Below are 57,671 nucleotides of genomic sequence, written 5' to 3' on the forward strand. Positions count from 1 at the left end.
ATCTGCAGACTTGGTGCAACGACTCGCGCAGTTCCTCGGCGGTCAACGACCACCCCTGGATGGGTCGACAGTCGGATTCCCGGTGGACATCGACCGTTTCTATTCCCTGGCCGGAACCTGGCACGAGGACGTGACCCTGGCAGGAGGCGACACCATCCTGGTGCAGGAGTCGGCGCTCAGCCACGCGCCGCAACCGGGGCCGAATGCCGCCGGGCCGCTGCTCGCGGTGGTGGACGGGCGCGGGCGGGTCACGGTGTGGCAGGCGCTGCTCAACGCGGGCTATTGGTCCGGCGTGGTCGTGCTCCGTGCCGGCGTGAGCCGTCCGCACGGCGGCACGGCGGCTGAGGAGATCGTCACCGGCGCACACCATGTCGACCTGGCCGCGGTACTTGCAGAATTCAAACGCCGGGGTGCGCATATCGTGCGGGTGGACAGCGGCGGCGGACTGACAGGAGCCCTTCTGACCGCACATTTGGTGGACGAGGTCAGTCTGCTGATCCATCCCGTCGTCGCCGGCAACGACCACCGCTGGCACGGCGCCGCAGTACTGCCGCACACCCGGCTCGAGCTGCGCGACTGCCAGCGCTTGGATGGGGACGACGGCCTTGCGTGGCTGCGCTACGACGTGGAGCACTGACGCCGACAAGGCTGCGGCCATCGCATGTTTTTTGCCACGGAATGTGGTTCTTGGCACACATTGCGTGATGTGGCCCGTGGCTGATTCGGGGTGGTGAGCGTTCCGCCATGCAGTGACCGCCTGGCCAGCTCACGACAGCGTCGGGTCCGGCCGCCGGATCGGCAGAACAGTCGACTTCGACCCCCTGTGGACGACAGAAGGACGCCGTACTGGCGTCATACCCATTGCGACTGTGGACGATGACACTTCCGGGACGCCGCCACTGGCAACCGTTAGCGTCGGTACGCTGCTCCGCATGGGGAGGGGACAAGCAGGCACCGGGTTGCTGGTTGCCCTACTGCTGTGCGCTTCCTGCACGGGCGGAACGTTGGGCACCTCCGCTTCGAAGACGCCGTCATCGGTTCCGAGCGCAACAACCCCGGCGACGGTGACAACGGCCGACCCGCCGGTGCCGGCGACGACACCCCGATAGTCCGTGGAGTCGGTGCGTCCCTCGTCTCAACGAGCACCGGCCAGCGCCACACCCGGTGTGAGCACGATCGTCCCGTCGTCGCGTGTGGTGGCCGTGACACCACGAGCTGATCGGCTGGTTCCGGCTCCGGTCGCCGGGCCGGTGGAGAACCCGCCGTGCCGTGGGGTGCGGTGCGTGACGATCGCGGTGTCCGGTGACGTGTTGCTGCACACCCAGCTCATCGAGCAGGCCCGGCAGGACGCCGCAGGCAATGCCAGCAGCACGGTGGACGGGATGGACTTCTTCCCGATGCTGGCCGACCAGCAGCGGTATGGGCAGAGCGCGGACATCGGGATCTGTCACCTGGAGACACCGCTGGCCGATCCGGGCGGGCCGTTCGAGAACTACCCGGAATTCTCCGTCTCACCGCAAGTGCTCCCGGCGTTGACCAAGACCGAGTACGACGCGTGTTCCACGGCCAGCAACCACACCATCGATCAGGGCACGGACGGGTTGGACCGGACCCTGGACGACCTGGACGCGGCCGGCCTTATCCACGACGGCTCGTACCGCACGCGGGCGGGTTCGAAGGTGCCGGTGGTGATCAACACCGAGAACGGGCGGGTCGGTTTCATCTCGGTGGCGTACGGGTTCAACGGCAACGAACCCGACGAGCCGTGGCAGGTGAACACGATTGACGTCGACGCGATCAAGGCCAAGGCGAGGTCGGCCCGGCTGGCCGACCCGGACATCGACTTGGTGTACGGGCACCACGCGCATGTCGTGCAGCCGATGGAGAAAATCAACGGCGGGTGGGCGATCTACGGGTTGGGCAACAACATCGCCGCGCAGCTGGGCAGCGCACCGGGAATGCAACAGGGCCTGCTGGTCCGGGTCCAATTTAGTCAGGACACAAAGGGGGAATGGACGACCACCGACGTGGCGTGGGTGGCGTCCTACCAGGACGTCGGCGCCCCGTACCGGTGGTGCGCACTCACTCCGACCGACACCTGCGGCACCGGAGACGGCACAGCCCTCGCGGAAACCACCGCGGTGGTCAACCAGTGGGGAGCGGACACCGACGGCGCCCACCGCATCAACTAAGCCTCGTTGCTCTGACTCCCCGCCCCAGTGGTGTCAGTGGTCGCAGTCGTTGGTCTGGCACACATTCCGGGATGCTCTCGTAGTCGTCCTCAGGTGGGTGAGTGGTCCGCCATGCTGGGCTGCTCCGGGTGGACCCGCTGACGTCTCGATCTCGTACCGGCCTGTTCCCGCGGCGGGTCTCGCTGATCCCCAGCAGGCGCACCGGCGGTGGCCGGTCGGGCAGCACTTGGTCGGCGTGCGCGACGAACGCATCGTCCGCGAACGTTCCAACTGACACACCTGTAACGCCGACCCGAGCGACAGGCATCGCCCAGATCAGAGCGCACAAGTGGGCATCCCTGAAACCGTGGAGACTCTGATTGATGTGATGTTGTGATCGGAAGCGAGCGCCGCACGGGGGGGCAGGCCGTTTTGGCCTGCCCCTTGGTGTGTCGTTGGTCGCGGTAAATGGCCCGGTTTGATCGAATTATTTGGCGCTGTGTGTCGCCTGCCGAGATCTCTCGGCACCCCAAATGACTTTCAGTGACGCCCACGGCTTCTCGCTCGCCGCGCACGTCTGTTCGAAACGAGAGCCATATAGCGCGACCAGAGTGCGCCAAACAATTCGATCATTTACAGTACATTGCGGCCTTGAGCTGGTTTTCGGCCCAGCGGCTCGGCCGAGTGGGATCGGCGCGTACGGATCTCATCGTGGAACATCTAGCCGCTATAGCAATGCTTGTATGGTTGGGAGGGATTTCTGGCTGGTGGCAGATCCGTGCGGACCGTTGGCGGCCAACGACATCCTTGGGGGCAACATGTCCAAACCACCGATCCATCCGATTGTCTGGCAGCCGCCGAAGGCGCCCGCCCGTGCGCGGCAGCGCTCATCCGCGACTCGGTTCGAACTTCACCTCTTGGACCTTCCGGGTCTTGGTCCGGAGGACGTCGCTGTCGACGCTGACGGATCGGCGATCACCGGCTTGTCGGACGGGCGGATCGTGCGAGTCGATCGTGGCGGTGATATCGAGCAGTTCGCCGACACGAAGGGACGCCCGATGGGGATCGAACGGCTGCCGGACGGAGCACTGATCGTCTGCGACGCGCACCGCGGACTGCTCCGTATCGGCACGACTCGGCGGGATATCGAGGTTCTGGTTGACACCTTCGAGGGTCGGCCGCTGCGGTTCTGCAACAACGCGACCGTCGGGCGCGACGGTTCGGTCTACTTCACGGACAGTTCCACCGAGTTCGGCGTGGATCATTATAAGGCTGACCTGTTCGCCCACACCGGGACGGGGCGGCTGTTTCGCTGGACAGCGGAGTCGGGCGTCGAGCTGCTCGCGGGCGGATTGGATTTCGCGAATGGCGTCACCCTGTCGGTAACCGAGGACTTCCTCGTGTTCGCCGAAACCAGTGGCTATCGCTTGCAGCGCATGTGGCTGGGCGGCCCGATGCACGGTGTGCGGGAGACCTTCGTGGAAAACCTGCCGGGCTTTCCCGACAATCTCAGCACGGGTGATGGTGGGCTGATCTGGGTGGCCCTGCCGAACGCGCGTAATCGTGTGCTCGACACCCTGTTGCCTCGACCACCGATCCTCCGCAAGTTGGCGTGGGCGGGCCCGGAGTTGTTGCAACCCAGGGAGAAACCAACTGTCTGGGTGCAGGCCTACAACTCCGACGGCGTACTGGTGCACGATCTGCAGACCACCCACCCAGGATTTCACATGGTGACCGGGGTGCGGGAGTTCGAGGGCGGCCTGTGGCTCGGCAGCCTGGCCTCCCGGGCCATCGGACGGATCACGCTGTAACCGCTACATGACCGCCGAACGTGCACGCACTGCAGTCGACGTGGTCGCAGAAGACCGTCGCTCATCACCGTTCTGAGACATTTCACCCGGCCGTCCAGATGGATCAGGTCGCCGGACGCTTTCCGGGTCCGAATCGAATCCAACGCGTTCGGGCAATTGCGGGCCACCGACCGTGGCCTGAACCGGCAACTCGGGCATGTCGTCTGCCGCGGTAAGTGGCACCTCTCTTCCACAGTAAATGGCATCCAGCCGCAGCCTGGTCAACGCGGTGACCTGCGCTGATGCGCATGGCGAGATGTTTGCCTGCGCATGCCTGTTCGAATTTGATACCAGTTAGCGTCGTCAGAAGGTGCCACCTAATTTGGCAATTCACAGCGATGGACAGCACCGGGGAGCCGAGGCGGTGCTGAACGGTGACGACCGTGCGGGCCAGTTCCGGTGGCACCGAGTACCGGTTTCCGCGGAAGGACACCAGGGCCTGCGCGGTCACCGGCCGCGGGACCGCCACCACCGTCGAGAACGCCGCCGCCGGCACCGGTCGCAACCTTTCGGTTTCGGCGAGAGCAGCGACAGTGCAACGAGTGCCGGTGTCGTCAATCACCCGAACCTTGGTGTCGGTCTTCTCCGCGCAGAACACGCTGAGCCGGGCCTGGGCCTGCGCGGCGGTCACGTCGTCGGGCAGGGTCCGCCACCAGCGTTGCGCGACGGTGTGGTTCGCCTTCTCCACCACGCCTTTGCGGTTCCCGCGGCGTGGTGGGCAGGGTTGACCTGTACGCCAAAGTGTTTGGCCACCGCCGCGTAGGACGAGGTGGCCCGGTCGGTGCTGGGCTGGACCACGGTCGACATCCGGTCGAACCGTCACACCCTGGTGATGCCGCCCAACGCGGTCGCGACCCGGTGCTGGGCATCGACCAGGTGCGGTTGGTCGGTGCTCTCGGCGAGCACGCCGCGCCATTTCCCCGAGTGCGACAACGCCCCGACCAGCAGGTACGCGGTCCTGCCGTACCCGTCCCACCCGGCCGGTGGGTTCGGCAGATCAACCCAGTCCCAGCGGGTTTCCTCACCGGCAGGATGGTCGATCACCGCTACCGGCCGGCCCGCCGTCGGGTGGCACGGCTCGCACGCCGGACGCAACCCGCGGGCCCGCAGGTTGTGCGTGAACCGCGGATAGGACCGGTCATAACCCAACGCCGTGACTTCGTGATACAACGCGGTCGCCCACAGGTGCGGGTCCTCTGTCAGTCGTTCGCGGCACCGGGCGAAGGGCTCGAAGACGTCCTCACCGGCCGGCGCCCGAACACCGGCGGTCCGTTCCCCGGACAGGTACGCCCGGATCGTCTTGCGGTCCCTGCCCAGGTGCCGGGCGATCGCCGAGATCGACCAACCCCTCCTCCTCAGTGCGTGTGCGTCGATGTCGTCCTCCTGATGCTCCTATAAACGTCAAGCAGCAACAGGAAGCCGGGTGGGCTCAACGCGAAGTGGTCGCAGAAGCGCCCAGACCTCGCGAGCCAGGAGTCGCTTCAGGCAGCGGATGATCTCGGTCTTGGTCTTGCCTTCTGCGGTGCGCCGAGCGACGTAGGCCTTGGTCGGCTCGTGATATTGCATGCGGACGACGACGACCCGGTAGAGCGCGGCATTGGCCTGCCGGTGGCCGCCGCGGTGCAGTCGGTGCCGGGTGGTCTTCCCGGATGACGCCGGGATGGGCGCGACACCGCAGAGTCTGGCCCAGGCCGCTTCTGAGCGGATCCGTTCGGGATTGTCGCCAGCCGCGATCAGCAGATCCGACGCGGTGTCCGGTCCCAAACCGACCGCGGCGACGAGGTGCGGAGCGATCCGGGCGGTCAGCTCGGCGAGGATCATTGCGTGGTCTTTGATCTCCGCGTCCAACGCCAACCAGCGACGGGAGATCGCCCGCAGGGCGTGCTTGCTTGCCGCGGCGACCGATGTGACGTCACCCGGACGCAGCGCGGCGCAACGATGAATCAACGCCATCTTCGTCAACGGTTGCAGAGCCTCCCGCAGCTCGGCCGGGGCGTTGATCAGGACGCTCTTCAAGGTCACCATCGCCGCGGTTCGTGCTTTCACCGCAACATCTTTCGCGACTTTGATCTGCCGGATCATTTCCACCGTGCCGTCGGCTGCCTTCGGCACCGACGTCGCCCTGCCGGCCAGCACGGCGCGGGCCGCGTTCTCTGCGTCCAGGGTGTCGGACTTCCCGCGCAGGCGTCGATCCCGACGATCGGTCCGTGACACCTCCACGACCTCCAGACCGTGCCTTCGGATCGCGACGCTCACGCCGGCCCCGTAGGAACCGGTGCCCTCCACCGCGAACACCACCTCCTGGCCCAGCTTGGCGGCCCAGCCGATCAACTCCTCGTACCCGGCGGAATCCGCGGTCACCGATCGCGACTCGAGGACTGCGCCATCGGCATCCAACGCGACCGCGACGTGGATGAACTTGTGGGTGTCCAGGCCGACGATCACTCGACGTCGACGGTGCTGCTGCGCCATGCTCGTCACTGCTACCTCCTGGCTCGACCGGGTACGGATAGCGACGCTGGCTGGTCGGGTGGACAGGACTGTGACGGGACCTGAGCTGCGATCAGGCTCCTATGAGGTCACTGCCCGGCCGGCCAGCACCACCGAGGTGGTGCACCGCCCGGACAGGCGACGGATCAAGAGAAAGACACCCAAACCACGAGGTCAGTGTGAGCAGGAGTCAGCCCGCCGGGCGGCTCAGGCAAGTCTCACAGTGTGAGCATGAGGCGGGGCTCCCTCGAGCAGCTGGTGTGTGGTCAGAGACCGCCAGCATCGAGGGAGCCCCGCCATCGTTGGCGGAGCCACACAGGTGGGGTGCCTCGGTGTTTGTCAAGCCCCCCTCGACCGCGAGTTTGGTTTCCTCCCCCCTCAGCGCCGCAATTGTCTTCCGCCGCTCGTCGACGTCAATGTCGTTCGTCCCCCCGGCTGGCCGCGGGTTTGAAACCCGCTCCGGGCGCTCCACATTGACCTCTCCTCGTCTGCGGAAAGTACCGGCAGCTACGGAGGGGGGAAGGAAGTAATTTCCACGTTAGTTGTGTGCCCCAGGTCTGCGATGACCGAGCTCCTGAAGCGGCCGGGAGGGGGTAAGAATTAGGCGGCGTCGGAAGCGGAAGCCGGACCGGAAACCTCTGCCCGCTGGCGCTTTTCGTCGCTGATCATGGTCCGCCAGACATGGTCCGCCAGGCGCCGTTTCAGACACCGCCTGGCCTCCCTCGGGGTCTTACCCTCCGCGATCTTGGTCCGGTAGTAGATGTTGCCCAGGCTGCCGGCCGTCCGAATCTGGGTTACCGCGACGATGTGCAACGCGGAATTGAGCTGACGATCCCCGGACCGGGACAGCCGATGACGGGCATGCTCCGCACTGGCCACCTCGACCGGCGCGACACCCGAATACGCTGCGAACGCGGCCGAGCTTGGGAACCGGCTCGCCCGGCCGGACCGGCCAATCAACCGCGCGGCCGTGACCGGTCCGATGCCCACGGTCCCGGTTAGGGTGCTGCCCGAGGCCTTCACCAGCCCCGCCATCACCTCGGCGTTGGCCTTCAACCGGGAATCCAGGGAATGGATCTCGGCAACCAGATCACCGGCGATGTGTTTGCGGACCCGTTCGGCGTCACCCGCCGGCCGCACCGTGCGCAACAACGCCGCAGCGGCCAGGGCGGACAAACCCCTGGGTGCGCCGCCGGCCAGCAACGCCCGGAGCAGGGCATGCAGCTGGTTCACCGCCCGGACCCGGGCCTGCGACAGGTTCGCCCGCCGCTCGTCCAGCAGTCCCAACACATCCGCGGTGTCCTCGGCCTCCAACGGACGCGCATCACCCTGCAATGCCGCCACGCACGCTGCCGCGGCGGCGTCGATCCGGTCGTTCTTCCGACCTCCACCACGGGAGAGCTGCCGCACCCGGGCGGTCGCGGTCGTGGGCACGTCGACGACCTCTTCCCCGCGGGCGAGCAGCCAGGACGCCAGATGCCGGCCCAGGCCCTCGGCGTCCTCGATCGCCCAACGGCGCTCCGGCCACCGACCAGCCCAGGTAAGCAGGCGGCGGTATTCCCGCAAGGTGGCGTCGATACGGATCGAGGCCACCTCACGATTCGATTCGGGTTCCACGGCCGTCGCCGTGGACGTGGACTTGTGCGGATCAACGCCGATCAGCATCATCGTCATTGGGTCCCTTCACTTCCCGTGGACTGGATGGGGGGATCCGCGGTCGACACTCCGACTTCGAGAGCACTTGCCGGTGCCTTCGTGGTCACGCCTCTGTTGAGTCAGACCGCGAACGGCCACCGGGCGGGTTCGACACACCCCACCAGAGCCAACCCTCGCAGGCGGCAGGAATTCTACGAGTCAGCCCGCCCGGTGTCCTACGGCAACGCTACGGGCGATCAACCCAGGTCGCGATACCGCTGAACCCCATACAAGTCGGAACTTTAACGAGCAGGTCCGGGGAGATTCACCCGAGCGCCATCATCACTCCAGACGTCGTCCACGCCGCACGGCAGATCCTCGTCATCGGCACTCAGTGAGCCAAAAAACGCGAGGCGATCAAACCGTGCCAGATAAATCGACCATCTACAGGGCAGGGCCGGCCCCACACGGAATGGAGATTTGTCATAGGCATAGCACGCCTGGAACAGCGACGACCAATTTGTCAACGAGTCATTCCGCCCGCAGGGGCCAGCCTGCCAGCGACCACTGGGCCGCCTGTGGAGTCTCGCAGTCTGTCAAGCGGCTGTGGAGGGGTCGAGGAGCATTGTTTTCGGCGGACGAGTGGCAGCTAGGTCAGCTGCGCGGGACTGCACCCGGCAGCGGCGGCACGACCGGCGGCAACTGCTTCCCGCTCTGAGCGCGGCGCTGCGGCGGGCTCTCGAGCGGATCGCTGAACGGCTGCGCGTCACCGACGCACCTCTTCCCGGCAGCCGGAACCTTGCGGGTCAATAGGTAACGGTCCATCGCGTCCGTCACGCACGCCGAAGTTCCGTATGCCGTGTGCCCCCAGCTGTCGCTACTCAGCAAACGGCTGTTGGGCAGCAAGTTCGAGGTGTTCACCGCACCCTGGTAGTTGGTCGCCGGGTCCCAATAGTTGCCGACGACGAGCACCGGGTTGGCGGTCCTGCTCGTGAACGACCCACGGTAGGTGTCCTCGTCGCGCACTGTCCACGTCGAGGTCGCGCACGGCGCAGAAGCCCAGGTCCACAACCGACCGAAGTCGGGTGCGGTTCGATCGTTGCGGGCGGCGTAGGTGGCCCAGTCCTTGGCCTGCATCGGGTTGCGGCCGTCGGTGCACAGCACCGACTGGAACGCCTCCGCATCGTTGAAGTAGGGAAAGGCCCAGCCCATCGAGCGGCCCAGCCGCTGCCTCTCCGCGGCGGCGGCGTGCGCCTTCGACGTCTGGCTCTTCGCCTTCGCGAGTAGTGCCTGCCGGGCGGCGGACTGCCGTGTAGCGGCGGGCGTGCCCGCGTTGGCCGGCGCCTCCAGAAGGCTCAGCACCCCGCTGAGGTCCTGGTCGACGAACCTCCACCCGTCGGGTGAGTAGAGGTCGCTGAGCAGGAAGGAGGTGAGCACGGGATAGGTGATCTCCAGGACGACCTCGCCGGTCACGGGATCGGTGATCACGATCGGGGCCGCTTTAAGGTCGGCGATGATCTTGGCGTAGGTCTTCACCGGATCCCCGGACGCCGCGAGCTGGCAGTAGTCCGGCCCGGCCTTCCTGCAGCGCACGAGGATCTCGTCCAGCGCCTTCGCGGCACCCTCACCCGAGCGGATCCGCTGCGTCTGAGGGACCGCTGCCGTGGCGGCCGTGCCGGCCCAGCCGACCGGGTCGATCACCCCGTCGATGGCGACGGCCCGCACCCGGTCGGGAAAGAGGTTCGCGTAGACGATGCCGAGATAGGAGCCGTAGGAGAACCCGAGGTAGGTGAGTTGCTTGTCCCCGGTCATCCGGCGCAGGACGTCCATGTCGCGCGCTACCTGCGCGGTCGACATCGACCCCGACAGCGGGCGCCCGGTCGTCGAACACGCCGCGCCGAAGTCCTCCGAGGCGCGCACGTAGGCGCGCACCTCCGGCCGATCGAACGGGAAGGGACGGGAACGGCGCGAAACGCGTCGTCGTCCGGGTCACCGTCAACGGCACCTTCGTCGAAGGGGTCCCGGTCCCGCTGGACGTGCTGTTCGGGGACCACGGGTGATCGCACGAAGGAGGAGGGAACTCCCTGCCGGCAACGGGTCTCGCCGCAGCACCCGCTGGACGAATCGGAAGGCGCAGACCAGCCGTCAGTGCTTGACCAGCCGTTCGACGTGATCGGTTTCCTACCCCGTCGACGTCCCTGTGGTGGCTCCCGATCAGCTCCCACCGGCTGGTGACCCCGTCCGGGCCTCCTAGTTCGCCGGCCTTCAGTGCGGTGTCGATGCGGTGCCGGACCGGTTATTCGGTGGCCGGTTCGGTGGCGAAGCGCACCCTCACCCGCACCTGGCCGTCGGAACGGACCGCGCCGATATGGCGGGCGTTGCGCCGTCTATTGTGAGCTGTAGGTTGACCGCCGGTCGCAGCACGCCCCGGGCGGTCCGCGGCGATGCATCGGGCATCAATTCGTAGGCGAGGGACGGTTCGCGGTCCGCTCCGTCTGCCTTGGTCCGCTGGGGCACGATGGGGAAGTGAACACTGCGGGCACCAGGCGCGGGTGATAACGCCATGCTCGCGGTCGGTCGGCAGGAGTTTCGGGTGTCCAGCCCCGACCGGGTCCTTTACCGGTCGACGGGTACCACCAAGTCGGAGGTCATCGGGTACTACGCCGAGGTCGCGGAGTCCATGAGTCCGCATGTGGCGGGTCGACCGGCGTCCAGGAAACGCTGGCCCGAGGGTGTCGATGGCGATGCGTTCTTCGTTAGGGACCTCGAGCCCGGGACACCGGCGTGGCTGACCCTCGTGCAGATCCCGCATGGCTCGGGCCCGAAGTTCTACCCTGTCTTCGACTCGCCCGCACCCCCGGCGTGGCTGGGGCAGGTTGCCGCCCTGGAACTGCAAATGCCGCAATGGCGCATCGAGCAAACCGCCGGTCCGGCGACCACGCGGGCAACGGAGCGGTACCCGGACCGGGTGGTGTTCGATGGCCTGGTCGCAGAACCACCAGGCAATGCAACCATCTCGCCGTACTCGATGCGCTGCCGGGAATCTTGCGCACCGCTGTGGTGAGCGCAGCGGCGGGGTATCGACCGCCGGCCAGGGTCGGGCAGCTTGACGACGCGCGAACTCCGGGCTGCACGGAGTGGATCGGATCCTCTTTTCAGTGTCGGGGGTCCTGGCCGGTCCGGGTCCCGGTCGTTGCGGACAGCGAGAGCGCGGGCTCCTTGGAGCGATGGGTCGGCGGTGAGAGAGTGCTTACGTCAGGTGAACGTCGGCCAGGGAACGGACGGTGGAGTGGCGAAACCGGTGATCCTTGTGGTGAGCGACCACACGTCGGAGCTGACTGGACTCTCCGCCGACTTGCAGCGGCGCTTCGGTGGTGACTACCGCGTGTTGCCGTCGAGCGGCGGTCAGGCGGCGGTGGCCGCTGCGGCTGGGGCCGTGCACGGGGGGCATGAGATTGCGTTGCTCATTGTCGATCAGTCGATCAAAGGGTTGACCGCGGTGGAGGTGCTGACCCGAGCTCACGACGTGGCGCCAACGGCGAAGCGGGTCTTGCTGATCAAACGCGGCGATTGGTCTTCGAACCATCCGGTGGTGTCTGCAATGGCGCTCGGATTGGTGGACTACCACCTGTTCAAACCCTGGCGTCCGTTGGAGCGGGTCCTGTATCCATCGGTGAGCGAGCTGTTGGCCGCCTGGGACAAGTCTCAAGACGCCCTCGAGGTACCAGTGCGGATCGTTGGATCCGCGTCGTCCGCGCGTTCACACCAGCTTCGCGATGCATTGACCCGGGTGGCCGTTCCGTACTGGTTCTTCGACGCCACATCCCAAGCCGGACAGCAGCTTCTGGCGGAGGTGCGTGCGGATGGAACTCGACTGCCTGTCGCAGTTTTTTACGACGGGCAGGTGCTCGTCGAGCCGCGGCTCTCCGAGGTCTGGAATGCGTTGGGTGTTGCCACAGAGCTCGATGTCTCGTCGTGCGATCTTGCCGTCATCGGAGGGGGCCCGGCCGGGCTGGCTGCCGCCGTTTACGGCTCGTCGGAGGGCTTGGACACTCTGTTGATGGAGACAGCGGTGCCTGGAGGACAGGCCGGCACAAGCTCACTGATCCGTAATTACCTCGGATTCCAACGTGGCGTCAGCGGTGACGATCTGGCCAACCGCGCGGTGGAACAGGCCTGGCTCTTCGGCACCAAGATGGTGTTGTCGCAGAGAGCCACGGCTCTGCGCAGGGACTCTGGGGGACAAGTGGTGGTCACGACGAGCGACGGGAGCGAGGTGAGGGCACGGGCTGTCGTCATCGCCACCGGTGTCTCCTGGCGCCGCATCGGCGTCCCAGCGCTGGAAGACCTGGTGGGCGTCGGCGTCTTCTACGGCGCGGCTGCCGCCGAGGCCCGGGCAATGCAGGGGCGCGAGGTTTTCGTTGTTGGGGCGGGCAACTCGGCCGGTCAGGCAGCGATGCACTTGTCACGGTACGCCGCCAAGGTCACGATGCTGGTCAGAGGTGAGTCCCTGAGGACCACAATGTCGGAGTATCTGGTATCCGAGATCGAGCACACGGGAAACATCATTGTTCGTTTCCAGACCGAGGTGGTCGACGGAGCGGGCAGCGGACGACTCACCTCGCTGACCCTCCGGCAGCGACACAGCGACGCTTTCGAAACGGTGCCGGCCTCGGCACTATTCCTGCTAATCGGAGCCGAACCACATACGGAGTGGTTGGCCAACAGCCTGGCACGGGACGACCACGGCTACTTGCTGACCGGCCGTGACCTCGTGCATCCAGCATCTGCCATGGGCTGGTTCGAAGGGCGACCCCCGATGCTCCTGGAGACGAGCATGCCGGGTGTCTTTGCGGCCGGAGATGTCCGACATCGTTCCGTCAAGCGCGTCGCGGCAGCAGTCGGCGAGGGCTCCACCGCCGTCCATCTCGTGCACGAATACTTTGCCGAAGCCGATCGCGGCGACTGAGGTGTACCGCTTCTGGAGGCATATGGCTCGACTGCTAGTTGTCTGTGAGTCAGAACCGCAGCTCGATCAGGCATAGCCGAGTAACGAAACACCGGCCGCAGTGCGCGCAATTCCGGTCCCGCGAGGCGATCCCACATCCCCGGACTGCGAATTGGTCGGGATGCGGAGTTGGTACAGGTCACCGGCCAACTGGTCCGTCACGCGGGATGGCGGTCGGGGCGCCCGATGCGGTGATGACCACATCATGGGCAATCGAAGGATTCTCGTCCCGCTACTCGTGCGCCGCGAAGGCGGAAAAGAGATGCCGGCCATCCTCGCCAAGCTCAAGCAACGGCTCGAAACAACCAGCTAAGGCGAGCAATCCGGCCTGGAGTCGTCGAGCGTGAAGACGAGCAAACGTCGGCCTTCTGCCGCATTGATCTACCGCGACCTGATCCCATTCGCGGCTTCGCAGATCTGATATCTGGGCCGAGCCCATGGCGTAGGCCTTTACCCAAGTCGGTCAACCCAGCTACCGTCGGTCTGGTCAACCACCCCGCACACGATCGGGGCATGACACCGAACGTCGTGCCGAAGCGCCGGCCTGCGGGGACCTCAGCAGGTGGCCAGTTCGCACCGACCGCCCGGTCGGAAACCCGTGTCGCGGTGAGCGCCCCGGGTGGGTCGCCATCGCTGAGCGCCGGCGGCGGCGACGGACCCACACCGGTCGGTCACCCGGAGTGTGCCGCGCCGACCGGCACTCTGTCCGGGGTACACCCCGCAGCGAGAGCCGCACTGCTGGACGAGAGCGCCCCGACCGTCACCGATCCGGAGGGCCGCTACCCGGTGGTGATCGGCCCGCGGTTCGAGAGCGACCCGCGGCGTCCGCTGCCGAGGTCGCCCGGTTACTGCGGGCGGACCTGAAGGCCGCCCAGGAGGCCGCCGCATTGCCGCCGTCCGCGGTGTTCTCGGTGCGGTCCGATTCGCATTACGGTGGCCAGTCGGTGAGCGTTGAGATCCGCAACCTGCCCGACCGTGAGATCCTGGACGACCACCCCGACTACCCGCATCGGTTGAACAGGCAGGCCCGGAACTCGAACGCGCCGTGCGACGAATGGCCAACGCCTACAACCGGGACGCCTCCGACAGGGCATCCGACGTCTACGACGTGCACGACTACGCCCACGTGTCGATCGAAACGGAGTCTGAAAGACGGACCTGGGAATCTCTGGCAGGGAGGGGGTGGTCTGCCAAATGACACCGCCTGGCGTGTCCTGAGAAAGGTCGGGGTGAGAACGGCGCAATGAATGACGTGACAGACCCCGTCAGTGGGCCGCGTCGAACGCCTCCTGGATCGAGGTGGCGATCCGGCCGCGGTCGGACACCTCGGGCTTCGGAGTAGCGAATGCTCTGCGGTCCACTGGTTTTGGCTGTAAGATCTCCGTGTGCGCGCGGAACCTCTGGTGGTCAAGTGGACCCGGTCCCGTGGCTAGTTTGGATTTGATCCCTCGGAGCGAGCCGTGGGTCGCAGGATGACCGCGTTGTCGATGACTCTCACACTGAGAGCCGTCACTGGGTCTGCGGTATCCGGGCCGTCCTCTCTCTCGAACCAAACCTCGTAGTGCGCCGGTAAGTCCGCCAGGGCGGCGCGGAGTTCAGCGATGGTGATTGCTGCGTAAGGGTGATCGATTCGTGAGGTGTCGGGCATCGTTTCACCAGCCTTTGGAAGCCGAGTAAGAAGATTGAAGGTCGACGTCACGGCTCTGTGCGGTTCCAAGCAGAGCCAGCGAATCTGTTCCGCGGGGCCTCGAGACGCTGGCCATCCCTCGTTTGCGTCCTGAGTGGCGGCTCCGTTCGCTACTGACGAGCGTCCACCGGATTGTGATCCGGGTGCGCACCCGAAGCGGCGCGCATCGCATGGGGATTTCCGTGCACAGGATCTCCCGATCGGACTCGGTGGCCACCAGCACCCCGGAAACCTCCTTCCCTTGACCGGGAGGCTCGGGCGTGACGCTGCGCGGGCGGGCACGGCGGGTCGTGCTACCAGGACAGGCACGACGCCACGGTGAAGCTCTCCCGACGCCGGTGATCGCCGCCAGTGGAAGTGAGTAACGCCGCGTGATCCTGAGCGCCTGCACCCACCGAGTATGGCCCGAACCGATGCAAGCCGTTGCTTGGCGCCACACCAGATGTTGGCCATGCACTGGCACGATCGCTCGCAAACCGTCACGTGACCGCGTCGAAACCACAGACGCCCGGCGTGAATAGATTTGCACAAGAGACTTGAGGAAACCGACAGCAGATCGGGCGAGAGTGACGACGGCCAAGAGGAGGATTCACTCCCCGGCGGCCGCACCACCAATACGGCGGGCTACCTCGGCGTAACGCCGCCGCTTGCCCGTACTGGCAGCACTGTGAGGCGCGATCCACCGCGCGCTGAAGAACCGCGTCCCCGCTCCGGCGGCGCCGTACTCGACCGGCCAGTTCGCCTTCAAGAACGCGGTCGTGTACGCCAGCGTGCCGTAGGCGTAGCTGTGCGACTTGTTGAACGCGAAGGCGGCGGCGTGTTTCATCGCGTCCCACACCCTGGTCGCGGTGGCCGGTCCAAACACCGGGGAGAGTCTGGGCTCCATCGTCTACCAGGAACAGATGATGCGGCTGGGCACCGTGATGGCCGGGTTCACCCCCGCCCAGTCCAGCCGGCTCCGCAAGGCCGTGTCGAAGAAGAACCCGGCCGAGATGGTCGCGGTGGGCGCGTTGTTCGCCGCCGGGTGCGGCGTCGAGACCCGCGACGAGAACGGCGCCGTCCAGGTCGGGGTGAAATGGAGGTGCCAGCGGCGGCGGTCTGTGTGCGCCAACCACTTCCGGACCTCGCGTGCCTTGTGCGCGGACAAGTTGTCCAGGATCACATGTACCGACAATCCGCGTTCGACGGTGGCGTCGATCTGTTTGAAGAACGCCAACACATCGGCGCCTGTGTGGCCCTTCCGCAGGTGGGTGTGCACCTGCCCGGTGCCCACGTTCATCGCGGCGAACAGATCGATCGTGCCGTGCCGCTTGTAGTCGTGCGTCATGGTTCCGGCCCGACCCGGTTTCATCGGCAGCGACGGCTGGGTCCGGTCCAGAGCCTGGCACTGGGTCTTCTCGTCGAAGCTGAACACCACCGCCCGCGCCGGGGGTTTCAAGTACACCCCAACAACATCGACCAGCTTCTCCTCGAACTCCGGGTCGTTGCTGATCTTGAAAGCGTCCACCCGCCACGGCTGCAACTGGTGATCGGACCAGATCTGCGCCACGGTGTCCTTGCCCACCCCGACCTGGGCGGCCAGGGTGCGGGTCGTCCAGTGAGTGGCGCCCCCGGGAGGCTGGCCGGTCAGCGTCAACTCGACCACCTTCTGCACCGTGTCCGGCGGCAACCACGCCTTCCGCCCCCGACCCTTCGCGATACCGCCGACACCATCGATGCCCTTGTCCGCGAACCGCTTCCGCCACCGCCGCGTCCGAGTCCACCCCCGAACGGCGGGCGATCTCCTCGTTCGCCACCCCGTCAGCGGCCCACAACAGCGCTTTCGCCTGCACCACCTGACGGTGCGGCAACACCGACGAACCAGCGATCCTGACCAGCCTCACGCTGGTCCTCCGTCACCGGCAACGCCGCAGCCACCATAAGCCAATTCTACCAAACCACCAGACTAATTGTGCGACACACCACCAGGCTGGGTCGCCGCACTCAGAGGTCATCACTTCCGGCGTTGGCTGGTCGCGAATGTTCCTTCCGCTCGCGGACCTGTACCTGCCGCTGAAAAAGTATCGCCAGAGCTCCTCATCCATGATCTCGGTCCCCTTCACGGTCCGCGCACCGAAGGTCCGATTGAAATCGGATCAGTATTCTGTGACTATTCTGCCCCTTCCGCATGATGCATTCCAGCATCAGCTTCGCCCCAAGGTGTTCGACAGCCGTGCTTGGAGACAGCCTGCGGCGATCGCTCTTGTCCCCGCCCCTTGGCCATTAGGCCAGGGTGCCGTCGAGCTACTCCGAACTCGAGTCGGCGTACGGGCTGCGACAGTCACACGTTTACGACATCGGCGAGTCGAGCGACGAGGCAAGCCTGCTCGGTGGGCTCGGGCAGTTGCTGGCGCTGGACCTGCAGAACACGCCCACGGACGCCGACTTCCGTGGTATGGATGCCAGGGGATTTCGGGCCACCCGTCCTGGAGCACACCAATCAGCGCAGCACCCGGCAGTTGGCGGACATGGTCGGTGCCGAAACGGTGTTCCTTCGGATACCCGGAGTCGTTGCCAGCCCACAGATCTGGCAGACGCCGCTTGATCACCACAGCCACGCGCGGGCCACCCTGGCCGCACTGGATCACCTGGATCTGGCGCTGGTCGGGATCGGGGCCGGCGGCATCATGCCAGCCCTGACCCCGGGCGACAACTTCTTCACCGCCGCGCAGGTCGCCCAGGCCAAGGCCCGCGGGCCGTCGGCGAGGTCGACCTGCGGTTCATCGACGCCGACGGCGAACTGGTGGAGGAGAACGACTTCGACGAGCTGATCATCGGTGTCACACCGGATCAGCTCTGCCGGGCAGAACGGCGGCTCAGCGTCGCAGGCCGCCCGTCGAACCGCGTGATCCGAGCGGCGCTCATCGTCGGATGGATCAACATCCTGATCACCGACTCGGTCACCCGACCGATGGCTGCTGCACTACCGCACGGAACCGAGCTTCAGCCCGACACCCAGAGGCGTCCCTTGTCACCCCGCCGCGCCGCCAGTCGCAGTGACCTCATCAGCGCTGCGGGCGTTTCGGACCGATCGAACCGATGTGGAATTGCCCGGGATAGATAGTCGTGACGGAGCCCGTCGTTGACGCCTTGCAGTACGGCAAACGATGACTACGGACACCGCTCTCTGCGGTACAGGTACTGGGCTACCCGAGTCCAGACACACGGGCCCCCGCATCAGGAAGCGGAGTGTTCAACCCCTCGGGAAGTGGTCCAAGGCTCTGGGCGGTTCTAAATGGCGCAACCAATGTGAACGAACCAATTCGGATATTCGCGGGGCAGGTGGATGCGCGACCGGACCGGAATGCTGTTACCCGGTTGTCAAGCGAGCAGATCGTAGCCACTGGGCCCGGTCGGCCGTTTCAGCGGTCGGTCTTCCACAAAGATCAGGTGTCCCATCACAGTGACGGATCTTGCGCTCGGGCTTGAGGGTGGTGCGCTCAGTTCGAGGATGCTTCGTTTGACGGCTCCGAGGCGGCTGGCTATCGACCGGACGCTGAGAGGATGAACTGAACGGCGCATGTCGTGCTCCAAGAGGATCGTGTTTCGGGAGCGCCCTTGCTCATTAAGTGCGGACGTCAGGAACCCCGCATTATTGAGACGTGCATCAACCGCGGGGGTTGCGTGCGGCCGACAGAACTACTTGATCAGGGTGCGGTGAGGGTAACGGTGAACGTGTAACGGTCGGGCCGGTAAATGTGTTGTGCCCACTCCAGTGGGCGGGCGGTGATGCTGTGGGTGAGCCGGTTCATCGTCAGCACCGGGCTCTCTGGCGTCAGCGCAAGGAGTTGGCATTCCTGGTGTGTGATCGTGCGGGCTCCGATTCGTTGGCGCGCCACCTTCGGGTGCACTCCTACCGCGCGAAGTGCCTGGTAGAGACCTGTTGTCGTCAGGTCTATGGCGGTGAGGTCGAGAAGGTCAACAGGGAGGTAGTTCTCCAGGATGGCCAGCGGCTGCCCTCCAAGGGCACGCAGTCGTCGCAGGTGGAGGACCATCGCGTCGGGCGGCAGTTGCAGTTCTTCGACTGCTTCGGGGGGTGCGGGAATGACTCGGTCGAGGAGCACGGTGGTGACGGGCTTGTGCCCTTTGTCTATCAGGTCGTCGAACATGCTGGTCAGGTGGAGCGGGCGAGTGATGGCTCCCGGCAGTACCGTCGTTCCGGTTCCCCGTTTGCGGACCAGAAGGCCGCTGATCACCAGTGCCTGAATGGCCTGCCGCATCGTGCCCCGGGAAACTCCGAACTGACCTGCCAAGTCGATTTCATTATCCAACCGGTGCCCGGGAACGAGCTGTTCAGATTCAATGGCGTGACGCAGTTGCGCGGCAATCTGTTGATGGAGCGGGATTCGGGTGGGGCGATCAGCCTTCATCAAGGACCAACCAACGGTGTCGAGTCGCTTTTCCCATTTTCATGTCGTCTACTCGCACGACGCGAGTGCCTCATTCTGGGCGGTGATGTGGACCGTTCGTCCTTGCTCGGCGCTTTCCCGGGCGGCGTCGAGGACCTCCAGGGTGCGGACGCCTTCGGCAGCCGGTACAGGCTGCGGTCCCGCACCTCGAGCTGCTGCGGCGAACTGGGTATAGAGATCCTGATATCTGCCTTGCGCGGACGGGATGCGCTTCTCCCCGTCGCTGGTGGCGAGGATCCCCCAGCTGTCCTGGGGTTCGTAGCCCCAGGTGTCTGGTTCAGACGCCGGCCGGCGTCCCGCGAAAATTGACTGTGCCTGCACATCGGTGCTGCGGGAGCGGTAGCTGCCGTTGCTGCCGTAGGCGCGCAGTTCGCGGACGGAGACCCTGTTCACCTTGGTGGACTCGACGTGGGAATGAACTCCGCTGGCATGCTGCAGAGTCACCACGAAACTGGAGTCGGTCAACCCTTCGGGTCGCTCGATCCAGTCCAGATGCGCGGTGACGGCAGTGGCCGGCCCCAGCAGCCACAGCATCTGATCGACCAGATGGGTGCCGATGTCGCGCAGCAGACCACCGTCCGGACCAGCCTCGAGGGTCGCCGGATCGTCGAGGTCGAACCGTGAATGAACCCGCCACAGCTCCCCGAGTGACGCAGCGCCGATGATCTCCCGCAGCGTGCGGATGTCGGCGTCCCACCGACGGTTGTGGTACACCGACAGCATGACGCCGGCATCCGCTGCCGCGCTTTGCATCTCACGCGCAGCGGCAGCGGTGGGCGCGAACGGCTTGTCTGCGATCACATGCACCCCCGCCGCGATGGCCTCCAACACCAGATCCCGTCGGGTGGCGGGTGGAGTGGTGATCGTGACGGCGTCGACCCCGGCCGCTAGCAGATCGGTCAGGCTCTCGTAAATCCGAACGCCGGGCCAGTCCCGCGCGGCCGCCGCCTTGCGCTGCGGCGACCGGGCGACCACTCCCGCGAGCTCAATGCCGTCTGCGGCCTCGATGAACGGGGTATGGAAGTTCTGGCCGCCCGATCCGTACCCCACTACACCGAGACGCATTCCTAGCCCCGGAGCAGCGCAGTGACGGAGTGGGCGGCGACTGGGGGTTCTTCGATGCGCGCGTCGTCGACCATACCGGCTGCGGTGAGCGCCGCACCGATGCTGTCGGACATGCCTTCTCCTTCGATGTTCACCCGCGATCCAAGCGGCTTATTTCGGTATGGAGCGCTACAAGTGGAGCGCTCCAGTAGCGTAGGGTGCATCCCACCACGCTGTCAACGCCCCACCGCTATAGCCGGGGACGTGCCGTTCCCGACAGGAAGGAAGCGCTTAATGAGCCCAACCGCATCCAAGGCGATCGGCGGGAGTGACGAGCCGGCGGTTGTTCCACGTGGCCGGCCGACGATCTATGACGTGGCCGACCGCGCGGGGGTATCGAAGTCGTTGGTGTCGCTGGTGTTGCGTGGCTCGCCGAACGTGAGCCCGGTTCGACGTGACGCGGTGCTGACCGCAATCCGGGAACTGGGGTATCGGCCGAGTCAGGCCGCAACAGTGCTGGCGAGTCGACGCACCCAGGCCATCCAGGTTGTCATCGACGACTACCGCAACCTGTGGTTCGTCGATCTGCTGGATGGGCTTCGGAAGGCGTTCGACGGGCGCGGGTATCGGGTTTCGGTGATTGACCGGACCGGGGACAACTCCGGTGCTGCTTCAGCTCCACTGGCTGCGGGCATTGATGGTTTGGTGATGGCGTGTGACCCGGGGGATGGGCTGCTGACAGGCTGGAACGGTCCGACGGTCATGGCAGGTTGGCGCGAAGGCACTCTGGTGGGTGCGGACCAGGTCGCGAACGACGACGAGTTGGGGAGCCGCTTGGCAGTGGCGCATCTGGCGGAGCTGGGACATCGCGAGATCGGTCATCTCTCGGGCGGCGGGGGCGCCGCGGGGCACCGTAGGAAGGGTTTCACCGAGGCGGTTGCTGCGGCCGGTCTCGCCGGTCATGTCAGTGAGGGCCTCGGCGGGACCACGGAGGAAGACGGGTATCACGCCGCCGAACACCTGCTCCGCCGGCAACCGGACCTGACGGCCGTCTACGCCGCAAACGACAGCATGGCGGTCGGTGCGCTGGCAGCTTTCAAGGAGCGCGGTTTGACGGTCCCCGCCGACATCTCGCTGGTCGGATACGACGATTCGCCGTTGGCCAAGTTCCGGTACATCGATCTGACGTCCGTTGATGACAAGAGCACTGCCGTCGGCCAGGCTGCCGGCCGTGCCCTGTTGATGCGCATCGACGAGCCCCACCGACCCGTCGACCAGGTGCTCATCGAACCGGCACTGGTCGCCCGGGGTAGCTCGGGACCGGCGCGACGCTGAACGCCCCTTGGAAGGCGGTCTGACAGCGCCGGGGTTGGGAGCGAAAGCGCTTCACAGGTAGGGCTTCTGGGCTGATTTGAGTGCTTCGTATCGACCCCTTGCGTCCTGGGTGAAGTGCAAGGTGGATACCTCGGCGACGGGGACGTCCCACCAGCCGTCGCCCTTGGGCGATTCGTACTCCAGATCGGTGTCCACGTGCACCATGCACGGGTCGTCGCCGGCCTTCGCGGCGGCCAGCGCGTCTTTCAACTCGGTCAAGGTCTTTGCCCGGTACACCTGGATGCCCAGGGACTCCGCGTTCAGCGCGAGGTCGACCGGCAACGTGCCGCCGTCCAGTCGGCCGGATTCGGTGTTCCGGTAGCGGTACTTGGTGCCGAACCGTTGCACTCCCAGGGATTCGGCGAGTGCGCCGATGGAGGCGTAGCCGTGGTTCTGCAGCAGCACCACGATGATCTTGATGTGCTCCTGAACGGCCGTCACCAGTTCGGTCGGCATCATGAGGTAGGAGCCGTCTCCCACAGTGACGAAGACATCCCGCTCCGGCGCGGCGAGTCTGATACCGATTGCGCCTGGGATCTCGTAGCCCATGCAGGAGTACCCGTATTCGACGTGGTAACCCTTGCGTTCCCTGGTCCGCCACATACCGTGCAGGTCCCCGGGTAGCGATCCGGCGGCGCAGACCACCACGTCGGTGGGATCCATCACACCTTCCACGGCGCCGAGAACCTCTGCCTGACTGAGGAACTCATGGGTCTGACCGTAGCCGCTGTGGTGTGAGGCGACGACCTCGTCGTCCCACGCCTTGGCCCGCCGGGTTGCCTCGTCCTGGTAGTCCGATTCGGTCGCGTAGCCACGGAGAGCCCCGGTCAGCGCGGTCAGTGCATACTTCGCGTCTGCCACCACCGGGTGGCCCCCGAGTTTGAAGGCATCCAGGCCCGCCACGTTGATGTTGACGAACCGGACATCTGGTTGCTGCCAGATGGTTTTCGACGCAGTGGTGAAATCGGAATACCGGGTGCCGATGCCGATGACCACATCGGCACCGCGGGCGAAGTGGTTCGCTGCCGGGGACCCGGTGGCACCGATGGCGCCGAGGTTCAACGGGTGGTCGAACGGCAGTGAGCCCTTTCCTGCCTGGGTTTCGGTGATCGGGATGCCGGTGGCCTCGACGAAGGCCTTCAGCTCGCTGTTGGCTTCGGCGTAGGTCACCCCGCCGCCGGCCACGATGATCGGGGACTTCGCTGTGCGGATGATCGCTGCGGCGGTCGCGATGACGTCGGGTTCCGGAATCGGCCGGCCGATCCGCCATACCCGTTCGGTGAACAGTCCGACCGGCCAGTCGTGCGCCTCGGCCTGCACATCCTCCGGCAGTGCCAGGGTGACCGCTCCGGTTTCCACTGGGTCGGTGAGTACCCGCATGGCGCCCAGCAGTGCGGCGGGCAACTGCTCGGGCCGCCACACCCGGTCGAAGAATTTGGACAACGGACGGAAGGCGTCGTTGACCGAGACGTCATAGCCGTACGGCTGTTCCAGCTCTTGGAGCACCGGCGAGGCGACCCTGGTGGCGAAGATGTCGCTGGCCAGCAGCAGAACGGGCAGCCGGTTGATGGTGGCCAGCGCGGCGCCGGTCAGCATGTTCGTCGAGCCCGGTCCGACCGAGGCGGTGACGGCGAACGTCTGCAACCGGTCCTGCTGCCGGGCGTAGCCGACAGCGATATGGACCATGGACTGCTCGTTGCGGCCCTGGTGGTACGGCAGCAGGTCGGGTTGCTCCAGCTCGGCCTGCAGCAGCGCTTGTCCGAGTCCGGCCACGTTACCGTGCCCGAAGATGCCGAAGCAGCCGGCAAAGAGTTTGCGCCGCATACCATCCCGCTCGGAGTACTGGTTACCCAGGAACCTGACAACTGCCTGGGCAACGGTGAGCCGGATGGTCCCTCGGCCCTGCGGTGACGCTGGGGTGGTCACGATGTGCGCTCCTGCTCGATGGTGACTGATCAACACTGGGGTCTGGCTTCCGGCGACGACGCCGACCGCTGCGCTCCCTGCCATTGGAAGAGGGACTCTCCTGCCCAGCAGCTGAAACGGGCCTCAGGCAGAACGGGGTGCGCTGCGCTCACCGCGGATCTGCTCGGCGACCGGGTCAGCGACGGGGTCAGCGGCGTGGGGCAGCACGACCGGAGCGCGGCCTTTCTGACGGTTCTCGTCCAGCGCGACCATCGTTCGTTCGAAAGTGATGATCCGATGTCCGCGGTTCTTGCTGAACCACAGTGAGCGGGCCCAGTTGTACAGGGTGCCGAAGCGGTTGCCCCAGCCGACGAGGTAGGTGACGTGGATGAATCCCCACATGAGGTAGGCCGGGAAACCGGTGATTTTACGGCCGAAAGCGTCAGCCACGGCGGCCTTGTGCCCGATCGTGGCCATGCTGCCCTTGTCGAAGTACTTGAACGGGCCGGGGGTCGGGGCACCGACTGCGCGGGAACCGATCAGCCTGGCGACGTATTTGCCCTCCTGCATGGCAGGTTGAGCCACGCCGGGCAGCTTGTTGAGCGAGACCATGTCACCGATGGCGAAGACGTCAGGGTGTCCGGGCAGGCTGCAATCCGGGTTGACCAGGACGCGGCCTGCCCGGTCGATCTCTGCTCCGGTTTGCTCGGCCAGCATCCGGGCCAGCGGCGAGGCCTGCACGCCGGCCGCCCAGATCCGGCTGCGGGTGCGAATGGTCTCCACACCGTCAGGACCTGTGACAGTGATCGATTCGTGGTCCATCGCAGTGGCCAGAGTGTTGAGGCGAATCTCGACGCCCATCTTCTCCAGGTGCTGCTGGGTGTATCGCTGGAGTTTGGAGTCGAAAGGGGGCAGCACCGCGGGCGCACCCTCGAGCAGGATGATTCGCGCCGTCGTGGTGTCCGCAGAGCGGTATTCCTTCGGAAGCACCTGGTGCGCCAGTTCGGCGAGCTGACCGGCCAGCTCGATACCGGTCGGGCCGGCTCCGATGATCACGAACGTGAGCCACTCCGCCCGCTCGACGGGATCATCTGCCATTTCGGCCATCTCGAACTTGGCAAGAATCCCATCCCTGAGGTAACGGGCGTCTTCGATTGTCTTCATGCCGGGCGCGAACTCCGCGAACTCGCCTTTCCCGAAATACGAGTGGGAGGCGCCGGCGGCCACGACCAGCGAATCGTATTCGAGATCGACCTTGCGGCTGTCCGGGCCCACGGCGTGGACCACCTTGTTGGCCATGTCGAGGTCCTTCACCTCGGCGAGGATGGCCCTGGCGTTGCTTTGCTTGCCGATGGTCGAGCGAATGGCCGGCGCGATCAGCCCGGGGGAGATCAGACCGGCCGCCACCTGATACAGCAGCGGTTGGAAGAGATGGTGGTTGGTCCGGTCGACGAGGATGACCTCCACCGGTGCGTCCTTGAGGTTGCGGGTCGCGTTCAGTCCGCCGAACCCGCCGCCGACGACCACCACCCGGTGTCGTGTCGAGCGGCCATCGGAATCAGGTGTGTGGTTCGTCAACGTCATCGGCTTTCTGCGCAATCGGACTGGTCGGCTGTACTTCAGGTGAGTTCTTTCTGCACGCGTTCGAGCATGCGGCGGTGGATGTCGTCGGCGTGTTCTTCCCATCCGAAGACACACACAGTGGCTATGCCGTCGAATTGGACATCGCGCAGCGTGGTGAAGAACTCGTCCCAGTTGAGGTCGCCGTTGCCGATTTCGTTGTGCTGGTGGATGCGGGCGTCAACGCCGGGAGGGTTGATGATGTAGCGGTTGCCGACATTGGCCAGATGGTTGTAGCAGTCGGCGATGTGCAGGTGCGCAAGCTTGGACCCGGAGTAGCGGATCATGCGGTCGACGTCGCCGGCGCCCTTGCTCAGGTGGAACGCGTGCGGGGCGCAGAAAACATAGTTGACCCAGTCGACGTTCAGGCCGCGGATGATTTGCACCGCGTCATCGTTGGTTTCGGAGAAGTCGTAGGGATGTGCCTCGAGGTTGAGCTTGACGCCGTACCGCTCGAAGTCCGGGGCCAGATCCTCCATCGACTGATAGAAAGCGTGCTCGGACCGCAGCGGCTTGTTCGGATCACCGGATAATTCGCTGTTCACCACACCCAGTTCGAGGTCGTTGGCGATCTGCAGCAGTCGGCGCCAGTTACGGACCTGGTAGCGGCGCTCCTGCTCATCGGGCGACGACCAGTTGAACACCGGCACCAGCGTCAGAACCTGCACACCGGTCTCTGCGCTCGCCTTCTTCACCTCGGCGATTTCTGCGTTGTCGGCCTTGGGGTACCGGTGCCAGAAGAACCAGTCCGGGCGGGGGGATAGCTCCAGGTATTCGAAGCCCAACTGGGCGGCCTTGCGGAGCTCGTCCGCGACGGACAGCTGGTTGTGGTACATCGCGGGGTCGAGCGCGATCTTCACCATGTGAGTTCCTTCCCGTACGGACGGGCCGATTGAGTGGAAGTGGGGCTGACCCACAGGTCGGTGCCTGTGGGTCAGCCCCAGTGGAGGACCGCGGCTACGCCGAGCCGTGGGACGCGGTGAGTGCTGCGTCGGCGTCAATCAGGACTTTGGCGGCGACTTCGAGTCCTTCGATGCGGCCCAGTTCGGTGTCTTCATGTTCGATGTTGACGAGCATGTCGGGGTCGACGTCGTGGAGGGCTTGGAGGAAGTCGGTCCAGAAGGCGGTGTCATGGCCTTTGCCGAGGGCGACGAAGTCCCAGGCGGAGTTCTTGGGCCATTCGTTGGCCCATTCGTCGCCCCCGAGGTTGACGCGCGGTTCGTCGGGGGACAGTCGGCGGAAGCTGTTGTCCAGAACGCCGTAGAGTTTGGCGTTCTCGGTGTTGATCCGGACATCCTTGGCTGCGGCGTGGAAGACCAGCGGTCCAAGGGCTTTCACCACGGCGACCGGGTCCATCTGCTGCCAGAACAGGTGGGAGGCATCGAGCTCGACGCCGACATGGGTGGCACCGGTGAGCTCGATCAGTTTGTGCACGTCGGCGGTGTTGAACACCAGGTTCTGCGGGTGCAGCTCGAGGGCGACCTTGACGTCGTTCTCGGCGGCCAGGGTGTTGATGTCAGTCCAGAACGGGGCGGCCACGCTCCATTGGTAATCCAGCACGTCCAGTGCGGCGGAGTTCCAGGCGTTGACGATCCAGTTCGGGACGGTCGCTCCGGGTTCGCCACCGGGCAGGCCGCTCATGGTGACGATCCGGTGCTGGCCGAGGCGGTTCGCCAACTTGATCGAGCGGCGGATGTCCTCGGCGTGCTTGTCGCCGATGGTCTTGTTGGGGTGCAGCGGGTTTCCGTTGCAGTTCAGTCCCGCGATGGACACCCCGGTGCCCTCGAACAGGCCGAGGTAGTCGTCCCGCGCGGTGTCGCTGGTCAAGATGTCGTCGAAGGTCGGGATGTGGGTGGCGGGCAGGAACCCGCCGGAGTTGATCTCGATCCCGGTGAGGCCGAGATCCGCGACGACCTTGAGAGCTTCGGGCAGGGGGCGGTCGTGCAGCGGTGCGTTGTAGACGCCGAGTTTCATCTAGATCGAGGCCTTCTCGTTGACGGGGACGGTGACAGGGGCGCCGCCGTTGCTGGCGGACTGGGTGACGGCGGCCAGGATCTCCATGTTGTGCACACCGTCGTGGAAGGTCGCGCAGCGGGGCAGGGCCTTGTCGACGCCGGCGACCTCGTCCAAGAACGCCCGGGCCTGGTAGGTGAAGGCGTCGTTCTGGCCGAATCCGACGCATTGGGCGTCCATGGCCATGCCGGCGGCCAGGTAGGGGTGTTGCGGGCCGAGGATGACCTGCCGGTAACCGGTGGTGCGCGAATCGCCATGCAGATAAAGACCGATCTCGGCGTTACGGTTCTGATCGAACCGGGCGGCGCCGTTCTCGCAGAACACCTCGAACGTCAGGCCGTTCGCGTGGCCGGCGGCGACCCGGGAGACCTCCAGTGATCCGGAGCAACTGCTGAAACGCGCGTTGTAGGCGGCATAGTCGTCGTTGGTGACGGGCTCGAAGGTGTCACTGACCGCGGCATGATCATGCCCCATCACCGCCCCCAGCGGCAGCGGCCGCGACGAGATCGCGGTGCTCAGGGTCCCACCGGACACCTGCTGGACCGGGCCGGCGAGGAACTCGGCCACGTAGGACAGGTGACTGCCGACGTCGGCGAGCGCTCCGGACCCCTGCGGACCCTGATACCGCCAGCTCATCGGCGCCGTCGGGCTGCAGCCGTAGTCGGTCCAGTACCGGCCGGAGAAATGCAGCACCCGGCCCAGTTCACCGGAATCGATGAGCTGCTTGATGAACGCGATACCCGGGGTGCGCAGGAAGGTGAACCCGACCCGGGCCAGCACGTCCCGCTGCGCGGCGGCGTCGGCCGCCTCCGCCATCGCCCGCGCATCGGCAAGGGTGTCACTCAGAGGCTTCTCACACAGCACATGCTTGCCCGCGGCGAGCAGCCCCTCGACCACCTCACGGTGCAGGGAATTGGCGATCACCACGCTCACCACGTCGATGTCGTCGGCCTCGGCGATGGCCTGCCAGGAGGTGTCGTTCCGCTCGTACCCGAACCGCCGGGCGGCCAACGAACCGAACTCGGCGTTCACGTCACCGATCGAGACCAACCGGATCGACGGCAGGCTCGACTCGAACACTGCGCTCGCGCTGCGGTACCCGGCCGCGTGGGCCTTTCCCGCCATTCCGGCCCCAATGACCGCCACACCGATGCTGTCGGACATGCCTTCTCCTTTGAAGTCCACCCGCGACCCGGGCTCACCCACTGATTGGAGCGCTACAAGTGGAGCGCTCCAGTAATGTAGAATGCCTCGCACGGCGTTGTCAACGCCTCCTCGCGAACGACTTTTGGGGGGTCGGGGACCTGTCTGCCCCGCCTGCCCGTCGTTCTGCCGGCGCCTGGCTTGGCCACGCGCACAAGCATCCGCCGCGCACGGCAACTACCCGCAATGACTGAAACTTTGTCTTGACATACTGTTTGCGCGACGCGAGACTATATCCGGTGGAGCGCTCCAAGGGTGTCGCCCGGGTGACCAGTTCACTTCCGGTTGACCGGGAGACGACTCCCATCACGCAGATATCATTGATCCGAAGGGACCCGTGTGTCGCAATTTCCAACCAGTTCCTCCGACGCCATGGGTCCCCGACAACCCGAAACATCTCCCGGATGCGGCCCGGTGCTCGCACCTACTGAATCTCTCTACAAAAGCGGCATTTCGCACCTGGGACGGAGCACCGCACAATCTGTCCCACCTGTTGTTCAACACCTCACCCTCGCGCTGTCGGGCCATCTGAATCGAATGCACCATAGTGGCCTACCCGTACCTCGTGAGATAGAAGAACTGGCAAATTTCCTGATGTTTTCCGCCAGGGAGCGACAGGGGCCGACAACCGCTGCGCCGACGGGCCGGAACCACCATCATGCTCATGTGGCCAACCGTCTCCTGATGACGAAAAGTGAGGTGGCTGAACAATTGAGCGTGTCGGTACGCACGGTCGAGCGCCTGGTGGCGGCCGGTCGCCTGCCCCAGGTCTACGTCGAACACTCGGCCCGCATCAGGGTCAAAGACTTGGAAGTATTCGTGGAATCCTTGGTGGATCCCACTCCGGGCTCCGCCCAATCCAATGGCTCTTGAAATCAGCGCCAAAGGTCCTCTCGCGCTCAGCCCTGGACCCCACGGCCCGGCGTGAACCGGGTGTCCTTCTTGAAGCGGCAAGACCGCGTCATAGACAGTTGATTGAAGTCTCAAAGCTCTCGCCAACCCCAGAGGTTCACCAATTCAACGGAAAGGGCTGCAATGTCCGAGCACTTGGACGTGTTGACGATGGGGCGAGTGGGTATCGATCTCTACCCTTTGCAGGACAATGTAGGACTGAAGGACGTGGAGACGTTCTCGAAGTCGCTCGGCGGCAGCCCGACCAACGTCGCGATCGCCGCAGCCAGGCACGGTCGCCGCACTGCGGTCATCACCCGGACCGGGCCGGATGGCTTTGGTGAGTTCGTCCACGAGGAACTGATCCGGTTCGGAGTCCTGGATACGTTCGTGTCCGAGGTGCCGGGCCTGCTCACTCCGCTCGCATTCTGCGAGAATTACCCGCCCGACCACTTTCCCCTCCAGTTTTACCGGCTCCCCACCGCGCCCGATCTGCTCATCGAGCCGGAGGAACTGGACCTGGCAGCGATCGCTGACGCGGCCATCTTCTGGTCCACCGTGACCGGGTTGTCGGCCGATCCCAGCCGATCCGCTCATCACACGGCCTGGCAGGCACGGGCCCGGAAAACCCACACCATTCTGGACCTGGACTACCGGGAGGTGTTCTGGGCGGACAAGGCCGATGCGAGCAGACAGGTTCGGGCCGCATTGCCGAACGTGACCGTGGCGATCGGCAACAAGGAGGAGTGCGAGGTCGCGGTCGGCGAGACCGAACCCCGCCGGGCAGCGGAGGCCATGCTCGACGCCGGTGTCGAGATCGCGATCGTCAAGCAGGGGCCCAAGGGCGTGCTGGGCATGACCCGCGACGAGTTCGTCGAGGTGCCGCCGACCCCGGTCACCCCCATCAACGGCCTCGGTGCCGGTGACAGCTTCGGCGGCGCGTTCTGCCACGGGCTGCTCGAGGGCTGGGACCTCGAGAAGATCCTGCGTTTCGCCAACGGTGCGGGGGCCCTGGTGGCCACCCGCCGGGAGTGCTCGACCGCCATGCCCACCACCGACGAAGTGTGGACTCTGCTGAAAGAGGTCGACCAGTGACCACTCTGCTGTCCAAGTACGAACGACTCACCCAGATTCGGGCCACGGACCCAGGCGCGATCAAACGTGCCGCCGACTCCCGCACCCGCGCTTCACTTGTCCCGTCCGACGGGCGGCTGATGATCATCGCCTGTGATCACCCGGCGCGTGGGGCCAACGGGGTGGGTGATCGACCGCTGGCCATGGGTAGCCGCAGCGATCTACTCGACCGGCTGCAGACCGCGCTATCCAGGCCAGGCGTGGACGGGTTGCTCGGCAGCCCGGACATCATCGAAGACTTGCTGCTACTGGGTTCCCTGGAAGGCAAAGTGGTTTTCGGGTCGATGAACCGCGGCGGTCTGCAGGGCGCCGTGTTCGAGTTGGACGACCAGTTCACCGGGTACGACGCCCAGGGCATCGCCGACATGGGCCTCAATGGCGGCAAAACCCTGACCCGTGTCGCGTTGGATGACCCCGGCACGGTGAACACCCTGACCCGCACCGCCCATGCGGTGAATGAGCTCGCCGACCGTGGCCTGGCAGCGATGGTGGAGCCGTTCTGGTCCTCCCGGGTGGATGGCAAGGTCCGCAACGACCTGTCCGCCGACGCGGTGATCAAGTCCGTCGGCGTGTGCAGCGCACTGGGCCGCACCTCGGCCTACACCTGGATGAAGCTGCCCGTCGTCCCCGACATGGAGCGGGTCATGGATTCCACCACCTTCCCGACCCTGTTGCTCGGCGGCGACCCCGACACCAGCCCGGAAGAGACCTACGCCAGCTGGCGGGCGGCGCTGCAGCTGCCTGCCGTGCGCGGTCTGGTGGTCGGCCGCACCCTGCTGTACCCGGCCGATGACGACGTCGAAAGCGCCGTCGACACCGCCGCCGCCCTGGTCCGCTGAACTCGCCCTACCGCACGTCCTCATCGTGAAATTCCATCAAAGGAGCTGATATTCATGACGACCATTACTGATCCCGACGCTCTTCCTTCCGCCCTGGAGTTTTTCTCCGGCAACGGCGGCGGTGTGTTGCCGCATTGGAAGGACGGGGCGCCGTTCGCGGGGGAGTCGGACCGCACCGGGCCGGTGTATGACCCGGCAACCGGCGCGGTGACCAAGCAGGTTTCCCTGGCCTCGCGCGCCGACGCCGACGCGGTGATCGCCTCCGCCGCCGCCGCGTTCCCGAAGTGGCGAGACACGTCCCTGGCCCGCCGCACGCAGGTGCTGTTCCGGTTCCGCGAACTGCTGAACGAACGCAAGCACGAAGCCGCGGAAATAATCACCGGCGAACACGGCAAGGTGCTCTCCGACGCACTGGGTGAGATCACCCGAGGCCAGGAGATCGTAGAACTGGCCTGCGGTCTGGCGCACCTGCTGAAGGGCAGCATGACCGAGAACGCCTCCACCAGGGTCGACGTCTCTTCGATCCGGCAGCCGCTGGGCGTGGTCGGGATCATCTCGCCGTTCAACTTCCCGGCCATGGTGCCGATGTGGTTCTTCCCGGTGGCCATCGCCTCCGGCAACGCGGTTGTGCTCAAGCCAAGCGAGAAGGACCCCTCCACGGCGAACTGGCTCGCCGACCTGTGGAAGGAGGCCGGCCTGCCCGACGGCATCTTCAACGTCCTGCACGGCGACAAGGTCGCCGTCGACGCACTGCTGGAATCGCCGACGGTGCAGGCAATCTCATTCGTGGGATCGACCCCCATCGCGCAATACGTGTATTCCACCGGCACCGCGCACGGCAAGCGCGTGCAGGCCCTCGGTGGCGCGAAGAACCACATGCTGGTGCTGCCAGACGCCGACCTGGACCTCGCCGCGGACGCCGCAGTCAACGGTGGCTTCGGCAGTGCCGGCGAGCGGTGCATGGCCATTTCCGCACTGCTGGCGGTGGACTCCGTTGCCGACGAACTGATCGAGAAGATCAAGCAGCGGATGGCCACCCTGCGCACCGGTGACGGCCGTCGCGGCTGCGACATGGGTCCGCTGGTCACCGCGCAGCATCGGGACAAGGTTGCCGGCTACGTGCAGGCCGGGGTCGATGCGGGCGCCGACCTGATCGTCGACGGCAGGGCCAGCAACCCGGACCAGCACTTCGACGGCAACAAGAACGGCTACTGGCTCGGACCAACACTTTTCGACAACGTGACACCCGACATGAGCATCTACACCGACGAGATCTTCGGGCCGGTGCTGTCCGTCGTCCGCGTCGACGGCTACAGCGAGGGCCTGTACCTGATCAACTCCAACCCCTACGGCAACGGCACGGCGCTGTTCACCAACGACGGCGGCGCCGCCCGCCGGTTCCAGAACGAAGTACAGGTCGGCATGATCGGCATCAACGTGCCCGTCCCAGTCCCCGTGGGCTACTACAGCTTCGGCGGCTGGAAGGCCAGCCTGTTCGGCGACACCCACGCCCACGGCACCGAGGGTTTCCACTTCTACACCCGCGGCAAAGTCATCACCACCCGCTGGCTCGATCCCAGCCACGGCGGCCTCAACCTCGGCTTCCCACAGAACGACTGATCGAAGGAACGCCGTTTCCCTGGTCGACGGCGGTGAGCCGGCCCGGCAATCCGTCACCGCTTCTGCCGCACATTGCCCGTTGTCGTGCTTCCACGGCCCGCACGAGCGGAAAGGAGGTGAGTGCCATGTGATGCACAACCACGGGCTGCGTGTAGGCCGCAATTTCTCAGCGTTGCGGGGCCCATCAAGCGACTGACTTGCAGAACGCGGCCTGAACCTGTTCGTCAGCGAGCAGTTGGATCAGCACGACGGACGGCCGAGCGCCGATCGAATTCGTGTGCGAGTCATCGGACACATTCATCCGCTATCACTGCATTTCGGGCAGCGTCATCCGATTGCCCCATGACAGAGGAGTCATGCATGACTGCACACTCAACCTCGGTGTCCGAAGCCGAGCTGCCACCACTGACCCGAGGACCCCATAGCAAACGACTCGGCCTCATCTCCGTGGTGGCCTGCCTCGGCGGGCTGCTGTTCGGCTATGACACAGGCGTCGCCAACGGCGCCGAGGGCCCGATGGCCGAGCAACTCGGGCTCAGCCTCATCCAGCTGGGCGTCGTGATCAGCTCGCTGTTGTTTGCAGCTGCGATCGGTGCCCTCTTCGGTGGGATCATCTCCGACGCCATCGGGCGTCGCAAGACGATCCTGATCCTTGCTGTGCTGTTCTTCTTCGGCGTCGTGCTGGTGGTGTTCTCGCCGGCCGGGCCTGAGCCGGGGACGTTCTCCCCGACCGGTTTCGCGGTCCTGGTTGCCGGTCGGATCGTGCTGGGGCTCGCCGTCGGCGGTGCGTCGACGGTGGTCCCCGTCTTCCTCGCTGAGATGTCGCCCTATGAGATTCGTGGATCCATTACTGGGCGCAACGAGCTTGCCATTGTTGTCGGTCAACTTTCCGCCTTCGTGGTGAACGCGATGCTCGGTGTGACCCTCGGCCATGTGGAGGGTGTCTGGCGGATCATGTTCGGGGTGTGCGCCCTACCGGCCATCGCGCTGTTCTTCGGCATGCTGCGGATGCCGGAGTCACCCCGCTGGCTGGTGGAGAAGGGCCGGCACGATGACGCTCTCGCAGTGCTGAAGACCGTGCGCTCGGAGGATCGGGCCGTCGCTGAACTGGGCCAGGTGGAGCGGATCGCGGAGGAAGAGCAGCATGATCACCAGATCGGGTGGCGGGCCATCCTTTCGAACAAGTACTTGCGACGCATCATCATGGTCGGCATCGGCCTCGCCCTGGCGCAGCAGCTCACCGGCATCAACTCGATCATGTACTACGGCACGCGGGTGCTCGAGGAATCGGGCATGACCGAGGAACAGGCCGTGATTGCCAACATCGCGTTCGGAGTGGTCGCCGTGATCGGGGGTATCATCGCCCTGCGAAACATGGACCGGATGAACCGGCGCAAGACGCTCCTCATCGGCCTGACGCTGACCACGATCTGCCATTGCCTCATCGGGTTTGCCTCGATGCTGCTGCCGGCGGGAAACCCGCTCCGGCCGTATGTGATCCTGGTCCTGGTCGTTGCGTTCGTATTGTCGATGCAGACCTTCCTGAACATCGCCGTCTGGGTGTGGCTGGCGGAAATCTTCCCGCTGCACATGCGTGGCCTCGGGATCGGGATCGCAGTTTTCTTCACCTGGACATCCAATGGATTCCTCGGGCTGTATTTCCCTTCCCTGATTGCGGGGGTCGGCATCACCGGATCCTTCTTCCTCTTCGCCGCCATCGGTGCGGTGGCCCTGTTGTTCGTGTTCACCCAGGTGCCCGAGACCCGGGGGCATTCCCTCGAGGCGCTCGAAGAGAGCGTCTCCACCGGTGCGATCTACTTCGACATCCGAAAGGTCAAGTAGGAGCCAGCCACCGGTGCGCCGAGCACCATTGCCCTCGGTTTCGGCGAGCACGGCGAAGACCTCCGAGTGAGTGCGGAGTTTCGAGAAACCGCTCCTCACCCGGGGTCTTCGCGTCCCTTGGACAGAACGGAGCCGACCATCGGTCACGACTTTCCCTATCGCGTGGCGTCTTGAACAGCTGACCATCATCAGTCGGGATCCGGCACCCTCTCCGGAAGCGGTACGTGCGCACCTCGGGTGGGATCTTTTGCGACATGACCATTCATGACTTCGACGTGGCGCGCTTTTCGTGCCCGACCTGGTGGAGGTGCACGCTCACGGCGCCAACGCATTCTCCGACTACACCCGGGACGCTGGCGACTTCGACTCGGCTGTCGTGACGATGCGGGGATCGGGTGACGAGCTCGCACAATTGTGAATTCGCGACGCTGCGCGTGCGGGTATGAACAGCGCCTTAAGGGCTTTCGGAAGCGAAGGCATGCTCAGCATGGGAGATGTGCTCCCGACAACAATCCGCAGGAGCTCGGGTCAGGGCACCGCTAAAGGAGGAACGATTTCGCCGTCATCCCTTCGCTGCTTAGCCGCATACCGCGCCGAATTGGACTCCTTCATGAGTGCCATCGATACCGAGACCCGGTCAGTTCTGCATATCTCGACGGCCTTCGAGCCTTGGAGCCCATGCTGAAACCGAATCCGTTCAAACGCGCCGCAGCGTTCAGCTCAGCAGCAGTTGATCATTCTCGGGCTGTCAACATCCCATCAGGGGGAGGCGGCCGGTGAGTAGCAGTTCGCGGTCGTACTCAGGTCGCGCACCGATCCAGAGGAGATGCCGCGATGGATGCCTCATCTTCAGCAGATAGACACTCACGGCGTGCCAACCGCAAGGCGTTCGGCGCCGTCCAGAATTGGAGCCGCCGCGGAGTGAACCGGGTCCGGAGTCGTGGCAGGCCGGCATTTTTCCGGACCGTGCGGATGACCGCCGCGACCGTCGCTGCGTATCTGGTTGCGCTGATCCTGCTTCCGGACACGGTGCCGGTCATTGCTGCTCTGACAGCGCTGCTGGTTGTCGAGGTGACGCTGTTCGACATCGTGACCAGTGGTGTGCAACGGGTGGTGAGTGTCGTGGCAGGGGTGATGCTCGCGGTATGGTTCTCCTCCTTCGTCGACATCACCTGGTGGAGCCTGGGGATCCTGGTTGCGGCTTCCATCATGATCGGGCAGATCCTGCGATTGGGACCGCATCTGGTGGAAGTCCCGATCAGTGCGATGTTGGTGCTCGGTGTCGGAGGAGCCGAGGGCCCGGCATCAAACCGCATCGTGGAGACGTTGATCGGCGCAGCCGTGGGGGTCGCCGTCAACGTGCTCTTCCCGCCGGCGATCCGCTCGGATACCGCCGCCAAGGCGGTGCAGAAATTTGCTGCGGAGATCTGCAAGCTGCTCGAGACCTCAGCAGCCAAGATGACCGACGGGATCACCGTGGAGGAGGCGTCTCGTTGGCTGGAAGAGGCGCGCCGGCTGAACCGCCATGCCGCACGTATTGATCGTGCCGTCGTTCAAGCCGAGCAGAGCCGCAAGTTGAACGCAAGGGCGTTGACCCACAAACACGCCGAGGGATCCTTGCGCAGTGGACTGGACTCGCTCGAGCACACCTCTGTGGCTCTGCGGACCATGTTCCGATCAATAGTGGACGGGGTTCGCGAACATCCTGATGACAGCCACAGCGATGTTCGAGAGTTGCGGACCGTTTTCGCGGTGCTGCTGTTCGAATTGGGCGCCGCGGTGAACGCTTACGGCGCGCTGATCAGAGCCGAGGTCGAGGAGTCGACCGTCGCTGAGGAAGCGGCCGCAGTGGCGGCCCTGGACACGCTGCGCGAGGCGCGGGTGCGGGTCACCGAACTCCACCTGGTCGATGTCCGAGAGGACATGGTCACCTGGGAATTGAACGACGCCATCTTGGAGGCCGTTGAACGTGTTCTGCGCGAGCTCGACGTCGAGGAGCAGGCGAGGCGTCGGGCAACCCGCCGAGCAAATCTGCCCGATCCCAGATCGGTATTGAGACACGCTCACGAGCGGTTCAAGGGAACTGCACGCCACATCGGCGAGCAACCCCTACGCTGGCATTCCCATTGACGACGAGGCTGCAACTTGTCGTCAGCTTCAGCCCTTCCGATCATGCTGTGAGGGTGCGGAGGCGAGGCACGGCCACATCGGTGGGCTAGTGAAGGGCCCGCCGGTAGCCCGTGATTGCGGCGCGAATCTCGTGCACGGCCTGCTGCCGCGCGCCAGACAGTGGCGCCTCGTCGGTGACCGTCGCTGCCCGGAGCGGCACGTGCCTCGGATGACACGCGAAAGCCTCACCGACAGCACCCAGAACAGCGGGATGGCCGCCCAGCTGCCGCCAAGGACGATGACGCCGGGATCGGTTAACGCGACAGCGGCGGCTAACACGCCGCAGATCGCCGAACCGACAGCGGCGGGGGCTTGACGTCCCGCCGCGCCGGTGGCCGTTACGGCCGCCGAGTTCACGTCATGCTCACCGAATTCGCTGCACCGCCCGGTGACCGCTACCAGATCATCACAGGACACAACTGTCGGAGGCGCACGGCAGCGGGCGGCTATCGTCCGGGCCTTGATGATGCGACCGACTTCCGCTTTGCGACGAAATCACCTCGGCGCTGGACCCGCCGGTCGCCGCAGACCACCCGCACCGGGATCCATTGCGATTCAATCCCGCTCGGTTTTCACGCCGCGCGGCCACCATCCGCGCAGACTCACCGAACTCAGCAAGGATCCCGGCGTTCACGGATTGTGCTGCCGGCTCCCCTGCCCGCCGGCGTCGCGCTCGACACCCTCACCGACGCCACCTTCACGAGAATGGACGTCGCCGGCGCGAATCCGCTCAGCGCAGGTGGGCTGGCCCGCTTCTGCAGGAAGAGAGTCCGCAGGCCGTCACCGCCGCCGAGGTCGCTAGTCGAGCGGGCGTCGCCGTCGGAACCCTGTACGGCAGATTCGGTGACAATCCCGGACTGCTGCGAGCCGTGCACCGGGCCGAAGTCGAAAACATCAACATCACCGTGCTCGCCGGTCTCGCTGCGCTGCGTAATGATCAAACGTTGCTACCAGATCAAGTCGTCAACGGCGCTGTGCGAGCGATCCTCAGGGTTTTCCGCGAGCGGTTCAAGGTGGAACGCGAGCTGCGTCGTAGCTGGCCGTGTCAAGCGGGCTGCAGATCACGTCGAGCACGACGTACCGGCAGCAGCGTAGCTTCTGGTATTCGCAGTCCTTGGGGACTGATACGACGTCCCGGGGTTGACCGACACGATGAGGGTGCGCTGCCCGAAACTGTTGGCGTAGTGCCATGTTCCGACGTGTAACCCGATGGTGCAGGCAAGGTGTTTGTCTTCGCTGACCTGGATGCGCGGCGTGGTGATCACCGAGCCGACCCGGTTGGGGATGTGCCTGTTGTGTTCACCGCCGTCAACGCTGGCCCGGCCAGAATCAACAATGTCCGGTCACGGGCGCGGTCCAGGCAGATCCGCTGCGCCCGCTGGTAATCGGCCAGCAATCGGCGCATCCCGGGCACCTGCTGCGCTCCGCGGCCGAACACCCTGTCGATGTTGCGGGCGGTCTGCTCGAAGCGGTCGACAACCACCGACGCGGTGAGGGTTTCACGCTGGTAGTCGCTGAGATTTCTGAGCAGGTGCCGTGCTCCGTCGCGGAGGGGCCGTTCACCGTCCTGCGCGCCGGGGACACCCCGGATCAGCCCGGCCAGGCTCTGCCGGTCGGTCAGCAGCACCATCGGCCGGTCATGAAACACCTGCCTGGCCACCTGCGAACCGAAGAACTTGGGGGGGCAGCACAACCGGCGGCGGCTGCTCACGCAGCCACGGCACCGACCGCTCCACCGGCTCACCGTCCTGCAGTGACAACGACCGGTACACCGTGGCACGGCGGGTCGTGCCCGTGCTGCTCTGGTCGATCTGGTGTTGGAACCTGGGTAGGGAACGGTTTTCACCGGGCTGCCCGGGCCGGAAGCGAACCAGTCGAACGTGGCGGCCGAGTCCGAGGGGCACCGGAGCGGCAGTTCCGATGAAGATGTACTCGTGCGACCGTCCGAACTCACCCTCGCGCGCCGAGCTAGCCGGATTGATAACGGTGATTATCACGTGCTTGTTGCAGTCCGAGAACGTCTGCTATCGCTGTTGTACTCTCAGTCGCAGGCTCGGTAATCGCCTCGGGCCGTTGCCGAAGCGGATTCTGCCGGATCCGGTCACCATCGACTGGACAGAAGTCCCCAGCTACGACTGGGTCGGCGAGAACAGGGCACTGCTCATGCAGACCATCCGGGCCACGAGCACGGGACCCGGCGCAAGACGTTCAAACAGCGCGACCAGGACCCGGAGACCGGGAAGTGGTTCACTCGGCGTCGCCCCGCCTGGTGGTCCGGCACCTCCCGCGCGTGTGGAAGCCATCGCCCGGAGACTGCCGGTATGGCTGGTAAGGGCGAACGACGACGAAGCGGTCAACCAGCGGCTCGGCGCGACCGGATATTGCCACCACCCACAGTAACGGCTCCGGTGGTTTCGATGACGACGTCATCGACAGCTGCGGGGTGCGCAACTGTTGTTAGCCATTGACCGGGATCTGGCCGAGTTCCGGCGGGCGGTGGCGCTGTCCGAGAAGTTGACTGGTGTTGCAGCGTCGCTGTGGATCATGTTTGGCCGCGGTGACCGAGGAGAAATCCGACGCGCCGGTCATTTCACTGCCGGGTTCGATATGGACGATTTGTGGAGACCAAAGCAGACCAAACCCTCGGCGCCGCCATCACGCATCCTCGTCACTCTGAGACATTGAAGGGTCGGTGAAAGTCGAAGCCTGTCCTGGCGTCAGGCTACGACGACGGGTCGGGTCGGCGGCCCTGGAGTTCGTGGGACAGCTCGGCGAGCTCGCGACCGCCGGCCATCTCGGCGGTGAGCTCCTCGAGGGTGACCTCGGACCGCTTCTTGTCCAGCACCCGCTGGCCGAGCTTGAGGATGATGAAGTGGTTCCCGACAAGGTAGGCGTGGTGCGGGTTGTGGGTGATGAACACGACGCCCAGTCCCGCGTCGCGGGCGGCCGCGGTGTATTTGAGCACCACACCTGACTGCTTGACCCCGAGCGCGGCGGTCGGCTCGTCCAGGATCAGCACCCGGGCGCCGAAGTACACCGCCCTGGCGATCGCGACGCACTGCCGCTGCCCGCCGGACAGCGTGCCGATGGGCTGGTTGATGTCCTTGACCGTGATGCCCATCTTCTTGAGCTCGGTGTCGGCGATCTCCCGCATTTCCTTGATCTTGAGCGGGGCGAGCGGATAGTTACCCGCGCGCAGCTCCGACCCGAGGAAGAAGTTCCGCCAGACCTCCATCAGCGAGACGACAGCGAGATCCTGGTACACCGTGGCGATCCCGTGATCGAGCGCCTCCCTGGGAGAGCTGAAGTTCACCTCCTTGCCGTCCACCTTGAGCGAGCCCTCGGAGTGCCCGTGCAGACCGGACATGATCTTGATCAGGGTTGACTTCCCGGCGCCGTTGTCGCCCAGGACGCAGGTCACCTCGCCGGCGCTGACCGACAGGTTGATGCCCTTCAGGGCCCGGATCGCGCCGTAGGTCTTCCCGACATCGTCCATCTGGATCAGCGGCTCGCCCTTGTGCAACGAAGGGTCGGCGTGTGAGCTCAGTGTGTCTGTCATGACGTTCCCCTCATGCCTTCCGGGTGGTGGCGAGCTTCTTGACGGACAGGTTCACCGCGACGGCGAGCAGCAGCATGACGCCGAGGAAGGCCCGGAACCAGTTCGGGTCCCACCCTGCGTAGACGATGCCCTGCTGCGTCATTCCGAAGATGAACGCGCCCAGTGCGGTACCGAAGGCCGAGCCGTAACCGCCGGTCAGCAGCGTGCCGCCGACCACGGCCGCGATGATGAACAGGAATTCCTGGCCGACACCGCCACCGGCCTGGATGGTGTTGAACTGGAACAGCTGGTGCATTCCGGAGAACCAGGCGAGGAACCCGACACCCATGAACAGGGCGATCTTGACCTTGTTCACCGGCACACCGACGGCACGGGCACTGGCCGCGTTCCCGCCGACCGCGAAGATCCAGTTACCGGTCCTGGTCCGGTTCAGGATCCAGGTCGCCAGCAGGACGAACAGCAGCCACCAGACCACCGTGATCCGCACCGTGACACCGAAGACGGTGAACGAGGACGAGAAGATGGCGTTGAGGAAGCTGAAACCTTCCATGTCCGAGATGTTCTGGGTGGACACCGCACCGGTGACGAGCTTGGTGACGCCGAGGTTCACACCCTGCAGGATGAAGAATGTCCCCAACGTGATCAGGAAGCTCGGAATGCCCGTCTTCACGACGAGATAACCGTTGATGAACCCGATGAACAACGCCAGGATCAGCGCCGACACCGCACCGACGATCACATTCAGGTTGAACTGATAACTGAGCATCGCCGCTGTCAACGCCGCCGTCACCACAGCAACACCAGCGGACAGGTCGAACTCGCCGCCGATCATCAACAACCCGACACCGACCGCGACTATGCCGATCAGCGAACTGGCGTACAGGATGGTCGAGAAGGCTTCGGGCGACCGGAATGCCGGCGCGACGATGAAGAAGAAAATGTAGATCACGACCGCGGCGAGGAAAGCGCCGAGCTCCGGCCTGGCCAACAACCGCGTACCCATCGACGGTGTCGACTTCACCGGCGCTGCAGCCGGGGAAGAAGACGCGGGCGGCGGCGTTGCCGGGGTCTTGCTGAGAGATTGACTCATGACATGACCTTTCGGGGGGGTGTACTGGACGAGGGCACATTGCGCCGTCGCACATCCTGGGCATGGCGACATGGCCACCAGCTGCCCTTTCACGTTGCGCTGCCCAGATGGGTCTGCGCACGCCGCCTTAGTTCCGCGACGTGCGCAGACCCATTCTCAGCTGACCCGTGGGTCAGCGTTTGTTCTGGTCGATGAACGGAATGATGGTGTCGATGTTGTCCTTATCGACGACCACCGGTCCGGTGGCAATCGACTGCTGAGCGCCCAGGACACTGTTGTTGAACTTGTACTGCCACAGCGAATCGATTGACATGAAACCCTGCAACCACGGCTGTTGATCGATGGTGAACGCGATGCTGCCGTCCTGGAGTCGCTTCACCACGTCAGGGTTGAAGGCGTAGGTGACGACCTTCTGGGTCCCACCGTTCTGTTTCACCGCGTCGGCGACAGCAACGCCGAGGCCCGGGCCGAGGGTCACCACGGCGTCGATGCTGGGGTCCGTCTGAAGGCTGGCGTTGATGGTGGACACGTACGTCGGCACGTCGGTGCCCTCGGCGTACAGCTTGTCGACCTTGCCGCTGAACTTGGAAGTCAAACCGTCGCATCGGTCTTCCAGTTGCTGCTGGCCCTGCGACTGGATGACACACAACGCGTGCTTTGCTCCGAGCTCGTTGAGCTGGGTGCCGGAGAACTCACCGGCGAGGACCTCTGGTTCGCCGTAGAAGGCCAGTGCCCCGGTCTTCTGCCAGTCCTTCTCACCGGCATTGAACACGATCACCGGAATGCCGGCGTCAGAGGCCTTCTTGATCGCCGGCCCGAGTGCGGCCGCATTGGGCATGCTGATCGCAAGACCGTCGACCTTGCTGTCGATGGCGTTCTGGATGAAGTTCACCTGCTCGGGGATTTCGATGGAGCCGGAGTACTTGAAGTCCACGTTGTAGATGGCCGCCGCATCCTTGGCGCCCTCCTGGATGACGTCCCAAAAGGCGTCACCGGGCGGCGCATGGGTGACCATCGCGAAGGTGTACTCCGGCGTACTCACTCCGCCGGCGGCGGGCGCGGCACCCGCTGCGCTCGACTCCGCCGCTGACCCACCGCTGCTGCTACATCCTGCGATGGTGGCCACCGCCAGCGCGGCAGCCGCACCGACCAGCAACCGTTTTCCACGTGCGAACATCTTTGTTCCTTCCATGTCGCCGGGGCGATCATCGCCCAGCTGTGATCGGGACGGCCGCACCGCGTCGCGGCGACGCGCTGGCCACATCATCGGGTCGGATCCCGCTCGCTTAGAGCGCTCCAACCGCTGCGTTAGAGTGTGCTAGGTAACAGCCGCCACGTCAAGCAATTGTTCTGACAAATCTGCCGAGTCGGTAGCCACTCAGTCAGCCAGCCCACCACTAAGCACAAACGTGCAGGTCAGCCACCCGCGCCCCGCGTGAGTGAGCTTCGTGGGGTGCCTCGATCCGGATTGTTCGCACAAAGTTGGCGTAGACGGTTGACGGGGCACCGCTGCGTCCCTACTCTATCCATTAGAGCGCTCTAACCTACTGAATTCCGGCCGGGGTTGTCGTTGTCGGATCTTCGCGCCGCCGCTATGCGGTCCCGGTTCCGAACCCAGGTGCTCCGCCCGCCCTCCATCTGTCACTTCCCGTTGAAAGGTCCGTGATGTCACCGACGACTGAGCTGCATGTCGAGGCCGTGAAGCACATCAGCACGACCGTGACCGTCACGACCAAGGAGTTCGAGGCGGCGGTACAGGTGGTGGGCAAGGAGACGGTCTCCGAGGGGGTGGTGGCACTGACCCTGTGCGAGGTGAACAACGAGCCATTGCCGCGCTGGGAACCCGGTTCGCACATCGACCTGATTCTGGGCGATGCACCCACCCGTCAGTACTCCCTGTGCGGCGATCCCGAGGACCACCATGTCTGGCGGCTCGGGATTTTGCGCGATCCGAATGGCAGTGGGGGATCGCTGTACGTTCACGACCAACTCCAGGTCGGGGCCTCGGTTCGGATCCGCGGACCCCGCAACAACTTCCCTCTGGTGGACTCACCGAAGTACCTGTTCATCGCCGGCGGGATTGGCATCACCCCGATCCTGGCGATGGTCGCTGCCGCGGACGCCAACGGCGCGGACTGGCGCCTGGTGTACGGGGGGCGGCAGCGCGCCTCCATGGCGTTCCTCGACGAGCTGGCCGCCTACGGGGACCGGGTCACCGTCTGGCCACAGAACGAATCGGGATTCCTCGATCTCGACGGGCTGCTCGGCACACCGCTGGCCGACACCAAGGTGTACTGCTGCGGTCCCGAACCGCTGCTGGCGGCAGTGGAGACCAAGGCCGCGCACTGGCCACACGGCTCCCTGCACGTGGAGCGCTTCGTGGCCAAGCCGCTGACCGAACCGGTTCGCACCGAAGCATTCGAGGTCTATCTGGCCCAGAGCGAGCTGACGCTGTCGGTCCCACCGGACAAATCGATCCTCGACGTGGTGGATGAGGCGGGCGTCGGGGTGCTGTCCTCCTGCGCGGAAGGCACCTGCGGGACCTGTGAAACCCCCGTGCTAGAAGGTGAAGTCGACCACCGGGACTCCGTGCTGGACGATGACGAGAAGGCCGCCAACGACTGCATGATGATCTGCGTCTCCCGCGCCTGCACCGCCCGGCTCGTCCTCGACCTGTAAGTGGCCCTGAGCCGCACGGCCCGCCGACCCCCGCAGTGCCACTGGACATCCGCGGCCGTCCGGCTGGCTCGTCGACACCTGCACATTCCGGACGGCAGGCCGCAGCGCCATCAACACTGCCAGGCGCAGGGCCTGAATGTCCGCCTGTCACCTGGTTCGTGATGCCGTCGGCGCCGGACGTCACCTGCTTGTCTCCTGAGGAGGAGGGCAAGCAGGCGACCCTTGACCAAATCAGGGCGGTTGCCGCTCCAAGCCTCATTTGGGTGTCGGTCTCCGCGTCACGCCGTGACGGAGTCACGTCAATTCTTTTGGCCAGGCATGTCGCTGACAGGGCCGCTGCACAGGGCGACGTCCAGCTGTACCGGTGGGTGACTCCCCAGATGGCGGTGAGGATGTTGTGACCGCGGCGGGCGGAGCAACTCCCGATGCGACACCCACCAGCACTATCCGGGTCGCCCGGGCTTCACCACCGCGATACGCCCAACGCTGCTGCTCGTGGTGATCTGCACCGCGACGGGCGTTGATTCATCCTCATTCGCAAGGTCGGCTCTCAATCGTGCCGGGATTTGCCAGCAAATGCCCGAAAGTGGATGGTCACCAATCCCAGTCAAAGGTGACGGTGCTGATGCGGTGCTAGTGGCGGCTGCTAGATGTGTGAAAGAAGCTGGTATCTTGGGCGTCGACCGCAAGGAGGGCTTCGTGAGGCACGATCCCTTGTATCGACCCAGCAAGCGGCCCACCTTGGAAGATGTTGGCGCCCAGGCTGGTGTCTCGAGGGCCATGGCTTCGATCGTGCTCCGAGGTGCTCCGGGAGGTACGGCGGAAACCCGTGAACGAATCATGCGGGCCGCCAAGGAGCTCGGCTACCGAGCTGACGCCCGTGCGCGGTTACTCGCCAGTACCAGCCGTCCACTGCTCGGCGTGGTCTTCAGCCGTTACGGACTCTTCCATCTGGAGCTGCTGGATGGGTTGTACCAGGCAGCTGAAAACGTCGGTTGCGAGGTCATCCTCACCGCACTAACTGCCCACCGCGGAGAGCAGCGCGCAATGGAGACCCTACTCGACTTCCGTTGTGACGCAGTCATTCTGCTGGGACCGGAGGGAGGCACACCCAGGTTGGCCGGACGACTCCCTTGCGTGGTCGTCGGATGGAAAGTCAGGCACTCGTCCGTCGACGTGGTCCGCAGCTCCGACGAGCAGGGCGGTCAACAGATCCTCGATCACCTGGTCGAGATGGGCCACCGTGACATCGCCCATGTCGGTGGTCCCGGCGGACCGGTGTCGGTTGCCCGCCAACGCAGCTATCGCGAGGCAATGCGGCGCCATGGTCTGGAATCTCGCGTGCGGGAGGTTCCCGGCGGCTCCACACAGCAGCAGGGAGTCCAAGCAGCTCGAGAAATATTGAGCTCCGGGGACCTGCCCACGGCCGTGACCGCCTTCAACGACGAAGTAGCAGCAGGACTTCTAGAAACATTCCGCGGATCGGGTGTCGCTGTGCCGGCGGACATCTCGGTGGTGGGATGGGACGACAGTTCCCTGGCCAAACTGCCGCACGTTGATCTGACCACCGTTCACCAAGACGTCACCACCCTGGGCAGACTGGCTGTCGAGCGTTGCATCGCCAGGGTCCAACACCTCGACATCGACGCCCGAGAGGTCACAGTACCCACTAGGCTGGTCGTCCGTACCTCGACCGGCCGCCCTCGCACGACCGTCGACCGCGTTTAACACATCGCGCCCATCCGCCGACGGCCGGATCGACTCGCAGTGGACCCCAGCGTCGGTTGACTCGCTGATCGTGGACTTGTAGTATCTGGATAGAGCGCTCCAGTGCATTATCCGGAGTATCGGGCTCGTTCCCGTCGTGATTGCAGCGAGTCGCCAATCTAGTGAAATCCGAAGCCGGTGATATTCACCGTATGCGCTTTCTTTTCAAGGGATATCCGGGGCACCCGCTCCTCGAGCCCCCAACAGGTGCTAATGGAGGCAGGCATGATTGCTGGTACCGCGATGGAATACAACCCGTTCGCTCCCGGGTTCTACGAGTCCGATGTTTTCGAGGTTTATCGATGGCTGCGTGACGACGCCCCGGTGTACTACAGCGAGCGTTGGGGATGGTGGGCCCTTTCTCGTTTCGACGACTGCCGGGCAGCGGCAACCGACCCGGACACCTTTCGAAGTTTCGAAGGGATCGACATCGATCACACCGACACAGACCAGGGCGGACCCGGCTTTCTACCGAATCTGGACAACCCGCGCCACGACCAAATCAGGAAGATCGTGCAACCGTTCTTCTTGCCGAGGCGGATCGGAAAGCAGGAAGGAGAAATCCGTGAGGTCGTCCAGCAGTTGATCGCTACATGGTCCGACCGGACCGAGGTTGACCTGGCTCAGGAATTGGCCTGGCCGATGCCGTTCGAGGTGTTCTTTAAGTTGTTCGGTCTACCAAGTTCCCGTGAGGAAGGACGCGACCAACTGGAACGCTGGGTACACGAACTGAAAGGCCGAGAGCCGGGTGGTCCAGAGCTCACCGAGACGGCGAAGATCGCAACGGAAGGGATCCGGCAATACTTCATCGATCTGATCGAGTTACGTCGCCGCGAACCTCGCACCGACTTGATTAGTCATCTCGTGCAGGCCGACATCAACGGGATCCCTTTCGGTGATGAACACATCACTCCGGCCTCGGAGGTGCTCGGCCTGATGATGGTGTTGTTCCTTGGTGGGGTGGAGTCGACTGCGGGACTCACCGGAACCATGTTCAAGCTCCTGGCCGAGAACCCCGAACAGCGCGCTCGGGTATTAGCTGATCCTTCCCTGGTTCCAGCGACGGTGGAGGAAACCATGCGGATCGCGACCCCGCTGCAGCACGCCGCCCGGACCACCTCCCGTGAAGTCACTCTGCATGGCGTAACGATCCCTGCCGGCGGCCGGGTAGTGCTCGTGTACGGGGCAGCAAACCGTGACGAACGGCAGTTTCCCGACCCTGACAGGTTCGATGTGGGCCGCGGTCGTTTTCGGCATCTTGGGTTCGGCGAGGGATTACATGGGTGCCTCGGGGCTCCGCTCGCGCGCTTGGAGGCACAGGTGGCCGCCGAGGAGGCGTTGCCGTTGCTAGGTGAGTACCAGTTGCAGGCGCAGCCCGGTTTCTACCCCAGTTCGCCGAACATGTACGTGTGGTGGAGCCTGCCCCTCACCTATGCACCACCATCAAGCGGACGTGGCTCAACTGAGGACTAAGTCCTGAACACCCCGTCGAGCCAGCTGCGGGTAACACGAGGGCGCCCACCAAACACCATTCTGTCGTCGTCGACGAACCCAACCCTATTCCGGGCCGTGCCGCGGCCGGACAAAGACCGAAGGCTCCAGCCCGATGACCGCCTTTCACGGCGATGCCGCCGCCATCGACTCCGTCATCCTCGGATTCGCGAATCGGCAATACCGATGGACTGAACTCGAAGTGAAGGGCCGGTCCACCACATCATGGGCGCACCACGGCGTTGCAGTGGCCGACGACTGGGCCGTCATCACCGGACATCCCGACGGAGACCGTCTGGTATTCACTCCGCTGGCCGGCGGTTCCTCCTCCACAGTCTCGATCGACGTCACCGAGTGCCATGGTGTGACACTGGTCAAGGAGGACGGTGAGGAACGCATCTGGATCGCCGATAACGGCCACAAGTACCTGCCCGACAGACCGCTATACGGCGAGAAGCGGATTCCAGGGCAGGTTGTCCAGGTCGGGCGCGACGGGACAACCTACCGCCGCCTGGATCCCCCGGTGATCGGAGACCGGGCCGAGGCCGGCTGGGCGCCCTGCGCCATCGCAGTGGATGAATTCATGGTCGGCGGCAACGGCATGATCTGGGTGGCCGACGGCTACGGTCACAGCCTGGTCCACGGCTTCGCCGCCGACGGCGATCTCCTGATCACTCTCGACGGCGCAGCCTCCGGTAAAAAATTCGACGTCCCCCACGGCATCATCATCGACCGACGCAGACCGACACCTGAACTCGTGGTCGCCGATCGTGGCAATACCAGGTTGGTAGCCTTTGACCTCACCGGCCGCTTTCTCCGCACCTTCGGCGGGCACCTGCTGACAAGTCCTTCAGGACTTGCCATGGACGGAGACCACCTGCTGGTCACCGAACTCTACGGCGGGCTCGTAGCCTTCGACATCAATGACCACAACGTGGGTCGTGTTGCCCAGACCTCCGACCACTCACGACCAGGTTGGCCGAACCGCATCGATGACAACCGCCTCATCGCACCAGCCCTCTCCCCAGGGTCGTTGAACAGTCCCCACGGGATCGCAGTCACCCGCGATGGCACGATCGTGCTCACCGAGTGGTGCATTGGTGGCCGGATCTCACTGCTGACCCCAATCGCGACCGACTCGCACACCACCTCGTCGAGTGCTTCGGTCGAAGAAGATGTGCGGATCGTGCCTTGATCAATACCGACGGCAACTGAATACTGACCACTGCGCGGCAAGGCGGGTACCGGAGTCACCCGGGCACCGGTGGGTTCGGTCGGCGGCGCCACCAGGTGTGGGTGGCCTTCGGGCAACTGGGAACGGTGTTGTTCTCCGGCACGGCGGGCAGGTGCTCGTCCAGCGCGGGGCGCCCATCGAGGTTGAAGATCCAACAAACACCGTCGGCCAGGGTGAGGAACGCGCCCGGGGTTCCGCTGTAGAAGCCCACACTGCCCGTCGTGGTCGCCACTCCCAACGGCAGCAGGGACAGCAGCAGCGATGCCCGCACCGGGACGGCGTTGTCGGGTATGACGCTGCTCAGAACGACCGGTGTGCCGTCAACGTGCACCATCACCGTCATTCCCAGCAGCACCGGCATCGCCCCGGCGAGATCAACGGCCACCGCACGGAAGACCACCGGCAGGTTCTCCAGCGGCCCATCCAGTGCATCACTGAGCACGCTGAGCCGGTCGATCGCACCCTGCGAGGAGCGCATTACCGCCGCCTTCGCTGCACCGGTAAACCGGTCTGCCTCGAACTGGAACCCCGGTCCGCCGAAATGATCATGCAACGTGACGTGAAATACAGGGCACAGAAGAATTGCACACATTTCGCGTCACCGATGAAGTCGTAGGAGAATCGGAGTTGAACTGAGCTCTTCATGAAACGTTCGCAAATTCTGCTGTCACAGCAGGATCGGCACCGTGGATTCTTCGTCACCTGTGGTCGGCGCTGCCGTAGGGCGCAAGTCGGGGTGGCGGGGTGACGCAGCGCAGCACGCTCGGAAATCGCGACGGCCGGGCGCTGTCAGCTGCCGGAAACCTCGGTCCAGTCGGCTGTTTTTTCAACCGACCAGGCCTAAAGCATCCTCGCCGAGCCGGTCGATGATCTGACCGACTCCGATGATCACGGGTGTGTGCGGGTTGAGCTCTGTCATGAGGGGCCTCTCTCATGTTGCCGCGCGCCTGTGCGCCGGCTGTGGATCTCGGGGTTCACATCGGAGCAGCTGTCAGGTCAGCCGAGGTTCCTGAGCAAGTCCGGGGTGGTCAATCGGAGAGTACGACCACCGACTTGTCCTTCGTCTTGGGCCCGACCGCGTCGAGACGATCGCGAAGACGAGGGTGACAATGATCGCGATGATTGCCGGCACCGCACCGAACGAGGCGAGGATGGAGAGGACGATGAACGGCGCTACCGCTCCACTTGGCGCTGTTCTCCACGATTAATCGAGGATATTTGGTTGCTGCTTAGCGTCGATGCTTAGGCTCATTCTTTGTTCCAGGGCTTGCCGACTTCGTCGTTGGCTCCACACAGGGTGCCACCGTCTACATGGACATGGCTACCGGTCATGTACGTGGCGTAGTCAGATGCCAGGAACTTGCACACTTCGGCAATCTCCCAGTTTTTGCCGCCGCGACCCAGGGCGCCGGTGGCCGCGAAGCGGGCCATTTGCTCGGCGGGACGACCGGCGAAGTTGTCGGTGTTGGGGAAGAAGCCGGGGTGGACTGCAACGGCACGGATGCCGCTTGTTGCGTATTCCCTGGCGATCAGGTCAGTCAGCATCGCCACGCCGGCCTTGGAGGGGGAATAAGCGCCGCCGCCGGAAACGGCACGGGCGGCGGCCGTGGACGCGATGTTGATGATGAGGCCCCTGGTTTCGGTCTTCAGCATCAGGGCGAGCGCCTCGCGGGAGACATGGTAAGTGCCGATGATGTTCACGACGACCTGGTTGGCGAACTCATCTACGGGGTAGTTGTGCAGGCGGACGCGGCTGTTCTCCATCTTGCCGGCAACGCCGGCGCTGTTGACGACCACATCGATGCGGCCGAACTTCTCGTCGATCATCTCGAACAGAGCGACAACCTGGCCGTAGGCTTTGATGTCGCACACGAACGGGGTGATGTTCGCATAATCGTCTTTCCACTCCGTCAGGATGTTGTCGCGGCGATCGATTGCGACGACTTGTGCGGCAGCATCAGCGAAGCATTCAGCAGTCACCTTTCCGAGCCCGCTCGAGGCACCGGTGACGAGGATTACTTTATTCGCCCAATCAGTTTCGGGGGCGCCCTGATACTTGCTCATGGTGTTTCACCTTTCATACTTTCCTCGGAGAAGCTGTAATGCCTTCCCTTGTGTCTGATCAGAACTCGCGCCCAGATGCTCATAAGCAACTGGGCGCGAGAGGATACCCCGAGGCTCCGACTAACTCGGGTGCCAATTGCTTGGTTTGCCGAAGAATCAATTAGGGGATCGGGCAAATCATGCTGTCCGATTGCTTAGCGTTCGATCAACGGGTCTCGGCAGAGGCTTCGAGGGCGAACTTCGGACGGCACTCGGACCAACCGACGTAGCGGACAACCTTGCGGTCGTCACCGACGATGGTGACCCTGCCGGCGAGGTGGGCGATGGTTGCGCGACTCTTCTCCGGGTCGGGCATATCGAACTCGACCGTGTAGCGGAGCTTGATGCCGGCGCAGTCGAAGTCAACATACTTATAGTGTTGGGTCTCCTCGTTCCAGGTGATGTCGATCTTGTAGTCGTCGTCATGGTAAATTTTGCCGTCGATGACGACGTAACCGATGGCGTAGTCGTCGACGCCGTTCTTGAAGTCGCCGTAGATGACGGAGCCGTCTTCGTATTCGGTGACGAACGGAATGTCCATTTCATGGACGGCCAGGTACTGCTTGGCCTGGTGCCATGCCTTGTTGCCCTGCAGGTAACAGCGGTCGTAGAAGCTGTAGCCGGTGACGGGCTTGCCGCACACGGTGCCAGTGACGCGGCCGCGCTCTTCCCAGTAGGTAACGGTCTCGTCCAGGCCATCGGGGTTGCCCAGAACTGCGAAGCAGTTGCCCGGGCCAAGGGCTTCGATTTCGACATCGATATCGTCGTTGTCGACATAGTGATAATGTTGCGGCTTGATGTCCAGACGGAAAGTGGTGTTCGGATCGTCGTCATAGGAACGCATGATGATGCCGTCGCCGGCCTGGTCATGGGTGTACCACATGTAGCCCGTGTAACGGGGGCCGATGACGGACACGGTGCCGTCGGCAGCAGTTTTCCGCATGAACACCTTGGCGGACGTGTTCTTCTGCATGGCGCGCATGAACTGATAGGTGCTGCCTTCGTCATCGTACAAGTACAGAGTCAGCCAGTTGGTGTCAAGGTAGTTACCCATCAGCTGGTGCTCACGCCAGTACCATCCCAGAGTCGGGGTGACCATCATGCTCATGGTGTGGGTGCCATATTCCCGAGCCAATTCAACGCGAGGATTTACCATAGCGAATCTCCTTTTCTATCTTCTTTTCTGTCTTAATGGAAACTGTTGTTGTGGGAGCGGCGTTCCCGATGGCCCGCCATCCGATGGGGTTCTCTGCTGCCTCCCGCTTGCCTAGGAGCGTGGGTCAGTAGTCGTTGACGCGCCTATGTCGTAGTTCGCGAACAGATAGGTGTTGAGCAGCGCGACGGTCGCGAATCCCCCGAACCCCACGCGCGGAGCCTCGTCGAGGAGATGGTTGGCGCGAGAAACACGCTGTGTGCGAGTGAGCGTCGACGCGAACGTCGGGGTGTTGCTCTATTGTCGAATTTCCATGAAGGAGTTCTCCTTACGTCCTTGTAAGTGCCCAGTGGGAGGGGATGCCAGGCACACCGGCGGCGGCCTGGCGCGCGAATCAGTCCTGCCAGACCACCATCGCGTCGAGCGCTTCGACGGTGGATCCGTCGACGCGGAGCGGGTTGACCTCGAGCGCCGCGAGCGCGGGCCCGAGACCGAGGGCGAGGTCGCCGATCGACTGGACGACCCTTGTGAGTTCGTCGAGATCGGCGGGCTTGGTCCCGCGTGCCCCTTCGAGCAGGGCGAAGGAGCGCAACGAGCGGATACCGCGAAGGATCGTCTCCGGAGTGGTGGGCAAGGCGATGCGCTGCACGTCGTGAAGTACCTCGGTCCAGATGCCGCCCATCGCCACGGCGAGGACGCATCCCCAGTCGGCGTCACGAACGACGCCGACGAGCAGCTCAACGCCGCCCGATCTCATGGGGCCGATCAGCACGCCGTCGAGCCGCGCATCCGGGCGCTTCTCGGCGACGTTTGCGAGAAGTGCGTCGACCTGAGCCGAGAGCTGTTCGGCCGGCACGTTCAACAGCACGCCGCCCACGTCGGACTTGTGGGGGATGTCGTCGGAGACGATCTTCAAAGCGAACGGGCCGGTCATCTCCCGCGCGGCATCCGCGGCTGCTGCACCACTGGCAACGACCCTGGACGGCGCGACAGGCACGCCGTTGCGGGCGATGAGTTCTCGCGACCGCGACTCCGACCAGACACCCTGGCGTTCGCCGAGGTCGTCGGTGTCGACCTCCCCAACGATCCCATCGAGCGGTGTCGGCGAAAGCTCCCCCCACTGGGCGAGGGCCGCGATCGCGTTGATCACTCGATCGAGCCCCCACGAGACGGCGGGGATCTCCCGCTGTCGACGCAGCTCAAGCGTCTGGTCCGAGATGGTGTGCACTGTGGTGGTGACCAGGAGCGCAGGCAACGGCGAGGCGTCGGCCGCCACGAGGAGGCCGGACAGCGTCGGGTCTGCGAGGTCCGCTGCCTGATGCTCGGCCTCGGTGATGGCGATGACGGCGTCCAGGTTCGGGTCTGAGCCGAGCGCCGCGAGCCCCTCACCGAAGATCTCGGGCCGGCTGACGATGAGTCCGGTCATGTCCAGCGGGTTCTGCGGAGTGCCGTAGTCGGGAAGGCTCGGCTTGAGGGCGGCCTTCGTCTCGTCGGAGATGTCGGGCAACAGCAGGCCGGCGGGCTCGGCGAGGTCGCTGGCGATGTCTCCCGCTCCTCCGGAGATCGACACGACCCCGAGCCGGCGACCGCCGATGGCACCGGCCTTCGTGAAGACATCCGCTACCGCGATGAGGTCCTCCAGCGTCTCGACGCGGATCACGCCCGCGGCTGTGAGCGCTGCCTCGATGATCGCGTCGTCGCCGACCAATGATCCCGTATGTGCCATAGCGGAGCGGGCAGCGGCCTCGCTGCGACCCGCTTTCAGTACCACGACCGGCTTACCGGCGGTGTGAGCCCGTCGCGCCGCCCGCACGAACTGCTCAGGCTTACGGACGGTCTCAAGGAAGACTCCGATCGCCTTGGTGGGCTCGTGGTCCACCAGGAAGTCCACGAGTTCGCCCGCTGTGACATCGACCTCGTTGCCGGTGCTCGCAACGATGCTGAGTCCCACGTCGAACGAACGGGCGAGTGTCTGGATCTGACCGGCGAGATTGCCGCTCTGGGAGATCATCGCAACGGACCCCGCCCGGAGCTTCGTACCCACGGTCGGCGTCAAGCCGACACCGTCGGTGATGTTGGCGAAGCCGAGGTTGTTCGGCCCGAGGATCGCCATGCCTGACTGCTCACCGAGCTCGCGCACGCGCTCCTGCAGCGGGACGCCCTCAGGCCCAACTTCCGAGAAGCCCGAACTGAGGATCTCCGCCGCGGGAACGCCGAGGGATGCGGCCTCTTCGATAACCCCGGGCACGGCGGCCGCGGGAACCATCACGAAGGCGAGGTCGGGCACCACAGGCAACGCGCTCAGGCTGGTGTGGAGTTCGTGACCATGCGCCGTGCCGCCGCGAGGATTCACGTAGAACACATCGCCGTCGAAGCCGTAGAGGGTCAGCGCCTGATCCATAAGGACCGACCATCCGTTACGATCGCTGGCTCCCACGAGTGCTACCGAGCGCGGCGACAGGAGCTTGCCGATCGCCTCGCTGCGCTGGACCTCGCGCGAATCTCGCTCATTCGTGATCTCGAGTTCACTGGTTCTTGACACATTCGCTCCTTTGCGTCGTGGGAGAATGCCATCGCGGCTGGTGCTTCTTTGTTGTACTTACTCGAAGTTGGACATTGGCCCGCAGTCGGCTCTCGGTGTCCGCTCAGCCTGGTGTCACCGCGTGATTCGGTTCAGGAGTTCCAGACGATGAGCGCGTCGAGTGCTTCTGCGATGTCGCCGTCGACGCGCAACGGGTTGACCTCGAAATCGGCTGGGCGGCGGATGGTTTTGAGGACACGGCGATGGCCTTGTGCTTGGCTCTTCGGCGAGGTAGTCGATGACATCACCGGCGGTGACGTCGACCTCGTTGCCGGTACTGCAGATCAGCGACAGGCCGGCGTCGAATTCGCGCGCCATTGTCTGGATCTGCCCGGCCAAGTTTCCGCTCTGCGAGACCACGGCGATCGGGCCGGGACAGAGCGGCGCCCGCCTGCGGAGGGGTGAGGCCGATCCGTGCGTGCAGGTGGGCGAATCCCAGGTTGTTGGGTCCGAGGATGCGGATGCCTGTCTTCTTTGCGATGTCGTGTAGGGCGTCCTGTGCGGCTTTGCCGTCCGCGCCGATCTCGGCGAAGCCGGAGGTCAGTACGACGGCGGCGCGGACTCCACGCGCGGCGGCCTCAGCCACAGTCGCGATGACCGCCGCCGCGGGAATGATGACGAAGACCTGGTCGGGCGTCTCTGGCAACGACGCCAGATCGGGGTACAGGCGCTCGCCGTGGGCGGTACCTCCGCGTGGGTTCACGAAGTAAGCCTGACCGGGATAGTCCATGGACCGGAGCGCGGCGTGGATGTAGGTGGACCAGGTGGAGCGGTCGCTGGCTCCGATGATCGCCACCGACCGTGGCTCGAACATGGCGACGAGCGGATGGTGCCGCGAAGTTTGCTGCGCGTCGAAAGTGGTTGCTGCACTTGTCATGTGGCTGCGCTCCATTGCGTGGGTCGCGATGTCATGCCCGTTCGGCCGGGCGATTCGCGGTAACCGAAGACTAGGAAGCAGCGGCCCGTGGAGCCAGGATCAAGTTGATCGCTACAGCGGACCAGAATGGTCGTCGGCCGACGCCGTTGTCACTCGTAGGATCCGGTGACGATCACAGCGGGCCAACGTCGGGGGAACCGCATGGAGGTGCACGTGACGAACACACAGGACGTGGTGGCGGAGTTCTATGCCGCAGTCAGCAGCGGTGACGCCGCGGCGATCGAGCGCCTGCTGTCGCCGGAAATCGTCGTGCACGAGCCGGGCTCGCTGCCGTACGGCGGCGAGTGGCGCGGGCTAGACGGGTTCCAGTCGCGCATGACCGCGGTCGCGGAGTACTGGCAGACCGAGATCGTGAGCCCGCCCGAGGTGCTCTTCACCGGCAACCTCGCCGCAGCGCTGATGGATGTCAGGTTCACATCGGCCGACGGTCAGATCCTGGTGCAGCAGCCTGTCATCGAGATGGTGTGGGTCGCCGATGGCCGAATCATTCAAATAATCCCGCTCTACTACGACACGGCCGTCCTGACCGGTGGTGCCGCCTCGTCTGGACGAGATGTGCCGGTTCCGGTCGCGGCGTGGACCCGTCCCATCGGCGCGGACCCTGACCCGCACATCACAAAGGCCTTCAACCAACTGACCGAACTCGTCTCGACTGGTGCGGACATCAGCGACATCGTGACCGACGCCACGGTCTGCACCGAAGCGCCCTCGCTGCCGTACAGCGGCGCCTTCCGGGGGGCCGACGGTCTCCGCCGGCTGATGAAGGAGTTCTCTGCGGCGTGGCACTGGCTGCCGAACGAGCACGAGCATGTGGTGATCGGGACGGGCGGCGAGGCCGGCTTGACGATGGACGTGCTCGAGCTGGAGTCGAAGCAGTCCGGGCGGCGGTTTCAGATGCTCATCGTCGAGCTGCGCAGATTCCCGAACGGGAAGTTCACCGAATTCCGGCCGCACTATTTCGACACCGCCGCCGTGGCTGCCTTCCACCGCAAGGACTGACCCCGGGCGGCCGAGCGAGAGATTAGATCTGCCACGGCTCGTTCACGCCCCCGCGACCCCGCAAGCGGCGACGTCAAGCACGTCGGCGACGTAGCCGTCGGTCACGAACTCGCCCGAACCCTGGTGCTGCGGGCGGGCTTCTCGTCAGCGCGGCAGGACACGTCTAAAGCCCAGTCGATCGGCCCGGGTACTTCACGGCGGACTGCGGCGATCTTCCAAACAGCCCGGCGTCATCGGGGTCCTTGTACGGCAGCGACCTTCACTGAACACCTTTCGGGCGTGAACAAATGCCGATGATGATCAGCGGCGTCGAGTGCAAACAGACGACGCGCTCGCCGGGCCTCGAGCACGGATGTCGGCGGCGTTCAGGTGGAGAGCGCCGCGAGCGTCGCCCGGTCTATCGCCACAACGTTGCGAGGCCCCTGCCGGGCGACCCAGACCGTTGCGCCGAAGGGATTGTCGCTGAGAAGCAATTGCATGGTCGCGTCGTCGCCTGGGACAGTTGTTCCCAGGAACCGGGTGTCGTCGCCTAGTCGCCCGACGACGATGCCGGTGGTGCCGCTTCTGTCGTACTTGACGGTGTAGGTTTCGATCGTCGCCTCGCCGTCGGCGGATGTCGAGACGCCGGGTCCGGCAACCGCGTCCAGCTCGGCCTGCCGGTCGGCGTCGGACCATTCGGTCCAGGCGCGTGGCGTCGTGGAGTAGACAGCGGCCGAGTACTTGCTCATCACGCCGCCGTTCGCGCCGACGAATCCGTATGTGCCCGGCTGACTCCGCAGCCGGCCGACGACCTCGGCGATGCCGTGCATGGAGTAGTTGTTGCCGGCGCCGCCGAAGAACGGGAGCCCGCCCGTCACGGTCAGACCGCGGGGGTCGGTGTGGGACAGCCCCAGCCCGTCGCAGATGTTGAGCACCGGGATCGGGAAGCAGCTGTAGAGGTCTAGGAAAGACAGGTCCTCGGTGCCGATCTCGGTCCGTTGCAGCGCGGTGCGGGCGGCGGCGATCGACGCCGGTCCGGTCGAGAGATCCGCCCGCTCCAGCAGTGGCAGTTCGCGCAGGTCCGAATAGCCGTGCAGGAAAACCCATTTCGACTCGGGAACCCCGGCGGCGCGGGCGGCGCCGACGGAGCTCAGCA

General features: G+C 64.8%; 47 protein-coding genes and 4 pseudogenes (1 of these 51 running past the window's edge). 26 read left to right on the top strand and 25 right to left on the bottom strand.

Annotated features, from left to right (window positions below; all coding sequences use genetic code 11):
- Window positions 1-82 precede the first annotated feature (82 nt).
- The 3 genes from ACVBEQ_RS17675 (at window position 83) to ACVBEQ_RS17685 (ending at window position 3,982) form a co-directional block, all read left to right on the top strand.
- Window positions 83-637: a dihydrofolate reductase family protein gene (locus tag ACVBEQ_RS17675; RefSeq protein WP_473163187.1), complete on the top strand. Its 555-nt coding sequence runs from the start codon at window positions 83-85 to the stop codon at window positions 635-637.
- A 646-nt stretch (window positions 638-1,283) separates the two neighbouring features.
- Entirely contained in the window at window positions 1,284-2,192 is a 909-nt protein-coding gene (locus ACVBEQ_RS17680) for a CapA family protein (RefSeq protein WP_447152705.1), read from the top strand.
- A 797-nt stretch (window positions 2,193-2,989) separates the two neighbouring features.
- Window positions 2,990-3,982 (top strand): SMP-30/gluconolactonase/LRE family protein, encoded by a 993-nt coding sequence (locus ACVBEQ_RS17685; RefSeq protein ID WP_447154716.1) that lies wholly within the window; start codon window positions 2,990-2,992, stop codon window positions 3,980-3,982.
- 103 nt (window positions 3,983-4,085) lie between these two features.
- Here ACVBEQ_RS17685 and ACVBEQ_RS17690 read toward each other — a convergent pair whose 3' ends face one another.
- Window positions 4,086-4,493, bottom strand: a complete 408-nt coding sequence (locus ACVBEQ_RS17690; protein WP_447154717.1) for a Mu transposase domain-containing protein — start codon at window positions 4,491-4,493, stop codon at window positions 4,086-4,088.
- Here ACVBEQ_RS17690 and ACVBEQ_RS17695 point away from each other — a divergent pair.
- Entirely contained in the window at window positions 4,396-4,749 is a 354-nt protein-coding gene (locus ACVBEQ_RS17695) for a hypothetical protein (protein ID WP_447154733.1), read from the top strand. The two genes, ACVBEQ_RS17690 and ACVBEQ_RS17695, sit on opposite strands and share 98 nt — an antisense overlap.
- Window positions 4,750-4,840: 91 nt before the next feature.
- Here the strand turns inward: ACVBEQ_RS17695 and ACVBEQ_RS17700 are convergent, their stop codons facing one another.
- The 4 genes from ACVBEQ_RS17700 to ACVBEQ_RS17715 all read right to left on the bottom strand — a co-directional run bounded on the left by ACVBEQ_RS17700 (window position 4,841) and on the right by ACVBEQ_RS17715 (window position 10,066).
- A complete protein-coding gene (locus ACVBEQ_RS17700) occupies window positions 4,841-5,191 on the bottom strand; it encodes a hypothetical protein (protein WP_447154621.1) in 351 nt (116 codons plus the stop codon).
- Between the two features lie 231 nt (window positions 5,192-5,422).
- On the bottom strand, window positions 5,423-6,493 hold the full coding sequence (locus ACVBEQ_RS17705) for an IS110 family RNA-guided transposase (protein ID WP_447153602.1): 1,071 nt from the start codon (window positions 6,491-6,493) through the stop codon (window positions 5,423-5,425).
- 618 nt (window positions 6,494-7,111) lie between these two features.
- Complete coding sequence (locus tag ACVBEQ_RS17710; RefSeq protein ID WP_447152184.1) at window positions 7,112-8,179, bottom strand: IS110 family RNA-guided transposase; 1,068 nt, start codon at window positions 8,177-8,179, stop codon at window positions 7,112-7,114.
- Window positions 8,180-8,800: 621 nt separating this feature from the next.
- Window positions 8,801-10,066, bottom strand: a complete 1,266-nt coding sequence (locus tag ACVBEQ_RS17715) for an alpha/beta hydrolase (RefSeq protein WP_447154622.1) — start codon at window positions 10,064-10,066, stop codon at window positions 8,801-8,803.
- 673 nt (window positions 10,067-10,739) lie between these two features.
- On the opposite strand from ACVBEQ_RS17715, the gene ligD reads away from it, so the two are divergent.
- The 3 genes from ligD (at window position 10,740) to ACVBEQ_RS17730 (ending at window position 14,018) form a co-directional block, all read left to right on the top strand.
- Window positions 10,740-11,210, top strand: a complete 471-nt coding sequence (ligD, locus tag ACVBEQ_RS17720; RefSeq protein WP_447154623.1) for a non-homologous end-joining DNA ligase LigD — start codon at window positions 10,740-10,742, stop codon at window positions 11,208-11,210.
- 225 nt (window positions 11,211-11,435) lie between these two features.
- Complete coding sequence (locus tag ACVBEQ_RS17725) at window positions 11,436-13,115, top strand: NAD(P)/FAD-dependent oxidoreductase (RefSeq protein ID WP_447154624.1); 1,680 nt, start codon at window positions 11,436-11,438, stop codon at window positions 13,113-13,115.
- Between the two features lie 552 nt (window positions 13,116-13,667).
- A complete protein-coding gene (locus tag ACVBEQ_RS17730) occupies window positions 13,668-14,018 on the top strand; it encodes a hypothetical protein (RefSeq protein ID WP_447154625.1) in 351 nt (116 codons plus the stop codon).
- A 1,412-nt stretch (window positions 14,019-15,430) separates the two neighbouring features.
- Here the strand turns inward: ACVBEQ_RS17730 and ACVBEQ_RS17735 are convergent.
- Window positions 15,431-15,706, bottom strand: a complete 276-nt coding sequence (locus tag ACVBEQ_RS17735; protein ID WP_447154626.1) for a hypothetical protein — start codon at window positions 15,704-15,706, stop codon at window positions 15,431-15,433.
- A 58-nt stretch (window positions 15,707-15,764) separates the two neighbouring features.
- Between ACVBEQ_RS17735 and ACVBEQ_RS17740 the strand changes: the two are divergent.
- Window positions 15,765-15,809: pseudogene (locus ACVBEQ_RS17740) on the top strand (hypothetical protein); the annotation flags it as partial.
- Window positions 15,810-15,964: 155 nt separating this feature from the next.
- Here ACVBEQ_RS17740 and ACVBEQ_RS17745 read toward each other — a convergent pair.
- Window positions 15,965-16,705: pseudogene (locus ACVBEQ_RS17745) on the bottom strand (IS630 family transposase); the annotation flags it as partial.
- A gap of 574 nt (window positions 16,706-17,279) precedes the next feature.
- On the opposite strand from ACVBEQ_RS17745, the gene ACVBEQ_RS17750 reads away from it, so the two are divergent.
- Entirely contained in the window at window positions 17,280-17,651 is a 372-nt protein-coding gene (locus ACVBEQ_RS17750) for a sugar-binding transcriptional regulator (RefSeq protein ID WP_447154627.1), read from the top strand.
- Complete coding sequence (locus ACVBEQ_RS17755) at window positions 17,624-17,944, top strand: hypothetical protein (RefSeq protein WP_447154628.1); 321 nt, start codon at window positions 17,624-17,626, stop codon at window positions 17,942-17,944. The genes ACVBEQ_RS17750 and ACVBEQ_RS17755 overlap by 28 nt, the downstream gene beginning before the upstream one ends.
- 583 nt (window positions 17,945-18,527) lie before the next feature.
- On the opposite strand, the gene ACVBEQ_RS17760 is transcribed toward ACVBEQ_RS17755, so the two are convergent.
- Window positions 18,528-19,250, bottom strand: coding sequence for a GntR family transcriptional regulator (locus ACVBEQ_RS17760; protein WP_447154629.1), 723 nt, complete (start codon window positions 19,248-19,250; stop codon window positions 18,528-18,530).
- Window positions 19,251-19,298: 48 nt separating this feature from the next.
- Complete coding sequence (locus ACVBEQ_RS17765) at window positions 19,299-20,354, bottom strand: Gfo/Idh/MocA family protein (RefSeq protein ID WP_447154630.1); 1,056 nt, start codon at window positions 20,352-20,354, stop codon at window positions 19,299-19,301.
- 273 nt (window positions 20,355-20,627) lie between these two features.
- On the opposite strand from ACVBEQ_RS17765, the gene ACVBEQ_RS17770 reads away from it, so the two are divergent.
- Window positions 20,628-21,668: a LacI family DNA-binding transcriptional regulator gene (locus ACVBEQ_RS17770; RefSeq protein WP_447154631.1), complete on the top strand. Its 1,041-nt coding sequence runs from the start codon at window positions 20,628-20,630 to the stop codon at window positions 21,666-21,668.
- Between the two features lie 51 nt (window positions 21,669-21,719).
- On the opposite strand, the gene iolD is transcribed toward ACVBEQ_RS17770, so the two are convergent.
- The 5 genes from iolD to ACVBEQ_RS17795 all read right to left on the bottom strand — a co-directional run bounded on the left by iolD (window position 21,720) and on the right by ACVBEQ_RS17795 (window position 28,409).
- Window positions 21,720-23,717 (bottom strand): 3D-(3,5/4)-trihydroxycyclohexane-1,2-dione acylhydrolase (decyclizing), encoded by a 1,998-nt coding sequence (iolD, locus tag ACVBEQ_RS17775; protein ID WP_447154632.1) that lies wholly within the window; start codon window positions 23,715-23,717, stop codon window positions 21,720-21,722.
- Between the two features lie 39 nt (window positions 23,718-23,756).
- A complete protein-coding gene (locus ACVBEQ_RS17780) occupies window positions 23,757-25,196 on the bottom strand; it encodes an NAD(P)/FAD-dependent oxidoreductase (RefSeq protein ID WP_447154633.1) in 1,440 nt (479 codons plus the stop codon).
- Window positions 25,197-25,231: 35 nt separating this feature from the next.
- A complete protein-coding gene (locus tag ACVBEQ_RS17785; RefSeq protein WP_447154634.1) occupies window positions 25,232-26,095 on the bottom strand; it encodes a sugar phosphate isomerase/epimerase family protein in 864 nt (287 codons plus the stop codon).
- A 94-nt stretch (window positions 26,096-26,189) separates the two neighbouring features.
- Window positions 26,190-27,206, bottom strand: a complete 1,017-nt coding sequence (locus ACVBEQ_RS17790; RefSeq protein WP_447154635.1) for a sugar phosphate isomerase/epimerase family protein — start codon at window positions 27,204-27,206, stop codon at window positions 26,190-26,192.
- Window positions 27,207-28,409 (bottom strand): Gfo/Idh/MocA family protein, encoded by a 1,203-nt coding sequence (locus tag ACVBEQ_RS17795; RefSeq protein WP_447154636.1) that lies wholly within the window; start codon window positions 28,407-28,409, stop codon window positions 27,207-27,209.
- Between the two features lie 705 nt (window positions 28,410-29,114).
- Here ACVBEQ_RS17795 and ACVBEQ_RS17800 point away from each other — a divergent pair.
- From ACVBEQ_RS17800 to ACVBEQ_RS17840, 9 genes are all read left to right on the top strand, one after another.
- Window positions 29,115-29,321, top strand: a complete 207-nt coding sequence (locus tag ACVBEQ_RS17800) for a helix-turn-helix domain-containing protein (RefSeq protein WP_447154637.1) — start codon at window positions 29,115-29,117, stop codon at window positions 29,319-29,321.
- A 162-nt stretch (window positions 29,322-29,483) separates the two neighbouring features.
- Window positions 29,484-30,434 (top strand): 5-dehydro-2-deoxygluconokinase, encoded by a 951-nt coding sequence (gene iolC, locus ACVBEQ_RS17805; protein ID WP_447154638.1) that lies wholly within the window; start codon window positions 29,484-29,486, stop codon window positions 30,432-30,434.
- Window positions 30,431-31,312, top strand: a complete 882-nt coding sequence (locus ACVBEQ_RS17810; protein ID WP_447154639.1) for a Cgl0159 family (beta/alpha)8-fold protein — start codon at window positions 30,431-30,433, stop codon at window positions 31,310-31,312. The genes iolC and ACVBEQ_RS17810 overlap by 4 nt, the downstream gene beginning before the upstream one ends.
- 54 nt (window positions 31,313-31,366) lie before the next feature.
- Window positions 31,367-32,932, top strand: a complete 1,566-nt coding sequence (locus ACVBEQ_RS17815) for a CoA-acylating methylmalonate-semialdehyde dehydrogenase (RefSeq protein ID WP_447154640.1) — start codon at window positions 31,367-31,369, stop codon at window positions 32,930-32,932.
- 360 nt (window positions 32,933-33,292) lie between these two features.
- A complete protein-coding gene (locus ACVBEQ_RS17820; RefSeq protein ID WP_447154641.1) occupies window positions 33,293-34,774 on the top strand; it encodes a sugar porter family MFS transporter in 1,482 nt (493 codons plus the stop codon).
- Between the two features lie 289 nt (window positions 34,775-35,063).
- On the top strand, window positions 35,064-35,192 hold the full coding sequence (locus tag ACVBEQ_RS17825; protein ID WP_447154642.1) for a hypothetical protein: 129 nt from the start codon (window positions 35,064-35,066) through the stop codon (window positions 35,190-35,192).
- Between the two features lie 416 nt (window positions 35,193-35,608).
- A complete protein-coding gene (locus ACVBEQ_RS17830) occupies window positions 35,609-36,904 on the top strand; it encodes an FUSC family protein (protein WP_447154643.1) in 1,296 nt (431 codons plus the stop codon).
- A 208-nt stretch (window positions 36,905-37,112) separates the two neighbouring features.
- Entirely contained in the window at window positions 37,113-37,259 is a 147-nt protein-coding gene (locus ACVBEQ_RS17835; protein ID WP_447154644.1) for a hypothetical protein, read from the top strand.
- A 232-nt stretch (window positions 37,260-37,491) separates the two neighbouring features.
- Entirely contained in the window at window positions 37,492-38,148 is a 657-nt protein-coding gene (locus tag ACVBEQ_RS17840) for a TetR/AcrR family transcriptional regulator (protein ID WP_447154645.1), read from the top strand.
- Window positions 38,149-38,204: 56 nt separating this feature from the next.
- Here ACVBEQ_RS17840 and ACVBEQ_RS17845 read toward each other — a convergent pair whose 3' ends face one another.
- Entirely contained in the window at window positions 38,205-38,654 is a 450-nt protein-coding gene (locus ACVBEQ_RS17845; RefSeq protein WP_447154646.1) for a hypothetical protein, read from the bottom strand.
- A gap of 743 nt (window positions 38,655-39,397) precedes the next feature.
- Here ACVBEQ_RS17845 and ACVBEQ_RS17850 point away from each other — a divergent pair.
- Window positions 39,398-39,628, top strand: a complete 231-nt coding sequence (locus ACVBEQ_RS17850; RefSeq protein WP_447154647.1) for a hypothetical protein — start codon at window positions 39,398-39,400, stop codon at window positions 39,626-39,628.
- A gap of 37 nt (window positions 39,629-39,665) precedes the next feature.
- On the opposite strand, the gene ACVBEQ_RS17855 is transcribed toward ACVBEQ_RS17850, so the two are convergent.
- The 3 genes from ACVBEQ_RS17855 to ACVBEQ_RS17865 form a co-directional block, all read right to left on the bottom strand.
- Window positions 39,666-40,502 (bottom strand): ATP-binding cassette domain-containing protein, encoded by an 837-nt coding sequence (locus ACVBEQ_RS17855; protein WP_447154648.1) that lies wholly within the window; start codon window positions 40,500-40,502, stop codon window positions 39,666-39,668.
- Window positions 40,503-40,512: 10 nt separating this feature from the next.
- Window positions 40,513-41,592, bottom strand: a complete 1,080-nt coding sequence (locus tag ACVBEQ_RS17860; RefSeq protein ID WP_447154649.1) for an ABC transporter permease — start codon at window positions 41,590-41,592, stop codon at window positions 40,513-40,515.
- A 172-nt stretch (window positions 41,593-41,764) separates the two neighbouring features.
- Window positions 41,765-42,769 (bottom strand): substrate-binding domain-containing protein, encoded by a 1,005-nt coding sequence (locus ACVBEQ_RS17865; protein ID WP_447154650.1) that lies wholly within the window; start codon window positions 42,767-42,769, stop codon window positions 41,765-41,767.
- 509 nt (window positions 42,770-43,278) lie between these two features.
- Here ACVBEQ_RS17865 and ACVBEQ_RS17870 point away from each other — a divergent pair.
- From ACVBEQ_RS17870 to ACVBEQ_RS17885, 4 genes and pseudogenes are all read left to right on the top strand, one after another.
- Window positions 43,279-44,271, top strand: a pseudogene (locus tag ACVBEQ_RS17870) (PDR/VanB family oxidoreductase); the annotation flags it as partial.
- 699 nt (window positions 44,272-44,970) lie between these two features.
- Window positions 44,971-45,999, top strand: coding sequence for a LacI family DNA-binding transcriptional regulator (locus ACVBEQ_RS17875; protein ID WP_447154718.1), 1,029 nt, complete (start codon window positions 44,971-44,973; stop codon window positions 45,997-45,999).
- Between the two features lie 264 nt (window positions 46,000-46,263).
- Window positions 46,264-47,487: pseudogene (locus ACVBEQ_RS17880) on the top strand (cytochrome P450); the annotation flags it as partial.
- Window positions 47,488-47,644: 157 nt separating this feature from the next.
- Window positions 47,645-48,724 (top strand): NHL repeat-containing protein, encoded by a 1,080-nt coding sequence (locus ACVBEQ_RS17885; RefSeq protein WP_447154651.1) that lies wholly within the window; start codon window positions 47,645-47,647, stop codon window positions 48,722-48,724.
- Window positions 48,725-48,779: 55 nt separating this feature from the next.
- Here ACVBEQ_RS17885 and ACVBEQ_RS17890 read toward each other — a convergent pair whose 3' ends face one another.
- From ACVBEQ_RS17890 to ACVBEQ_RS17915, 6 genes are all read right to left on the bottom strand, one after another.
- On the bottom strand, window positions 48,780-49,241 hold the full coding sequence (locus ACVBEQ_RS17890; protein WP_447154652.1) for a hypothetical protein: 462 nt from the start codon (window positions 49,239-49,241) through the stop codon (window positions 48,780-48,782).
- Between the two features lie 770 nt (window positions 49,242-50,011).
- Window positions 50,012-50,827: an SDR family NAD(P)-dependent oxidoreductase gene (locus ACVBEQ_RS17895; protein WP_447154653.1), complete on the bottom strand. Its 816-nt coding sequence runs from the start codon at window positions 50,825-50,827 to the stop codon at window positions 50,012-50,014.
- Between the two features lie 205 nt (window positions 50,828-51,032).
- On the bottom strand, window positions 51,033-51,968 hold the full coding sequence (locus ACVBEQ_RS17900) for a hypothetical protein (RefSeq protein WP_473163188.1): 936 nt from the start codon (window positions 51,966-51,968) through the stop codon (window positions 51,033-51,035).
- 445 nt (window positions 51,969-52,413) lie between these two features.
- The gene (locus ACVBEQ_RS17905; RefSeq protein WP_447154655.1) at window positions 52,414-54,561 is read right to left on the bottom strand and encodes an acetate--CoA ligase family protein; all 2,148 of its coding nucleotides are present in this window, start codon (window positions 54,559-54,561) and stop codon (window positions 52,414-52,416) included.
- Window positions 54,562-54,675: 114 nt separating this feature from the next.
- A complete protein-coding gene (locus ACVBEQ_RS17910; RefSeq protein WP_447154656.1) occupies window positions 54,676-54,918 on the bottom strand; it encodes a hypothetical protein in 243 nt (80 codons plus the stop codon).
- Window positions 54,845-55,477, bottom strand: a complete 633-nt coding sequence (locus ACVBEQ_RS17915; protein ID WP_447154657.1) for a CoA-binding protein — start codon at window positions 55,475-55,477, stop codon at window positions 54,845-54,847. The genes ACVBEQ_RS17910 and ACVBEQ_RS17915 overlap by 74 nt, the downstream gene beginning before the upstream one ends.
- Window positions 55,478-55,690: 213 nt before the next feature.
- On the opposite strand from ACVBEQ_RS17915, the gene ACVBEQ_RS17920 reads away from it, so the two are divergent.
- On the top strand, window positions 55,691-56,536 hold the full coding sequence (locus tag ACVBEQ_RS17920) for a nuclear transport factor 2 family protein (RefSeq protein ID WP_447154658.1): 846 nt from the start codon (window positions 55,691-55,693) through the stop codon (window positions 56,534-56,536).
- Window positions 56,537-56,901: 365 nt separating this feature from the next.
- Here the strand turns inward: ACVBEQ_RS17920 and ACVBEQ_RS17925 are convergent, their stop codons facing one another.
- Window positions 56,902-57,671, bottom strand: the final stretch of a protein-coding gene (locus ACVBEQ_RS17925; protein ID WP_447154659.1) for an acetyl-CoA acetyltransferase. The gene runs 793 nt beyond the window's last position; 770 of the gene's 1,563 nt are visible here — the last part of the coding sequence; the start codon falls outside the window, past its right edge — the gene reads right to left on this strand; it ends in the stop codon at window positions 56,902-56,904.

The organism is Nakamurella sp. GG22 (assembly GCF_052976845.2).

Bases quoted from the DNA above. Each gene is read 5' to 3' on its own strand.
- ACVBEQ_RS17780 (WP_447154633.1), bottom strand. From the start codon at position 25,196: ATGACGTTGACGAACCACACACCTGATTCCGATGGCCGCTCGACACGA.
- ACVBEQ_RS17910 (WP_447154656.1), bottom strand. From the start codon at position 54,918: ATGGCGCGCGAATTCGACGCCGGCCTGTCGCTGATCTGCAGTACCGGC.
- ACVBEQ_RS17830 (WP_447154643.1), top strand. From the start codon at position 35,609: ATGGATGCCTCATCTTCAGCAGATAGACACTCACGGCGTGCCAACCGC.
- ACVBEQ_RS17785 (WP_447154634.1), bottom strand. From the start codon at position 26,095: ATGGTGAAGATCGCGCTCGACCCCGCGATGTACCACAACCAGCTGTCC.
- ACVBEQ_RS17705 (WP_447153602.1), bottom strand. From the start codon at position 6,493: ATGGCGCAGCAGCACCGTCGACGTCGAGTGATCGTCGGCCTGGACACC.
- ACVBEQ_RS17790 (WP_447154635.1), bottom strand. From the start codon at position 27,206: ATGAAACTCGGCGTCTACAACGCACCGCTGCACGACCGCCCCCTGCCC.
- ACVBEQ_RS17685 (WP_447154716.1), top strand. From the start codon at position 2,990: ATGTCCAAACCACCGATCCATCCGATTGTCTGGCAGCCGCCGAAGGCG.
- ACVBEQ_RS17890 (WP_447154652.1), bottom strand. From the start codon at position 49,241: ATGCGCTCCTCGCAGGGTGCGATCGACCGGCTCAGCGTGCTCAGTGAT.
- iolD (WP_447154632.1), bottom strand. From the start codon at position 23,717: ATGGCAGGGAGCGCAGCGGTCGGCGTCGTCGCCGGAAGCCAGACCCCA.
- ACVBEQ_RS17750 (WP_447154627.1), top strand. From the start codon at position 17,280: ATGCCAGGGGATTTCGGGCCACCCGTCCTGGAGCACACCAATCAGCGC.
- ACVBEQ_RS17710 (WP_447152184.1), bottom strand. From the start codon at position 8,179: ATGATGCTGATCGGCGTTGATCCGCACAAGTCCACGTCCACGGCGACG.
- ACVBEQ_RS17730 (WP_447154625.1), top strand. From the start codon at position 13,668: ATGACACCGAACGTCGTGCCGAAGCGCCGGCCTGCGGGGACCTCAGCA.
- ACVBEQ_RS17820 (WP_447154641.1), top strand. From the start codon at position 33,293: ATGACTGCACACTCAACCTCGGTGTCCGAAGCCGAGCTGCCACCACTG.
- ACVBEQ_RS17895 (WP_447154653.1), bottom strand. From the start codon at position 50,827: ATGAGCAAGTATCAGGGCGCCCCCGAAACTGATTGGGCGAATAAAGTA.
- ACVBEQ_RS17835 (WP_447154644.1), top strand. From the start codon at position 37,113: ATGACACGCGAAAGCCTCACCGACAGCACCCAGAACAGCGGGATGGCC.
- ACVBEQ_RS17795 (WP_447154636.1), bottom strand. From the start codon at position 28,409: ATGTCCGACAGCATCGGTGTGGCGGTCATTGGGGCCGGAATGGCGGGA.
- ACVBEQ_RS17885 (WP_447154651.1), top strand. From the start codon at position 47,645: ATGACCGCCTTTCACGGCGATGCCGCCGCCATCGACTCCGTCATCCTC.
- ACVBEQ_RS17860 (WP_447154649.1), bottom strand. From the start codon at position 41,592: ATGAGTCAATCTCTCAGCAAGACCCCGGCAACGCCGCCGCCCGCGTCT.
- ACVBEQ_RS17900 (WP_473163188.1), bottom strand. From the start codon at position 51,968: ATGATGGTCACCCCGACTCTGGGATGGTACTGGCGTGAGCACCAGCTG.
- ACVBEQ_RS17760 (WP_447154629.1), bottom strand. From the start codon at position 19,250: ATGAAGGCTGATCGCCCCACCCGAATCCCGCTCCATCAACAGATTGCC.
- ACVBEQ_RS17865 (WP_447154650.1), bottom strand. From the start codon at position 42,769: ATGTTCGCACGTGGAAAACGGTTGCTGGTCGGTGCGGCTGCCGCGCTG.
- ACVBEQ_RS17815 (WP_447154640.1), top strand. From the start codon at position 31,367: ATGACGACCATTACTGATCCCGACGCTCTTCCTTCCGCCCTGGAGTTT.
- ACVBEQ_RS17770 (WP_447154631.1), top strand. From the start codon at position 20,628: ATGAGCCCAACCGCATCCAAGGCGATCGGCGGGAGTGACGAGCCGGCG.
- iolC (WP_447154638.1), top strand. From the start codon at position 29,484: ATGTCCGAGCACTTGGACGTGTTGACGATGGGGCGAGTGGGTATCGAT.
- ACVBEQ_RS17915 (WP_447154657.1), bottom strand. From the start codon at position 55,477: ATGACAAGTGCAGCAACCACTTTCGACGCGCAGCAAACTTCGCGGCAC.
- ACVBEQ_RS17765 (WP_447154630.1), bottom strand. From the start codon at position 20,354: ATGCGTCTCGGTGTAGTGGGGTACGGATCGGGCGGCCAGAACTTCCAT.
- ACVBEQ_RS17855 (WP_447154648.1), bottom strand. From the start codon at position 40,502: ATGACAGACACACTGAGCTCACACGCCGACCCTTCGTTGCACAAGGGC.